This window comes from Tardisphaera saccharovorans (genome assembly GCF_046635845.1).
Classification (GTDB): Archaea; Thermoproteota; Thermoprotei_A; order Marsarchaeales; family UBA168; genus UBA168.
Genome location: NZ_JAQQXN010000003.1, coordinates 1 through 57671, shown reverse-complemented (window position 1 = coordinate 57671; position 57671 = coordinate 1). Strand labels below are relative to the sequence as shown.

At 52.4% G+C, this 57671-nt stretch carries 44 protein-coding genes and 1 CRISPR repeat array (1 of these 45 running past the window's edge); of the genes, 22 read left to right on the top strand and 22 right to left on the bottom strand.

Annotated elements, in window-relative coordinates; genetic code table 11:
• Window positions 1–756: direct repeats of the CRISPR family, unit length 24 nt; unit sequence GAATCTCATAGAGAGAATTGAAAG (it extends 518 nt beyond the left edge of the window).
• A gap of 131 nt (window positions 757–887) precedes the next feature.
• Complete coding sequence (locus PRZ02_RS05900; protein WP_449464909.1) at window positions 888–1148, top strand: hypothetical protein; 261 nt, start codon at window positions 888–890, stop codon at window positions 1146–1148.
• Between the two features lie 315 nt (window positions 1149–1463).
• Here PRZ02_RS05900 and cas3 read toward each other — a convergent pair whose 3' ends face one another.
• The 7 genes from cas3 to PRZ02_RS05865 form a co-directional block, all read right to left on the bottom strand.
• Window positions 1464–3551: a CRISPR-associated helicase Cas3' gene (cas3, locus tag PRZ02_RS05895; protein ID WP_449464908.1), complete on the bottom strand. Its 2088-nt coding sequence runs from the start codon at window positions 3549–3551 to the stop codon at window positions 1464–1466.
• A gap of 5 nt (window positions 3552–3556) precedes the next feature.
• Window positions 3557–4702, bottom strand: coding sequence for a hypothetical protein (locus tag PRZ02_RS05890; protein WP_449464907.1), 1146 nt, complete (start codon window positions 4700–4702; stop codon window positions 3557–3559).
• Complete coding sequence (locus PRZ02_RS05885; RefSeq protein ID WP_449464906.1) at window positions 4677–5444, bottom strand: CRISPR-associated protein Cas5; 768 nt, start codon at window positions 5442–5444, stop codon at window positions 4677–4679. Before PRZ02_RS05885 ends, PRZ02_RS05890 begins: the two co-directional genes overlap by 26 nt.
• Window positions 5413–6378, bottom strand: coding sequence for a type I-B CRISPR-associated protein Cas7/Cst2/DevR (gene cas7i / locus PRZ02_RS05880; protein ID WP_449464905.1), 966 nt, complete (start codon window positions 6376–6378; stop codon window positions 5413–5415). Before cas7i ends, PRZ02_RS05885 begins: the two co-directional genes overlap by 32 nt.
• An 11-nt stretch (window positions 6379–6389) precedes the next feature.
• Complete coding sequence (locus PRZ02_RS05875) at window positions 6390–6758, bottom strand: hypothetical protein (protein ID WP_449464904.1); 369 nt, start codon at window positions 6756–6758, stop codon at window positions 6390–6392.
• A 67-nt stretch (window positions 6759–6825) separates the two neighbouring features.
• Entirely contained in the window at window positions 6826–8022 is a 1197-nt protein-coding gene (locus PRZ02_RS05870) for a hypothetical protein (RefSeq protein WP_449464903.1), read from the bottom strand.
• A 407-nt stretch (window positions 8023–8429) separates the two neighbouring features.
• Window positions 8430–8597, bottom strand: a complete 168-nt coding sequence (locus tag PRZ02_RS05865) for a hypothetical protein (RefSeq protein WP_449464902.1) — start codon at window positions 8595–8597, stop codon at window positions 8430–8432.
• Between the two features lie 1402 nt (window positions 8598–9999).
• On the opposite strand from PRZ02_RS05865, the gene PRZ02_RS05860 reads away from it, so the two are divergent.
• The 4 genes from PRZ02_RS05860 to PRZ02_RS05845 all read left to right on the top strand — a co-directional run bounded on the left by PRZ02_RS05860 (window position 10000) and on the right by PRZ02_RS05845 (window position 13385).
• Entirely contained in the window at window positions 10000–10539 is a 540-nt protein-coding gene (locus tag PRZ02_RS05860) for a hypothetical protein (RefSeq protein ID WP_449464901.1), read from the top strand.
• On the top strand, window positions 10508–11161 hold the full coding sequence (locus PRZ02_RS05855; RefSeq protein WP_449464900.1) for a hypothetical protein: 654 nt from the start codon (window positions 10508–10510) through the stop codon (window positions 11159–11161). The genes PRZ02_RS05860 and PRZ02_RS05855 overlap by 32 nt, the downstream gene beginning before the upstream one ends.
• A gap of 718 nt (window positions 11162–11879) precedes the next feature.
• The gene (locus tag PRZ02_RS05850) at window positions 11880–12062 is read left to right on the top strand and encodes a hypothetical protein (protein WP_449464899.1); all 183 of its coding nucleotides are present in this window, start codon (window positions 11880–11882) and stop codon (window positions 12060–12062) included.
• Between the two features lie 453 nt (window positions 12063–12515).
• Entirely contained in the window at window positions 12516–13385 is an 870-nt protein-coding gene (locus PRZ02_RS05845) for an SDH family Clp fold serine proteinase (RefSeq protein WP_449464898.1), read from the top strand.
• A gap of 118 nt (window positions 13386–13503) precedes the next feature.
• Here the strand turns inward: PRZ02_RS05845 and PRZ02_RS05840 are convergent, their stop codons facing one another.
• On the bottom strand, window positions 13504–13674 hold the full coding sequence (locus tag PRZ02_RS05840) for a hypothetical protein (protein WP_449464897.1): 171 nt from the start codon (window positions 13672–13674) through the stop codon (window positions 13504–13506).
• A 118-nt stretch (window positions 13675–13792) separates the two neighbouring features.
• Complete coding sequence (locus PRZ02_RS05835; RefSeq protein ID WP_449464896.1) at window positions 13793–14116, bottom strand: hypothetical protein; 324 nt, start codon at window positions 14114–14116, stop codon at window positions 13793–13795.
• Window positions 14117–14330: 214 nt separating this feature from the next.
• Between PRZ02_RS05835 and PRZ02_RS05830 the strand changes: the two genes are divergently transcribed.
• Together PRZ02_RS05830 and PRZ02_RS05825 are read left to right on the top strand one after the other, a co-directional pair.
• Complete coding sequence (locus tag PRZ02_RS05830) at window positions 14331–14888, top strand: hypothetical protein (RefSeq protein WP_449464895.1); 558 nt, start codon at window positions 14331–14333, stop codon at window positions 14886–14888.
• 577 nt (window positions 14889–15465) lie between these two features.
• Window positions 15466–16578: an aldose 1-epimerase family protein gene (locus PRZ02_RS05825; protein ID WP_449464894.1), complete on the top strand. Its 1113-nt coding sequence runs from the start codon at window positions 15466–15468 to the stop codon at window positions 16576–16578.
• A 562-nt stretch (window positions 16579–17140) separates the two neighbouring features.
• Here the strand turns inward: PRZ02_RS05825 and PRZ02_RS05820 are convergent.
• Window positions 17141–18319 (bottom strand): adenosylcobinamide amidohydrolase, encoded by a 1179-nt coding sequence (locus PRZ02_RS05820; RefSeq protein WP_449464893.1) that lies wholly within the window; start codon window positions 18317–18319, stop codon window positions 17141–17143.
• A gap of 1196 nt (window positions 18320–19515) precedes the next feature.
• Here PRZ02_RS05820 and PRZ02_RS05815 point away from each other — a divergent pair.
• Both PRZ02_RS05815 and PRZ02_RS05810 read left to right on the top strand, forming a co-directional pair.
• Window positions 19516–20136, top strand: coding sequence for a hypothetical protein (locus PRZ02_RS05815; protein WP_449464892.1), 621 nt, complete (start codon window positions 19516–19518; stop codon window positions 20134–20136).
• Window positions 20137–20489: 353 nt separating this feature from the next.
• Entirely contained in the window at window positions 20490–21923 is a 1434-nt protein-coding gene (locus PRZ02_RS05810; RefSeq protein WP_449464891.1) for a S53 family peptidase, read from the top strand.
• Between the two features lie 274 nt (window positions 21924–22197).
• On the opposite strand, the gene PRZ02_RS05805 is transcribed toward PRZ02_RS05810, so the two are convergent.
• On the bottom strand, window positions 22198–23076 hold the full coding sequence (locus PRZ02_RS05805) for a DUF47 domain-containing protein (protein ID WP_449464890.1): 879 nt from the start codon (window positions 23074–23076) through the stop codon (window positions 22198–22200).
• 933 nt (window positions 23077–24009) lie between these two features.
• Entirely contained in the window at window positions 24010–25845 is a 1836-nt protein-coding gene (locus tag PRZ02_RS05800; RefSeq protein WP_449464889.1) for a family 14 glycosylhydrolase, read from the bottom strand.
• An 81-nt stretch (window positions 25846–25926) separates the two neighbouring features.
• On the opposite strand from PRZ02_RS05800, the gene PRZ02_RS05795 reads away from it, so the two are divergent.
• Window positions 25927–26136, top strand: coding sequence for a hypothetical protein (locus PRZ02_RS05795; RefSeq protein WP_449464888.1), 210 nt, complete (start codon window positions 25927–25929; stop codon window positions 26134–26136).
• Between the two features lie 486 nt (window positions 26137–26622).
• Window positions 26623–27309, top strand: coding sequence for a ThuA domain-containing protein (locus tag PRZ02_RS05790; protein ID WP_449464887.1), 687 nt, complete (start codon window positions 26623–26625; stop codon window positions 27307–27309).
• A gap of 32 nt (window positions 27310–27341) precedes the next feature.
• On the opposite strand, the gene PRZ02_RS05785 is transcribed toward PRZ02_RS05790, so the two are convergent.
• Window positions 27342–28340, bottom strand: coding sequence for a Gfo/Idh/MocA family protein (locus tag PRZ02_RS05785; RefSeq protein WP_449464886.1), 999 nt, complete (start codon window positions 28338–28340; stop codon window positions 27342–27344).
• A 375-nt stretch (window positions 28341–28715) separates the two neighbouring features.
• Here PRZ02_RS05785 and PRZ02_RS05780 point away from each other — a divergent pair, with 375 nt between their 5' ends.
• A complete protein-coding gene (locus tag PRZ02_RS05780) occupies window positions 28716–29096 on the top strand; it encodes a DUF5060 domain-containing protein (RefSeq protein WP_449464885.1) in 381 nt (126 codons plus the stop codon).
• A gap of 53 nt (window positions 29097–29149) precedes the next feature.
• Window positions 29150–30907: a hypothetical protein gene (locus PRZ02_RS05775; protein WP_449464884.1), complete on the top strand. Its 1758-nt coding sequence runs from the start codon at window positions 29150–29152 to the stop codon at window positions 30905–30907.
• A 1104-nt stretch (window positions 30908–32011) separates the two neighbouring features.
• Here the strand turns inward: PRZ02_RS05775 and gyaR are convergent.
• Entirely contained in the window at window positions 32012–33070 is a 1059-nt protein-coding gene (gene gyaR, locus PRZ02_RS05770) for a glyoxylate reductase (protein ID WP_449464883.1), read from the bottom strand.
• A 284-nt stretch (window positions 33071–33354) separates the two neighbouring features.
• Between gyaR and PRZ02_RS05765 the strand changes: the two genes are divergently transcribed.
• Together PRZ02_RS05765 and PRZ02_RS05760 are read left to right on the top strand one after the other, a co-directional pair.
• Entirely contained in the window at window positions 33355–33669 is a 315-nt protein-coding gene (locus PRZ02_RS05765) for an ArsR/SmtB family transcription factor (RefSeq protein ID WP_449464882.1), read from the top strand.
• Window positions 33666–33953 (top strand): hypothetical protein, encoded by a 288-nt coding sequence (locus tag PRZ02_RS05760; RefSeq protein WP_449464881.1) that lies wholly within the window; start codon window positions 33666–33668, stop codon window positions 33951–33953. Before PRZ02_RS05765 ends, PRZ02_RS05760 begins: the two co-directional genes overlap by 4 nt.
• Before the next feature lie 65 nt (window positions 33954–34018).
• Here PRZ02_RS05760 and PRZ02_RS05755 read toward each other — a convergent pair whose 3' ends face one another.
• The 3 genes from PRZ02_RS05755 to PRZ02_RS05745 form a co-directional block, all read right to left on the bottom strand.
• Entirely contained in the window at window positions 34019–35122 is a 1104-nt protein-coding gene (locus tag PRZ02_RS05755) for a hypothetical protein (protein WP_449464880.1), read from the bottom strand.
• Between the two features lie 145 nt (window positions 35123–35267).
• On the bottom strand, window positions 35268–36329 hold the full coding sequence (locus PRZ02_RS05750; protein ID WP_449464879.1) for an amidohydrolase family protein: 1062 nt from the start codon (window positions 36327–36329) through the stop codon (window positions 35268–35270).
• The gene (locus PRZ02_RS05745; protein WP_449464878.1) at window positions 36277–37914 is read right to left on the bottom strand and encodes a cytosine permease; all 1638 of its coding nucleotides are present in this window, start codon (window positions 37912–37914) and stop codon (window positions 36277–36279) included. Before PRZ02_RS05745 ends, PRZ02_RS05750 begins: the two co-directional genes overlap by 53 nt.
• Before the next feature lie 396 nt (window positions 37915–38310).
• Between PRZ02_RS05745 and PRZ02_RS05740 the strand changes: the two genes are divergently transcribed.
• Together PRZ02_RS05740 and PRZ02_RS05735 are read left to right on the top strand one after the other, a co-directional pair.
• On the top strand, window positions 38311–39876 hold the full coding sequence (locus PRZ02_RS05740) for an APC family permease (protein ID WP_449464877.1): 1566 nt from the start codon (window positions 38311–38313) through the stop codon (window positions 39874–39876).
• Window positions 39877–40706: 830 nt separating this feature from the next.
• The gene (locus PRZ02_RS05735) at window positions 40707–45365 is read left to right on the top strand and encodes a hypothetical protein (protein ID WP_449464876.1); all 4659 of its coding nucleotides are present in this window, start codon (window positions 40707–40709) and stop codon (window positions 45363–45365) included.
• A 373-nt stretch (window positions 45366–45738) separates the two neighbouring features.
• Here PRZ02_RS05735 and PRZ02_RS05730 read toward each other — a convergent pair whose 3' ends face one another.
• The 4 genes from PRZ02_RS05730 to PRZ02_RS05715 form a co-directional block, all read right to left on the bottom strand.
• Window positions 45739–46593: a hypothetical protein gene (locus PRZ02_RS05730; RefSeq protein WP_449464875.1), complete on the bottom strand. Its 855-nt coding sequence runs from the start codon at window positions 46591–46593 to the stop codon at window positions 45739–45741.
• A 476-nt stretch (window positions 46594–47069) separates the two neighbouring features.
• Window positions 47070–47774: a hypothetical protein gene (locus PRZ02_RS05725; RefSeq protein ID WP_449464874.1), complete on the bottom strand. Its 705-nt coding sequence runs from the start codon at window positions 47772–47774 to the stop codon at window positions 47070–47072.
• 23 nt (window positions 47775–47797) lie between these two features.
• A complete protein-coding gene (locus PRZ02_RS05720; RefSeq protein ID WP_449464873.1) occupies window positions 47798–48484 on the bottom strand; it encodes an aspartate racemase/maleate isomerase family protein in 687 nt (228 codons plus the stop codon).
• Window positions 48485–48754: 270 nt separating this feature from the next.
• Window positions 48755–49039: a hypothetical protein gene (locus PRZ02_RS05715; RefSeq protein ID WP_449464872.1), complete on the bottom strand. Its 285-nt coding sequence runs from the start codon at window positions 49037–49039 to the stop codon at window positions 48755–48757.
• A 527-nt stretch (window positions 49040–49566) separates the two neighbouring features.
• Here PRZ02_RS05715 and PRZ02_RS05710 point away from each other — a divergent pair.
• The 4 genes from PRZ02_RS05710 to PRZ02_RS05695 all read left to right on the top strand — a co-directional run bounded on the left by PRZ02_RS05710 (window position 49567) and on the right by PRZ02_RS05695 (window position 54569).
• Window positions 49567–50664, top strand: a complete 1098-nt coding sequence (locus PRZ02_RS05710) for a beta-agarase (protein ID WP_449464871.1) — start codon at window positions 49567–49569, stop codon at window positions 50662–50664.
• Window positions 50665–51083: 419 nt separating this feature from the next.
• Window positions 51084–52568: an ATP-binding protein gene (locus PRZ02_RS05705; RefSeq protein ID WP_449464870.1), complete on the top strand. Its 1485-nt coding sequence runs from the start codon at window positions 51084–51086 to the stop codon at window positions 52566–52568.
• Complete coding sequence (locus tag PRZ02_RS05700) at window positions 52561–53802, top strand: DNA double-strand break repair nuclease NurA (protein WP_449464869.1); 1242 nt, start codon at window positions 52561–52563, stop codon at window positions 53800–53802. Before PRZ02_RS05705 ends, PRZ02_RS05700 begins: the two co-directional genes overlap by 8 nt.
• A gap of 449 nt (window positions 53803–54251) precedes the next feature.
• Window positions 54252–54569: a hypothetical protein gene (locus PRZ02_RS05695; protein ID WP_449464868.1), complete on the top strand. Its 318-nt coding sequence runs from the start codon at window positions 54252–54254 to the stop codon at window positions 54567–54569.
• Window positions 54570–54774: 205 nt separating this feature from the next.
• Here PRZ02_RS05695 and PRZ02_RS05690 read toward each other — a convergent pair whose 3' ends face one another.
• A complete protein-coding gene (locus PRZ02_RS05690; protein ID WP_449464867.1) occupies window positions 54775–56070 on the bottom strand; it encodes a cobyrinate a,c-diamide synthase in 1296 nt (431 codons plus the stop codon).
• A gap of 283 nt (window positions 56071–56353) precedes the next feature.
• Between PRZ02_RS05690 and PRZ02_RS05685 the strand changes: the two genes are divergently transcribed.
• Window positions 56354–57671, top strand: a 1318-nt coding sequence (locus tag PRZ02_RS05685; protein ID WP_449464866.1) for a glycoside hydrolase family 5 protein, incomplete at its 3' end; no start/stop codon positions are given.

The window sequence follows — 57671 nt, the reverse complement described above, 5'->3', positions numbered from 1 at the left end:
GAATTGAAAGAGATATCACTCATGACGACGTTAAGCAGAGGCTCAAGGAGGAATCTCACAGAGAGAATTGAAAGTGGCGTTGATTGCTACTTTACTCCTCCCACGTTCCCTAGAATCTCATAGAGAGAATTGAAAGGCGCAGGAGTCTGGCCCTGGGAGCCCACAAATGTCTCGTCGGAATCTCATAGAGAGAATTGAAAGAAGCTGAAGTTGACCTCGACCTCATATAATGGCATACCGAATCTCATAGAGAGAATTGAAAGAACTGGCAGCCTCAGCCCTGGGCGAATCTTTCAAAAGGAGGAATCTCATAGAGAGAATTGAAAGCCACGACCGAAAGGGGGACGATAACGTTCACGGTACCGGAATCTCATAGAGAGAATTGAAAGGATCATGCAATTCTTGGGGAAAGGAGCCGTCCAGAAGGGAATCTCATAGAGAGAATTGAAAGTCCAGGGGCACTTCCGTGTCAGATTCCAGAACGTCGGAATCTCATAGAGAGAATTGAAAGACGTGAGGAAGTCACGGACCGATTGGAGATTGGGGTGAATCTCATAGAGAGAATTGAAAGCAACCAGCCGATAACCGTGTGGGCGGACTTCGCGGAGAATCTCATAGAGAGAATTGAAAGGCGGGCACGGAGGCGTTATACCACCCCTGTGATGGAGAGAATCTCATAGAGAGAATTGAAAGTCTGAAAGACAGATGAGGGCAGGGCATGCAGCAGGCGAGGAATCTCATAGAGAGAATTGAAAGGATAACATTTCCAGCACTGCAACTGTATTGTTGCATAATTCCCAGAGGGCTTTCAAGAAATGAGATGACTAGCGGTTAAAGCTGCAACGACATGGTGCCTAAAAGCTCTAACCACTGAGATAAATCTGCCGATGAGGGAAATAAGTCTAGCTAGTGATTGGCGTTCCTTAAATGAGCAGATGGCCATCAAGGGCGAGTTCCTTCTGGTCATCGGGATATTAAGACACTGGAAGAAGCAACTGAAGAAGGCCAACAGGGAAAAGCGCGTTAGGCCCTGCCTCTACCCGGATTCATTTATCAAGCGGCAGGCCGTCTTGTCAAGGTTACTATCGCGGATTAGAAGGAATAGCTCGCCGCCTGAAGCTCTTGCGCATGATTGCTCGGGCAGATGACTACACGACCGCCTAGAGGAGGATGTCGAAGATGACGCCGGAAAGGCTACCAAGCGTCAAGAAGCTGGAGATAGCGGTAGAAGCGTATAGGCAACATTCAGCGGCTCTTGCTCATCGCTTTTTAGTATGCTGGCTCTCTTCTATTAGTTCTCGTAAGGGCGGTATCTCTTCAGGACATACCAAAGAAAATGACGCGCTGCTGAGCAGCGCACTTCTGCTTAGAAATTCATTATACTAATATTACCGTGCAATCAGATAGCTAGTATTTGATTTATCAAGTTAGAGAATTTAGGACTAATCAAGTTCTTGTTTAACTCAAAAATATGAAGCACTGTGTTTTGTTCGATTAGCTGTGAAGCCTAGCTCGTACGTATAATTTGATTTTTCGCGATTCGATACAGGGAAAGGTATGTCGCTTGTGTAGGTTAGAGCTTTATGGGCTAAATTTATCGGAACAGGTAGGAGGTAGCTTTTGATTTGGGCGTACAGTTTTTTTCTTGTCGTGTAGTCGGTTCCTCTTAAGGATGAGAAAAGCCTCTTCACTTCATCTATATAGGGATAGGGCACGGCTAAGATGGAAGGATCACCTCTAAGTTTTCTTATGAATTCCTCTTCTTGTTGATCTATGCAATAAATCGAGTTAAATACGCTCGATGCTTTCTTCTTGCCCTCAGAAATTTCACTGTTTAAGTCTGCCCTTACCTTGCTTTCATAATTGCTAATCATACCCAAGTATGAGCCCTCTCCAGATTGATTTATACCCTCCAAACATTCTTCGATTAGTTGAAGTGATTTTCTTAATTCAAAATCTTTATAAGGTTCAGGCGACTCAAGGGTCTCCGTCCAGATGTAGACGTTCGTGTCGTGGGCGCTTTTACCGTATCTGTTAACTCTGCCAAATCTTTGTATTAGCGCAGGGATGGGCGCCAAATCCGTTATTAGGACGTCGAAGCTAACGTCAAGCGAAACTTCGGCCACTTGAGTTGCCACTAGAACCCTGCATCTCTGGATTTCGCTTTCTTTATCGTAGCGGTCCTTGACCGCGAACCGGCTATGAATTAAGAGCTTTCCGTCAGCTTTCAAATTTCTGTAGAAGTCTATTGCCCGTGGTACAGTGTTTTGAATGACTAGAACCCTTTTCCCCTCTTTCACCATATCTTCTATAGACGGAAGCTCCGATGGCGAGTCAACCAGTTTGATGATGTGTCTCTTCAGCTTTTCATACTCAATCGATAGGTCATATTCCGCAAAGGCTCCTTCGCCTAGAGCGTCGATCAGGGCTTGTTTATAAGTTTGGAGTGGCGTGGCCGTCATCAGGACGAGCTGATACCTGTAGACGTCCCTGTAGTATTCTATTGCGGCCGCAAGTGCCCCTAGCATCTCGCCTGGTATTAGGTGATATTCATCTAAAATTATCGCGGAATTCCGAAACGCGAACCGCTTCATGTGATATTTTCCGACTTTTAGCATTGCCAAAAGGAATTGGTCTAAAGTGGTTATGTTCACCCTAGGAAGGAAGAAGCGATAAGCATCAAACCTATCATCATCAGCGCCTTTTCTAAGGAGATCGACGTCAGAAAAGTAAAAATACTCACCGACGTCATCAGCTCCGACCCACTTGCTGATGTCATCTATCATCTTTCTTATGGCCGTTATTGTAGGCAGCGTGTAGAATAGCTTCCTCGGTTGTGAGTAAGCAGCTTTCAGTAAGCCTACGATCGTTTTTCCCCAGCCTGTTGGAGCAGTTATGAATGCGTTTCCCTCTTGGCAAGCTATGCGCTCTTGTAGCCTTAGCTTCTCTTGGTCTATCCCAGTGCCGCTGGCTGTACCCAAGCCCGATTGGTTTTCGAGTTGTGACGGGGATGGCCACACGCGCGAGGGTGATGAAATCTGGATTGAGGAGGATGAAATGAAGTCAGCCAGCTTAAAAGCGCCAAAAACGTCAGCTAGATCTATTATTGTCCGCTTGTCAGAAATCCAACCCAGGGCCTTCGATGTGGAGAAATCAGGCCTCCTTAGGGCTGAGTGATGGCTCTTCGTCAAGTAGTTTAACAAGGGTATGAATGCTTCTTGTAGTCCCAGCGAAGAGCGGAAACCCTCATCCGCTTCAACTTTCTTAAGTATTTCCTCTCCTCTCTCGGCGTGCCTTACCGAATTTCTGATACCGATTGCCCAGCTTGGGTCGAGCTTTCCAAGGTCATGCAGCTCGCTCAGGGCTTTAGCAAGCTGGGCGTACTCATCAAGGGAATAATCATGCAAAATCGAGAGAGATAAATCCTCGCATTTCAGCGCATGTTGAATTAACGTTTCTCCTGGATGTGCTTCTTTAAGATTCGGGCTATCAAGCTCTATCTCCATCTTTTTGGCGGTTTCGTACGCTTTTATGAGCATCTCGCCGCTCATATGGTTCAGCTCGTTAGATTGGCCAGAGGTTGGAGCCATACGCCCCCTTCGCTTCCAATTTCAACTAGCAGATCGGCGATCTCTCTGAGCGCCTGCGGAGGAAAGCTTCCAATCTCTATTAAGGATTGGCATGCAAACTCAAGCGTGTTGTAAAGAACCTTAATTTGGCTGTCAGCTCCTCCCCTTTTCTTGTATTCAATGGACGCGGCTATGTAGATCTGCTTAAGCAGCCCGCTCAAAGCACTTCTGTTTTTATCGTTGAACAGCCAGTTATTGACGAAGGTTCTAAGGCTTGGGATTACGTAGGTGCTGTATTCATCGCGGTCTTTTCCAGGGGTGACGTAGATCAGGCCGCTGGCCTCCTGCATCATAGTTTTGACTCTCTCCTTTTCATCGCTACCTGCCTCCTGGTAAATAAAGTCCAACAAACGGATCAGCTCCACGTATGGAAGAGAATTCTCAAAGTTATTGGAGCCAATCCCATCAGCGGAAAAGTGTTTTGATCCGTACGAACTTGCCTTTTGCCTGATATATGTGCCAAATTCCCCGTAAAAATAAATCGAAATGCTCTGGCCTACTCCTGTTGACTCAATAAGCGAAGATGCTAAACCGTATGTGTCCTTTAACGAGTAACTTTCATCTCCATAATATAAGTTTAGGAGCTCCTTGTTGCTTACGCTTCCAGGCATCATCGCGGGTCTGATACCCTTTTCATACTTCACAAGCTGTTCTGCAACAAACGAAGAGAATTGTTCTTTTATGGCTTCGCGTAGCTCGGCAGCAAGGTCCATGGCTACATCTGAGGAAGGATTCGCGTAAAGCTGGTCGATTATTTCAACTACCTTTCCCTGATTCAGCTTTGCAGTTCCATTGCCATAATCGAGAACCTTTGCAAGTACTGGGTGATCTACGGTGACAACTTGGTTCATGCACAATATAGCTTCTTTGTCTTCTTTAGCAGGCTTCGTGCGCTGACTGGACCAACTCTGGTTGCATTTCCCTATCCTCTTCCCGCTTAGTGCTATGCCAAACTTCTCGATGTATTCTTTTCTGTTCCTCAAAAGATCTAGAAGGTCTTTCGGTTGGGGAACTTCTATAGCATCTTTAATCCGTTCCTTGATCGCGTTAAAGAGGTCGTTCTCGTTCTGCATTCTGTTCTTCCTCTTTCGCTATTTCTTTCGAGCCCCTGAGGAATATGTGTACGGGATGTAGAAATATTTTATCGCTTTCAGGTGCAAGGGCGACTGGTTGCGGCTCGTTTAGCAGCAGCTTTGAGTTAAGTCCGAACGCGTACTTAGTAACGGAGCCATCGTTAACTAAATCTATTTGCACGAAGCTTTGGTCAGATTCTGGCACAAATCCCACATAATTCTCTAGCTTGCAGTACCCGTATCCCTCTTTGCTAACCGTAACAGTGCCTAACTGCGGTGTTGATACATCTTTAACGAAGTGATAATCGTTGCCTCCATATATGGCATAGACGAACTCATGCCTTGTGATTCTGTCATATAAATTTGACGCCGCTTCGTCATCCTTGAACGATATCGCCAAGCGGTATTTCGGCTCTATAATAAACACGCTTTTCTTAGGGGTAGGAATCACTTCGCCCGGTTTTATCTTTGTTATCGTTACCGTTTCTTCTGCAGTGCCTTTATAACCGATCATGCGGGAGCCAGCGTACAGTTCGCTTTCTTTTGAAAACTCCCGGAGGTCTTGCCTGTCTATGCCCATAATTGCGCCAGCCATTCCAGCCACTGCTGAGGGAAGGGGCATTAGGTACGTATCCCTGTAGAGCTTCAGCAGGTGCTTTCTGAACTGAGCGGTTTGAAAACTTATGTCGAAAATGACGGCTTTTCTTCCCTCAAGCGATGTAAGTGGCGAGTTGCTCGACAAGGTTGTTCAGCTCTTGCTTGCTGAGATCGGTTTCTTTTTCTTGCCCTCCGGGCATTAGCATGAGAAGCTTGTTGCTTTCGTAGTCGATTATGTAGGCGAAATCCCAGTCGTAATTCGAAAGCGCCTGCTTCACTTTTTCTTTTTCCAGCTTAAGGTCTTCATCTAGTTTTAACAGGTTGCCTGCTGGAATGAAGCTGTTGGTGGCTACGGCCACGGCGTAGTGATACTCAGGCACGCTGACAGCCTCGGAAGCCCTTGGAAATTCCCATCCCTTTCTCAGCAGCACGTCAAAGAAGGCCTTTGCGCGCGCTTTTCTCTCATTATCTGGAAGCAAGTAAATGCTGCCTTTCTTTGACACACGCTGCTTATACTCGCTCTCGCACTTCCCAGCAAATTCCTTCGTCAGTTCGTCTTCTGCAAACTTTCCTATCCTGTCTTCTGCTATCACTTGGAGTTCACCGAGCCACTTAGCGGTCTCAATTTCAAATGGAGCGGGGTTCGCTTCCTGTGCCTTCGCGCTTATGTCCTTTCTCGGGAATCTACCTCCGAACTCAACGCCTATCTCGGTGTGATGCAGAGCGATCAAAGGAGAAACCTTGATGGGAGATGGCCTAGCTGGTTGGACGTTTCCCAAGCCCTTTTCAGGAGAAAAGTAGCCAAATATGTCGTCATCTATGTAAAGAACAGGATCACCTATGTCAGCAAGTTGTCCGCCCTTCATTTGCTGGGGGCTTATTTCGAAGGGTGGATTAGTTGGGTATTCTGAGAGCGCCTTCCTTATACTCCTCCTCACGCAACGGGGCGACACAAATGCCCTTATTTCTTGGTCCCACGATACCATCTTCTTCATCGTAACCCTAGTTCCTACCACGGAATCAGCGTTAACGTTCCCTGTTACGGCCAGCGCAAGCGAAGCAAAAACTCTCTTGGTCATTTTTATCTACCTCATGCTTCCTGGGAATTCCCCTGCTGGGTTCCCTGATTGCTACTGGAGAACACGGCATCGTAAAGCCCGGCCAGTATCGCGGCGCTATAGCGGTAAAACTCGTCAACTTTCCAGCGACTGTCTTCATGGAGCTGCGATGGAGTTCCCAGGGTTTTGCCTTGACAGTCAGGCATTATCGAGGCTATCTCCCCGATCAGAAGCTTCTTAAACCGCTCAGGGTTCTGTTCTGACCTGAGCGTTAAAAGGAAATTGCGGATCTGCTTCTTTATCGAATCATCAGGGGATTTAGTTTGTTGCTTAAGGCAATCAAATAGTGTGCGCCCGGCCCGATAAGACCACTTATAGAGGTCGGTTTCTTCTTCTGGCATAAGAGTGTTGTGCGTTGAGATTTAAACGTATTTATTCGTTGTCTAAAGTTGCTCATTATCATCGTGTTCATATGACCCCCGACTTCCTTGCCTCGATCTTGCCGAGCGCAGCGTACGCTACGAGCTTACTCAGGTCTTCCATTCTCTTTGCGACCTCTCTCTTTACGCCGTCGGCGTAGCCTACGAGTGAAAGGGCTTCATGATTGATTTCATCAGAGCTCAGGAAGCCCAGCAATCTCTTGACGCTCGAGTAGGAGTCGAACAGCTCTACCGAGGCCGTAGACAGGAACTCGTCTGCTCTTTCTTTTTTAGCATCGACCATCTTTGTAAACTCCTTTATCTTATCTGCCGTGATCGCGCCCGCTGGCGTCGCGTCGAGCTCTTTCCAAGCCATGGCCACGGCATCCGCGACGAACCTGGCCGACGCGTAGTCAAACAGGCCAGTCCAGAACGCGAGCACGTACCTGGGATCAAGACCCTTTGGAAGCTCAAGAGAGACAATGTTTTCCGGTAGCCCCAGAAACTTCTCTTCCCACGCGGCCTTCGTGGCGTCCTCTACGGCTTCCCGTGCGTCCCAGCTCAGGTTCACCGGATCCACCTCTTTGGCGGTCAGCGAGAGCGCCAGAGAGAGGGGCCCGACGGCCCATCCCCTCTTCTCGGCTAGGAGCTGCGCTTCCTGCCTGGCCTTCTCGCAGGCCGAGATTTTGGTGTCGCTTTCCTCCTTCTGCCTCTTCATCTCAGCTTCGACCTGCGAGTACCTCTTGAGGAGGTCGTCGTGCTCGCCCTGCAGCCTCTTCAGCTGTTGCCTCGCGGCCTCGAGCTCATCGGTCCTAGCCTTAAGCTGGTTCTTGAGCTCTCCGTTATACATCTTAGCAGCGTTCATGGTGACCCTTTCGTCTAGCTCCGTCTTCTTAAGGTCTTCCAGTTGCGTTTTCAGCGCATCTACCTGCTCGGTGAGCTGCCTTATCCGTTTTCTCTTGTCTGCTAGCTCCTCGTTCAGCTCCGCGAACTTTTCATCCATCTCCCTCTTGCGCTTCTCATCCTGTCCCGCAAGCTCATCCCGAAGGGACTTCACCTCATCCTCGAGGTCCTTCTGCTTTTTCTTCAGCTCCTCGCTTTCCGCGAGCTTTTCGTCAAGCTGCTCCTTTGCCTGATCGTACAGGGCCGCCTTATTCGAGAGCTCCTTCAGCTTCTCCTCCATCTCCCTCTGCTTATCGCTAAGGCTCTGGTTTTCCCTCATCGCGCTGTCCAGTTGCCTCTTCACTTCGCCGTAGGATTTCCCCTTCTCCGCCAGTTCCCTCAGCTTTTGCAGGAGGGATGAGAGGGCGCTTGAGCACTCCTCCGGGCTCAGGGAGAGGGCGCTGCTCAGCTCGCGCGAGTAACCCAGCGAGGAGATGGCGTCGGCCGCTGCCGATCCAAGAAGCGTAAGGTTTGCCGAGCGCCACCTAGCCAGGGCTAACGAGGGCCCTAAGGTGAGACCTGTCCCCGTCCTCGACGAACTCCTTTACTTCCTCCCCCTGGGGAAAAGGCTGCGTGAACGACCCTGACCTCCCTGCTCTTCAGCGCGTAGTTCATGACGAGGACGCTGGCTAGAAAGGAGGGCTTGACGCCCTCCCTCTCGGCTCTCGCCCTGAGCTTCTCAACGAGGTCCCTTCAACTTGAGGGGGGCGTTTACTTAGCGCTAGCCTCTGAGAGGAGCCTCTTCTCCTGGGGAAGGCAAGAGGAATCTCCGGAGTCGGCTACCTCCTCGAGGATGGCCTTCAGCGCCTCCGTGAGGTTTCCATTGCCGCCCACCGCCTGCCTCACGTGGTCTGGCAGGTAGACGTGAATGGCCTTCATATGAAGGTGGAGCCGCAGCGCTAACTTTTACGATTTTTACGAACGATTACGGGGTCCATGTGGAGGCTTACGAGCCCTTACGGGGCTTACTGACGCTTACGCGGCTTACGGGTCCTTACGATTTTTACGATTGTACAAAAATCGGCCCCCTATAGGGCATCTTATTTTTTGGTTTTTGAACTTGCAAAGCGGGACCAAGTAGCACCAGTTTTTTGTGCTAGGTCGACGTTCAATTCTAGTCCAATTTTTCACGCATGAATTTTTTTTAACGCAAGCCAAATTTTCGAAAAGTTCGGAATTTTGAAGGGCTTCGATCTGCCTTTCCCTCTTTGCGGGCCAGAGGGACGCGAGGGAGCTCCTGGACAGGGCAAACGAGGGTGTCAAGGCGAAGGTCCCATTGAGGCTTGAAGATCGGTTACGGATTATCAGGGCTTTGACTACAAGCCTTATATTCAGGCTTAGCCTCGTGAGCTGCGTGGCGTACGAGTTGCTGGCGTGCGCCCTTGACGTAATAAGTTAGGGCCGTCATGATGAATAAGTAAAAAGTAGCAGCGGCTGCAAGGGCTTGAACGCCAGGCCGAAATCCTTTCGCTGGAGCCCAGACGTCCGCGGCGCACCGATGGCAGGTTCGTTTATCCATCGCTTGTGGAGGTGGGGCAAAGGGACATCGCGATCACGAGCCTCACCAACATCGCGTGGCTTAATGGCAACGCGCCAAGCGAGTACACCTACATGCCCATGTGCGATAGGCAATGAGATCCAGCTGCTCATAAATACCGTTTCACAGAGTAGATTACGATGAGTAATAAAAGCTGGTTAACTATCGGTAAGTACACTGTATAAAGGAAGCAGTAGATCCTCGTTACAAAGGCATTGCAAAGGGCGTCATACGTGTTTGAGGGAACGCAGAGCGACAGCGTGCCTGCCAATTGGATCGATAATTGCGTAGAACGATTTCTGCATCCTGTTGCGCGGTGCTCGTTTGGAAGGACGCTATCACAGATCAAGATGATCGGCATAATCTGCAAAAGATGTATTAAGCTTAGCCTCGCGTAATTTGCCTTGAACTTTTCTTGGGTAGGCATGTTTTTCGACGGCTTTATCACCATTCAAACGGTCGAGAACTATGGGCTTGGTATGTGATCTACGCGGCCTCGTGTAAAACAGCGATCAGACGCAGGCTGCGATGCTCACGAACAGCATCTGGGAAGTTCCTTGTGCGGAGGTAAAAGCACCAAATGGCGCAGACTAGTAAAAACTTACGAGAAATATTGTTATTGGAACCTATATAATCATACGAGAAAAAGTTAAGGAGATTCGTCGGTCTTGGCGGTATTTGTTCTCAGCATGTCTTTCCAATAAAAACAAGAAAAAGTTTTAATGCCACGCATAGAGTTACATCATGCCTACGTATCATTATAGGATATTCATAGAGCTGAATCATGCATCTTTCCCTCCCCAAAGCAACCTAGAAAGCGTGGCTTCTAAGTACTTGAACGTGGAGCCAGGCAAGTTGTTTCGCCATACTAATGATGAAGGATACCTGTTTGCATTAGAACTTCGTATAAACCACGACAACCCTCTAAAGACTGGGAGCGGAGTGGGAGATCCCTGTGAACTGATCTATCCTACGATACAGTTCTTAAGGGAGGTAAATCTCGTTTGGAACATAGTAAAGATTCTGGAGACAGTTACGTATGAAGTTGAAGGTGCAGCAGGAGGTGCAGGTTTAGGTGGGCTACTTGGCGCCTCTACCGACGATCTCGGCAAGGCCGTAATTAGTGCTATCCTTGGTGGTGCAGTAGGTTACTTAATGGGTGACATTGCCGAGAAAATTGTCAAAGAACTGTGCGTTTACGAAAATCAGGAGGGCAACCCAGTGCTAGTAAGTCGTAGCCGAGATGATTGGTATGAACACAGAGGACTATCTTCAAGAGGCTAAGAAGCAGCTTAGTATTTTTAAGCTGTTAAAAAAGGAAGGGTATGATAATAGATATACCTTTATCCACTTGGCGTCGGCAATGGAAGAATTCTCCAAGTATGCTTACTTAGTTCAGCTTAAGCACAACTACTTAAATAAGGTTAATCAGATATGTTGCATAAGCTCAGGCAGCGACCTCATTAAGTCTTTAGACCAACTTCGCTACTTTATTGAAAGCATTGAAAAGCAAATAAAGAAACTCGACGAAGATCATGAATGTAAATACTTACTATTCTTACTTTTTTACGAAGTGATTAGAAAGTATGTAGATAATCGTCTAGGAAGTTCATTGGTCCAGTCAAATGACAAATTATCCAGTAAGATCCAGCCGATCGGGGATTACGAACCCATATTCGAAAAGGCCCGCAGAATTCTAAAACTTAGGAACTCATATATGTTGGATATTAGCAGAAAGGCCGAAAGGGTTGTGGATTTAGAAAAGGTTGGTGATTTAGTTGACGAGTTAATAATCAAGCTCGAATTCGTATTAGGTAACGCAAGTGCTATTGATCAGATATGTTCTAGCAACGACGATTGCAAAGAACTATATTCAAATCTAGCTGAAATATATGACAGATGTTAGCATAAGAATTAAATTCTCTATAAGAAGCTCAGCCGGCCTACATTTATAGTTGCCGATTCAGCGTTTAATATATGCTAGTCCGCGTAACATCCGTAGTATAAAGGTCTTATTCCTGAGGTTTTAAAAATTTACTGATGCGACCGCGCTGGCTTCATAATACTAACTGGGGTAGACCTTATACTGTGTACTTGCTGTAAGTCTAACTTTGTTTGATTTGCATAGGCGAAACAGTTAAATGGTTTTGTCATATTCTCTCCACAGTAACTATATTTTTGTAGTTAGATACTTTTGAGCACGATCTTATGGTTGTAACTCCTGCTTACCCTATGTGCTGAATGTTCTTTCAAGAATTATGCATTAACTTATTGGCGATGGATAGTTGCATAATTCCAGAGAGCACTTTCAGCACGCAGGACAACTAGTGGTTAGAGCAACAATGATATGCCCACCAAGAGCTCTAGCCACTGGGATTCAACTGCGGGTAAGCAAAACGAGCCTAGCCCTAAACGTGATTGGCACGTTTACAACGAGGAACTAGTTATCAGGGGGAGAGTTCCTTCTCGATACAGGATCTTCACGTATTGGAACAAGGAACTGAGAAAAGCAAACAGGAACGAAAGGGGGAAAGCGTTACCTCTTCCTGGATTCCTTTGTAAAGTGGCAAGCAATTTGGCATCAGTGGGTTGACTATCGCGGGTTAGAGGGCATAGCCCGCGCTTTGAGGGCCTTTCACCTGATCCGTAGGGCAGACGATTACACGACGGCATTCATGAGGGTATCTAAGATGATGCCGGAAAAGCTGCCAAGCGTTTACGCCTACATTGAAGGGGAAAGGCCACTCCGAAGCCAAGCCGGCCGTGAGGATGCTCGCCGATGCCGTGCAAGGGGCGTGGGCATATGACGCGGTCGCGTGCCACGCGAGGGCTAGGGCGTGAAAATGCAGGACAGGAAGGGAACAGCACTAAATCTATCCCCTGAATTTATGCAACAGAGCGCTTAGAGAGGAAGCTCGAGAGGGCCGTTGATGGAGAAAGGCTGACAAAGGAGTAAGGAAGAAGGAGATCATAAGGCATACGCCAGGAGGATAGAGAGGTTGACAAGAGGACTGCGCTGCTGTACGAGGAAACTCGAACGAGGGTAAACGACGGCCATGCATCCGAGGCTCGTATCATGGTAGGGTTAATCGCGTTAGGGCTTACCCGCTTCTTGCCAGCTTAACCTAACGTTAAGCAGTAACTCTCTTGTGTAACTTAGCCTTCCCAATCATCTCACAAATTGGCAGATGAAGTTTTTGGGCTTGCTCGCGAGGGTAAACGCAAAGCAAAAGATATATATCATGGCTCCCGGGCATTTTATGTCAAACGCCTCCGACCTTCAATCAATATTGCAGGAAAATCTTTACCTAACGAAAAGAAGGGAACTACTGTCTCAGATAGAGCAAGAGCTTTCTAAGGCATTTAACGAGAAATTATCGGTTGCCTCATATATTGCTAATACTCTTGATACAGCAGTTGCTGGATACACCACAATGAGCCTAGCTCACGTTACATATCTGGACGACTTAATAAGGACGGCTAGCGTTGGTGCGGGATCAGTTGCACTGATACTAGAAAGTTACGGAGGGGAAGCAACATTCCCTTCTGAAATTATTCAAAGAGCGAAGAAATATTGCAAGAGTTTTTACGTCATAGTTGTCAACGTGGCGAAGTCGGCTGGCACGCTGCTCTCACTTCTTTCAGATGGCATAATTGCCCTTGAGACAGCAAGCTTTGGCCCCATAGATCCTCAGATTGTCATAAGCACGCAACAGGGGCCGCAGGTGGTTTCGGCAAGGCAAATTAAGGAACTTATCGAAGTTACATTACCAAACTACATCAAATCTCGTGATCCCGCTGAGCGGGCCGCCATACTCGGATCTCAAAATTACGTGCTGTATCAGCAGGCTCTCGATGCCATCAAACTAGTCCAAAACACGGTAGACCAACAACTTAAAGGCCGTCTAACGCCAGCACAAATTCAAGAGGTAAAGAAAAAGCTCGTTGACGTCCCGTTGTCGCATGAGATAAAGGTCACACCGGACGATTTGGAGGACCTTGGGTTTGAACTTCACACCCTTAAGGCAAACGACGAGCTTGGAGCTGTACTCATACAGTACCACCGTAGAGCGCTCAGAAGCCTTATGGCCGAGGTCCCACCGGGTAATAAAGGCCTTATCCTTTTTTAGAACAAAAAGGTTAGTTTCCAGATTGTAGCTCAGATCTTTATGCAGCCCTTACCCGGTACGGCAAGGCCGCAGCAACAAGTCATGCCACCTCAAAGCCAGGGCGAGCGCAAAGCGCCGCCTAGCGGTTCTCCTGAACATACGTCCTCTGGATCCTTACCTGAGGATAGCCTAATGTAAATTGGCGTGCGGGTGCCGCTGCGAGTATGGCCTCGAATAACTCCTGAGAAATGCCGATCTTCTCTAACTCTTTTTTCCACTCTGGGTTAACCATAAGCTCGCTCAGGGACATATATATGTCTATGTTTAGCCGAATATATGGGTTTCGGTATATGTGCTTTGTTGAATAAATCCTCGACAATGCTTCCCCCCTAGTTTTCTTACTCGCTTTGCCCTTTTACGTCATTGCCCTAGCGTAGCAGGCCACCGCGTCGTATGCCCACGCCCTTTGCACGACTTCTGCAATGAGCGTTTGGAGGCTTCCTAGAGCTCGTGTCCTCGCCGAACTTCCTAAGAAGAATTCCCTTTACTACCGGGAAGAGGTAGGGCCTTCCCCTCTTGTTTTTGTTGACCCTCTTCAGTTCCCTCTTCCAGCGCTTGAAGATCCTGACATCGAGGAGGAACTCCCCCCTGATGACGAGCTCCTCGTTGTAGGAACGCCGATGGCGTTTGGAGCTAGGCTTATCTCTCTTAGCCCAAGTTATATCCCAGTGGTTAGAGCTCTTGGGTACCATACCATTGTGGCTCTAACTACTACTTATCTAGCGTCCTGAAAATGCTTATTGGAATTATGCAATAATCCAAATAGAGAAAAGCGTTTAAAAACAAGTTCAAGTCAAAGCGACAAAAAGGACTTGCGCCGTCCAGATTTGCCAGCCCAATGTAGCAAAATTTAAAGCAAACATAATAGTTCTAAAAAAGCTTAAATTTGCGCATGCAAAAATATTTATGCAGCGTGAAGTCGCTTTAGCGACATATTTGCCCAGGCAAGTAGTTTATTTTGACGGCACATCTAATAAACTGCCCAGTAAGTATGTTTTAACTGAGGGAAACTTAAGGCTATTTGTACCTAAGAGTAAGATTGAAGACGTGGTTAGAGCTTTAAATCATTCTGGGTTTGAAAATGTTTCCTTAGAATTTTATAAGGGTGAAAAGTATTCTCTTTCATTAAAGCTTCACAACATATGGGAGTTACATGTTAGAATTTATGAAGATGGTTTTATGGATGCTCATTTTGAAGTAAGTAGAGAATATTTTGAACATTTACAATATGAATCAGTTCCAGCTATTTATGAAGTATATACTTATTATATGTCGATATACAGTAAGCTTCATATATTCGATAATAAAGCTAAGAAATGGATAAAGGAAGTAAAAAACTATTATTTTATAAAATTAAGGCCTCCAACATCTTTAACGGAATGGAAGCCTATTGTAATAGCAGGAATTTTTGTAATAGCAACAGTAGCCTATGCCTTATTGCAACCTGACAAAGGTAAGGATTAACGGAACATTTTTTTGATCTATAGAATGCTATAGAAGGCTGATAACAAGCATCTCAATTGTTACAAAGTCCTTGGAATCCCGCTTTATTGTTATACACGTTTTTATTGTTATGTGAGTTAATCAGGGTGCCTAATAATGAAAGGAGCGCCCTGAAAGGCGCCCTATGTTTCGAGTTTTTCCCTCTTACTCTTCCATATTGCTACCACCGGGTCCTTTACTGTGGTAAAGGTGCTTCTACTAAGTGGGTTCGGCTTATTCGGAGCTTCTGGGTTTATGAGTTTCGCGCGGTTCCGTGCCAGCGCCTCCCCACTAACCTTTCATGTAGATATTTTAATGCTAAACTTCGGAGGCGCGCCTTTTCTACAATGCTTATCAAAGATGCGATCGCTAGGAAGCAGCAGGCCCTCACCCCGGAAGCGTTTTAAAGGGCCTGGGCCTATGATGCCATAGCCTATTACGCGAGAGCAGGGGTGTGAAAGGACAAAGCGAGCAGGAAAACTAGCGGAAGCATGGTCTAGGATTTATTCAACAAAGTAATGAGAAGAAAAGGCTTAAGTTACGTGCAAGGCCCACTGTCATGAAGAGGGAGGACCTTAGGTTTGGCGGCATGGCACAGTTCGGCGGGGCTTTGCTCTTGCAGCTCCTGGACGGTCCAGAGCTAGGTGTCAGAGGCGCCCTTCTTCGTTCGGGTTCTGGTCTGAATTTGTTGGTGCTAGCGGACAGGGGAATGGACATAGGCTTTGCCGAGTATAAGGGTCGCTCGCTTAGCTGGAATAGCCCTACCGGCTTCACCTCGCCTGCGTTCTTTGAGCCCCAGGGTTTCGGATGGCCGAGGGGATTTTACGGTGGCTTGCTGGTTACGGGTGGTCTTACCTACATGGGTGCTCCCTGCGTTGACGAAGGCCAAGAGCTTGGCCTTCATGGCAGGGCTTCCTACACGCCTGCCCGCAGCTTCACGGCCACAGGCGAGTGGGAAGGTGACGAGTACGTGATAAGGGCAAAGGGCGAGGTCAGGGAAGCCTCCGTTTTTGGGCCAAGTCTCGTCTTGAGGAGGGAGATAGAGATGAAGCAGGGAGCCAACTCGTTTATCATAAGGGACCTCGTTAGGAACGAGGGCTTCGACGACTCTCCATTCATGATGCTTTATCACTTTAACCTAGGCTACCCTTTGCTTTCTCCCTCCGCAAAGCTGATCACCACGTCAAGGCTGTACGTTCCCCGGGACGATGAGGCTTGGCAAGGCCACGAGTCGTTTGACAGCTTTGATCCGCCAACCAAGGGATACAAGGAGAAAGTGTACTTCCACGATCTGGCCGTCGACGGGAATGGTTTTGCGCTTGCTGGGCTGGTAAACGGCGACCTAGGGCTGAGGCTTAAGTTCAAGAGGGATGTGCTCAAGAGGTTCATAGAGTGGAAGATGATGGGAGAAGGAACCTACGTGGTAGGCCTGGAGCCGAGCAACGCCTTAGTGATGGGCAGGGCCGAGGAGAGAAAACGCCGCACGCTTGAACTTCTATCTCCCGGGGAGGAGAGGAGCATCGAGATAGAAGTCGAGGTGCTGGATGGGCCAGATCAAGTGGAAGGCTTTGTGAGAGAGGTAAACAGCATTACGAGGGGGCAAAAACCAGCGCTGGCAGGTGACGTTGAAGACTTCTTGAAGCGGTCCAACGAACAGGGATCGCGACGGTAAATTAACAACCAGCGGTTCTCTACATTTAACTTCATGATCATAGAAGGCCTGGTCTGTATTAACTTCTGTATTATTTTTGACTAAATGGCGGCAGAGCCAGGCGATCGCTCGCAAGTAACCGCAAGGCCTTTGCCTGATAAGTTCCTCAAAGAAAAAACATGAGAGCACCATCGAGAGCGCCATCACCCGAGGGCCTTACGCCGGTGCAACGCTGGCCCTGAATCCTGGGCAGAAACGGCGCGGGCTTCACAGGAACTTAAGCCCTTTAGCAGCTCGTGCTGTGAAACGCGCGAGGAAAAGTGCCACCGTTTTACAGCAAGATCGCGTCCAGAATGAGAGCTAGGGGAGTTATAGGTGAGCAGTACGAACGCTGCTTAGAGCGGGTTAACGCGATTGGCGGTAATCGATTGCCCATAGCGTTGCTCATAGCGTTGTCTAATCAGGGCAGCGCGTTAAAGGTTCCCATGTTCGGCATTGCCTCGGCCTTTCCTTGGGCCCTTTCTCGCATGCTTTCAGGAAGGCCTTCCTCACTATCCTTCTTTTTTCTTCAGCATGCATAGGCTCACTTCCTCGAATGCCTGTCATATATCCTGCTCAGGACACCGCCTATAATTGCGCCAACAACGTCATCGGTCATGGGAGGAAGCCTGTCCAGCTCCTCGAGGTCCTTGTCGCTCTTCTTGATCCTGTCGATCCAGTAATACGCTAGGAGCCCTCTGAACCCGTTTACGTACTCCGCGATGGCCTTGCCCAGGGCCTCGTCGGCTATTATGCCCGCGGAATCTCTCTTATACTCATCGACTTCGTTACCGGGGAAAAGGCCTAACGATAGAAAGGACTCAGCAAGCCTAGCGCTCCTCACGATTATCCTCAGGTTCGGGTCCCTCCATAGCGCGCTCATCTCTTCCCCTATCTCCTTCTCGACCTCCTCGTCGTTCAGCGAGGGCACTGGGGCTTTTCCGTATGCCTTCATGGCGATTTCCACGATTTCATCGAGGTCTTTAAACCCAAGCGTCTTCGCCGCGTACTCGTTAACTGGAGTAGAAGCCATCTGCTGGGAGAGAGCCTTCAGAACTGCCATGGACGCCGAGATCCCGACTTCCGTGGCCGTACCCCCGAACCTTTCTTCCCCCGCGGGGGACGCGACCATCGTGGCATCAGATGCCGTTCCGACCGATGAATGAGAGGGACACATGGGGCCGCCGAGCGAAAATGCCATCCCCTTTATCTCTGAAACCGTCCTGAAGACGTCGAGGAGCCCAACCTTGCTCATGGGCTTGTCAAGTATTACAGCCACGTTTATGGTCCCAATTTCCCGACCTTTCCCCTCGAAGCACGACGGAGAGTCCACCCCATAGGTCACGAAAGCCTCCGCGTTCGAGCCTCCATAGCTGTACGAGCTCCTCGAGTACCCTTTCAGGTCTACTGCCGTTAAGAAGATAACGGTCTCATGGATGTCTACGCCCATGCTCCTCGACGCTTCCCTGCAGTAAGCGTCTAGGTCCACGCGCTCGAAGTCCTTGGGAACCCTCTTAAAGGCCAGGTACTTAACGTCCTCGTAAGCTTTCGGGCAACCCGAGGTGGAGAGGGAAAGGTACTCTCCTTCGAGGTCTATGAGGAGGAAATCGCTGCCCTCGGCGATTACGTGCGCCATGGTCTTCTCACCCTCTTCCTGCGAGCTTTCCAGCCTCCCATAAATGGATTTCCTCGTTTTAGCGACGGCTCTCGAGGCAGCTGGCATTGGCGCTCCTCCCGCTGTACCGTTGCGAAGCCGCTCTTGAGGGCATAAGCTCAGGGTTCAGGGATATCCTCTGGTCCTCGCTTTCTCTCAGCCCTGTGGGAGAACTTCAAGGCCGAGACACACGAGGGAAGCCTCAGGCCTCGATGCCGCGTTCAGCCAAGCTGTTGTGAATACCGAGGCCTTCGCGCAGGAAGCGCGCCGGCTTTTCTCGCCGCTAAAGGAGATGGGGGTCGCGCTTGAGCTGCCAGATCAAAATACCTCACGCGCGCACAGCGATCGCTCCTGCTGGGCCTTCCCGATGGGGCTCTTCGCCGGCTTCTCCTCGGCAGCAAGCCATTATCAACCGGCAAAACGGCCGATGACCACTTTTTGTCGCTCGTCCTTTTTGGTTTGCGGCAGACGGGATGCGGTGGAACGAGGTGAGGAAGGGGTCAGCCCATTGACCTATGAGGGAGATAGGCACGACCTCTCCGCGGAAGAGCTGATTGCAGGCCTCCAAGGGCTTGCGAGCGTGGGAGCATCCAAAGGGATTACGTCAATGCCTAGCCTGGGGTTGAGGAGGCCCCTGTGCTGATCGTGCGGGACCGGAAGCCATGGAAACCGATTTGCAGCGCGAGCTTGAGAGGCTCGCGCGCGAGGCCATAAGCGAGGCCATAAGCGAGGCCGAAGCCGGGAGCGGCGGTTTCCCTTCATCCAATGGCTTGTGAGAAAACCATGTGAAGGTCGGGCGAGCAAGCGCTAAGCCCTTTCAGCCTGCAAGGCAAGAAGCATCGAGCTCCCTTCGATGGGTGTGAACCGATTTCTTGTAGTGCCCTCCGAATTGAATGTGCCATGACACGAACTCTTAACTTTAAAGCCAGCAAAAGCCTTTTGGATTTTTCGGGGCATCCGAGGATGCTACCGAGAAGCCGTGGAACAGCAGAGAAGCACACGCCGTCGGCGCGTCTAGCCTTTTATTTCCCTTTGGGACTTAAGCGAGTACCAAGCTTTTTTCGTGGTCCCCATTAGAAACTTCCCGGAGCGGTCAAGAGGCCGCAAGCCAGCCGTCGGGATCGCCGAGGCGGAAGAAGGGAAGCGGGATTCTCGCGCCAGCTGAGGAAAGCACCGCAAGGGGCGTTAGCGGGAAATACCATCTTTGGTTCTTTGCAGCTGATCAGAAGAGCAGAAAGGCGTAAGTTCCCTTGGATGAAAACTTTATGTCAGCGTCTAGGGCAAGTTTGGAAGAGGAGGTGTACCTGAGGGCACTGACAGGTCGCCTGGTGGGGTTGCACCTGTTTGAAGGCGTCAACAAACTGCTCATATTATCTCACCCAGATAGGATATGCGAGTCCATATCCACGGCGGCCATCGTGGCTTACTACGAGAGGGCTGGGTACGGAGAGGGCAAGGTGAAGGTCGTCAACTTTGACGGAACGCAGAAGATCGGAGACCAAGTCGTCCAGTTCAAGCCCGACGGGGTGTACTTGGCCTTTGGAGGAGAGGAAAGGATGACGGAAGTCGCGGAGCTCACGACTGAAGCTTTCAAGCAGCTGATGGCCGCTAAATACGCTGGGTCTCTTCTCGTGCACGTGAGGGTATGGCTGGCCACGAAGCAGCTATCCTTCGCTCTATCGCAGGCCGAAGTGCTCGCCTGGCTCAAGAGCCTTCGCGAGATAAGGGTGTTCACGGCCGACGCTTCCGCGAGGAAGTTCTCGTTCTTCAAGGTTAAGATAAGCGATGGCAAGACGGAGCTCATCAAGTACGCGGAGGAGGACATAACCCAAGAACACGCCGACCTGCTGAAAAGATCTCTTCCCCCTCCGCGAGAGCGTCCTTGAGGCTTAGGCCTCCAAGGAGTTTCGCCCTCGGGGTCATTTTGGTGTGTTTTTCCTGACGCTGAACTTCACGCTCCGGCGGAACGCCGAAAGCCATGAGAACCCAGCGCAGGAAAGCAGGGGCTAACTGAGGAGGCGTTCAAGGAAGTTAAGCTGAAGGTCCTGCGCAACGCTTCCGCATTCTTAATCTCAGGACATGAATCCCGATTCCGCTTTGGCACGCGGTTCCCAACCCTGTCTAACCCCTGGCTTTTTTGCCCCAACGGTAGCGGGTCATCGAGAAAAAGCGTGGACTAAGATTTATTCAAAAGAGGACGGGGGCCGAAATGCTTTTATTGCGTTTTGAAGCGCACATTATGCAGCTGAAAGCTATTGCGGTTCTTGCTCTCCTTTTGATGAGTCTTTCGGCCCTCTTTTATCCCGTTGCCGCAAGCGGGCCGGAATACAGGTTCTCGTACTACGTCATGCCGCTCTTCGCGCCCAGCCAGGCCAGCTCCGGCATCGTTCACGTCGGTTTTGCGTATCCGGAGGGAAGCCCGCCTTACGCACCGCGGCAGATCGCCTCTTATTACGGGTTTAGCGATCTCCCCATGTATCCCGGGCTCGGCGAGACCATAGTGATAGTCGACGCCTTCGGCTCCCCCACCATATACCGCGACCTCGCGGTGTTCGACTCCGTGTTTCAGCTGCCCCCAGCGAACTTGCAGGTGATCAGGTTACCCGGCCCCTCCAGCTCCACCCTCCAGGACAGGGAGGGATGGGCAGTGGAGACAAGCCTTGACGTCGAGTGGGCTCACGCCATGGCGCCATACGCTGACATAGTTTTGGTTGAGGCGAGCAGCGACTCTGTGCCCGCGCTTTATCGCGCGGTCGAGTTCGCCGTGGACATGCGCTTGGGGCAGGTGATATCCATGAGCTGGGGCCTGCCGGAGCCCTACGAAGAGCAGGTCACCGGGCCAGGTTCCATTTCTTCCTTCCACCAGCTCTTCGAGCAGGCAATTTCCGAGGGCATAACCCCGGTCGCTTCGTCAGGCGATGACGGGGCCTACAACGGCCTCGCGTATCCCAACGTCAACTATCCCGCTTCCGATCCCTACGTGCTCGCTGTGGGAGGGACAAACCTGACGCTTTCCTCATCGCAGTACGGCACACAGAGCTTGGATGGCGCTCACATAGCGAGCACTTCTGAGTACCTTTGGGTTGACAGCGGGGGAGGCGTCAGCAGCTACTTCGAGGAACCTTCATGGCAAAGCGACGCGGCTATCGAGGTAACCACCTCAACCGGCGCGGCCTTACCATCGGGTAGGGCGGTACCGGACGTGAGCTACGTCGCCATGTCGCCGTACGGCCCCACGGGATGGGCTGGCCTGTGGATATACGACAGCACCCCGTACGTAATTCAAGAGGAAAGCGCGAGCGGCCAGCTCACGACTTACGTGCTATCTGGGTGGTACGGGGTTGGAGGCACCAGCTGCGGGGCGCCTCAGTGGTCTGCCCTGATCGCCGACCTTCAATCCGAGCACGCGGGCGCCCTTGGCGCGCAGGCCCTCATAAGTGCCGTTGCGGGCCAAATGCCCAGCGCGGGCACCGTTCAATCGTCGGCGAGCGCTTTGCCCATAGCCGCCAAGATTTACTCTCTCAGCGAGTCTTATCAGCAGTACTTCAACGTCATCAAACCCTATTACGCGCTTAACAACAACGGCTACTACTATTACTCACCGGGATGGGACGCCATAACGGGATGGGGCTCCCCGCGGGCAACCGCCCTTCTTGAAGCTTTGGGCTCTTAAGCACGAACGCGCTAACGGGCCATAAGCTCGAGTTTTTGGGGTATGGTGGGGAGTTCTTCTCAATCAGGCATGCAGTGCCGTGACGGGTACCGAGAGCGGGGACGCGCGTGCCCATGGGACTTTGCTGGGAGTTTAAGAAGTCCGTTTAACGTGTCCAAGAGGGCCCAAGTCGGTTAGCCCTGGGCAGCGCTTTTGAGAAAGCGGAAGGCGCAAAAAGCGACCGTGAAAATTGGTGGGAGCGGATCAGCATAAGGGATGCGATCGTTGGACCCAATTACCCGCTTAACGTGCGGCCTATCGTGCTTGGCTTCATCCTTCGAGAATTACCCCGTAGCGCTTCCGAACCCAGGGAACAAGAGCGCCCCATCGTATTCGCTGTGCCCGCGCCAACGGTGGGGACCGGCGCGCGGAGGCGCTGTTTGCTCCCGTTATAGAAAGGCGGCCAGCTAAGGCCAGGGGCGTGGGTTCGCACGCCGGACTTGGCGGCTATTACTATGGCCACATCGGAGGCGTGCTCGACGGCATCGATCACGTTGTCGAGCCAGAGTATGAAGTCCTTCAGCTCGAGGAGGGTGAGTACGTCTAAGGAGTCTTTTCTTTCAAATATCTCCTCTAAAAGGCGCTCCTTAATCTCATCTCCCTCGTGCTCTTTCCTTTCCACGTCGACCGCTAACCTCACAGACTGCTTCGGATTTGAGAAGAGCAGGCTTACGCATTGCTCTAGAACTGACATGGCTTCCTCGCCCTTCTTCACCAGCGCCATGGGCTCCTCGTGAGAAAACGTCGTCCTGTACTCCACCGGATTGAGTGGGTACTGAGATATGACGCGGGAAGCGTCTTTCGAGTAGTCGGCTACGTCGTCGATTCCCTCCATTAGGTTTAGCAGGTCTTCCCTTATGCCGGCGAAGAACGCGCCCTCAGATATGATCATCATGCCCTTCCTGTGGATCTCGTCCACGGATTCCTCCTTCATCGATACCTTTTCGCTTTCGGCCTTGAGGACGGTCAAGTCTCCCGCGCTTAAGGCGGCTATCACCCCTTCCAGCGAATTCACTGTCTCGCTTGCGGCTTTGACTTCGTTTAGAATAAGTTCTTTTGTAGCAATCTCTTTTTTGCCAATAAAGCTAAGTTTGCCCAAACTTTTCTGCCACATTTTATCTAGAATATTTCGCGCGCTTTCTAATTTAAGCTTGATGTGAAATAAAGTGTTGATGGCGTGTTTGATTCGCTGAATTCTTCGATCCGGTGCGCTGAAGTATTCGATCCCTCTTTTTGCGTAGGGTTGTGCCTTAAGCGGCTTCCTGCCTTACGCCCGCCGGCATTACGAGGACAGCGGGCTCTTGTTTTTGCTCTTTAGGCTTCCCGCGAGTGAAACCTTGACGCCGTTGTCAGCCGTGGCGTTAGGCCCACGATCGCTCGATACCGCCCTAGCATCCCTCACTTGACAGCTATCTCTGGTATAATTGCCGCGTGCGGGCGCTCGACGCGCGGTTGCTAGGAATGAGCCGATCTTCCCGGTTTCGGGTCGGAGGGAAGGCTGCTGCGAAGACGCTTACGTGGTCTCCCTGCGGTTCCCCATGGCTTTTTATCTTAGTGCACGGGTAACGCCATTACACATGAAAATACGTAAGCCTTTGCGGTGCAGCGTGCATCGTGCACCGTAGGCGGCGAGTTGCATGATGAGAGCGAAAGGGCTTCTGGGCAAATAACGCGGTCACGGAGAAGGCTCAGGTGAAGCTTGAAGATGACTGAGGTATTGCAGGAACACTAATGGAGGTAGGGGTTTACGTTCGAGTTTGATCCAGCGAAGTACTCGGCAAGCGAGTTGCCTTAGCGGGTTGCCTCTTCGCGAGCACGCACCGTTTGCGTCGTCTCATCATGAGCGTTTGTCTTTCCCAGAGCAGTTGCGATGGGGTAGGTGGAGGGGCGTGAAGGGCTTCATTCGGATGAAAAAGTTCGGTGAGCGCACCACTTTTTGAAGCTGTGGGAAATGCAAGCCGCCGTGCTCCTCTAATCTCCATAGCTTTCTTCAATTACCTTGGCTCGAATCGGGTAAAGCGATATACTGAAGCGCCATACTGAAGCGCTATCCAGAAACGTAGACCGAGTTCGGTCCCACTACCACCCTTCCAGTTGGCGCGCTTATCGTCACAGCATCGCCCCTGCTGTTGTAAACCAACAAGCGGTCGCTTGTCCTGGCCGGATATACCCCCTCTATCGGTATGGGATCGTAGGGCTTTTCAATGGGCCTTACGCCTTCCAGCGACCCGTAGAGCGCGCCCCGAAGCGCGTTGAGGAAAATCTGGCTTGAAGGTGGCGTGGACACCCCTACGAGAGCCCCACTGCCCTCACACCTGCTCCACACCACCGCCTTTTGGTCTTCCTCCTTGTACGTCATCACGGCGTGGAGCTGGGCTCCCTCAACCCTGTAAGCCCTAGAGACCGTGCCTGAGCTGCCCAGCGGCGTTATGGGCCTTACCTGAGATATGCCAGTGACCTCTTCCCTGATGCCCAGCAGCGAGCTGAAGGCCGAGCGATCGCCGTACAAGTCCGCAGGAATCGATGAGACGATCGCGGTTCCCCCGCTCCCAACCCATTCCTCCAGCCTGCGGAGCACGTCGTCATCGAGCGCCGTCTCGTAGGGAAATAGCAGGAACCTGTACCTCTCCGCACCGTCCCTAAGCAGGTCCTCGTTGAGCAGGTCAAAGTCAGTTATCTCCCTTATCTTCCTCGAGGCCTCCAACTGCTCGCTTCCAAACCAGCTTGTTCCCATGTCCCTGGCGTTCTGAGATATCACCAGCCCGACCTCGGTGGTCGTCTTATGGTCGCCAGCTCTTCTGAGGAGATCTGGGGGAAGCGCGGAGAGGTTTGGCCTTTCCGTTCCCTCGAGGTCGCTGAAGAGGTTGTAGAAGTACTCATGCATGGCTCTCGCTCCCGAGGAGTAGGCGTTGAAGGCCCTTCCCACCTCTCCCCTCTCGTCGACGTAGGACGCGGGCTCCGTGGAAAAGTAACAGCCGTACGTTCTGGAAGCCGTGGATACCAGACGGGTGAGCATGAAGTTCGTCGCGTAGTCGCTGCCCTCGTTGGTTATCCTCACCCCCCTTCCGTGCTTAGCGGCGACCTTGCACTGCTGCGCGAAGGAAGAGGCGTGCTCGGGCTCATCTATGCCTCCCGTCACGAGGTAAGCGTCCCATTCCCATCCATCCAGGTTTGACAGCCACCAGTCCGCCCACGACGTCATGCTTTCCCTGTACCACTTGAAGAAGTCAGAAGCTGCCCTCGCGCTGGGCGCGTATGGGCGCTGAGGTATGAAGGGCCTTACCTCTTCCCAGGAGTAGGCGGTTTCCCAAGCGGCGTTTATGCCGCTCAGAGAGCCGTAATGGTAAAGCAGGAAATTCCTGAAGCTTTCTACCGCGTAGGGATCCCCTGCCCAGTATCCCCTGTGCCCATGGTACTCGCCTGGCCAGTTCCCGTAAACGGTCTGTATGGCCTCCCCGTAATCTCCAGATATGCCGATCAGCACGGACTCAATGGATTCCTCTCCCTCGTAGCGCTCGCGAAAAGCCGCAAGCAGCCTTTTCACCTGTTCCCTCAGGAAGGGGCTCCATATGGACTGGTTTCCTCCGGCCCTGTTGTGCTCCAGGCAAACGGAGGGAACCGATTTTGATGACCTAATGAACCATTCGGGCGTGCTGTACCAGGGACCCATGACCACAAAGGGAACCCACTTCAGCGACCTCCTCTTCAAGCTAGCTAGGTCCTCGTCAAAGAGGGAGAAGTCGAAGTTTCCCTCTTCCCTTCCCTCCACGTCCCTCCAGAGGACGTAGGTCTCAACGCTTGTAACGCCCGCTTCCTTCATCTTGACGAGCGCCGCGTCGGCCTTACCCGAGAATCCCTTATCCATCCCCACCACGAACTGCATAGCGTCACGTGGGCTTGCCTTTTAAACGTGCAAGGGCGCGGGTGGGCTTTTCAGATCAGTCCGCTTGATGGAAGCTCAGCCGTGACTGCATCGAAGACAAGGCCGGGAAGCGCTCGCTTTCCATGTAGATACCTTTCTCATATTTCAGAGGTCGGCAAGCGCGAAGCCCCATACGCTTGGCAGGGCAACGGCGAAATGGCTGGGAGAGGGACGGCGCAGCGCGAGCTGGAGAGCCTTTCCCTTGAGGGCACGGGCGCCGCCGAGGCCAAGATTGGTGGCTCGTTCCCTTAGGCGCTATCACCGGGATCCTGGCACTTGCCGGACTGAGGGGCGATGCCAATCCAATTGCGGTGGCAGCACGAGGTTTCGGCACGCCCTGCAGGCGATGGGCAAGCGGCTCAATCGCGCCGATGGCTTAACGATCACCTAAGAGGCGATCGCCGAACGCAAGCGGGTTGTTGTTAATCGTTACCGTAGGCACGGCCTACCATACGGAACTGAGGCGAGCCGTGCGTCCTCCGCGGGATGCGCTCGAGATCTGCGCCTAGATCATGAGGCTATGCTTGCTGCATGCTTTCTGGGCGATACAAGCTCTCGGTCGGCCTATCAGGCAAGGGATGGTAGCGCTTGTTGAGCTCATGAAAGGTGTGGTCGTGCCCGCGCTTCGTGAAGACGATTGCGCGAAGGGCAGGAAGCGAAACGAGGGCGGAACCTACCCGCAGGTGGCAACGCAGCAGGTGCTATGGTCGCCCTTTTAAGCGTGCTCGCGACATGCCTATGCGCGTCCTGCTGTTGACTTGCACCGCCGGATTTAGGCACAACTACCTGACCACGGCGGTTGAGGTGATCACCAGGATGGGAGACAGGGCCGGCTTTGAGGTCCACGCGACCGAGGACTGCTCTGAGCTTGGTCCTGGGATCAACTCTTACTCCTCGGTCATGTTTTTGACCACCGGGGAGCTACCCCTTTCCGACGAACAGAAGAACTCGCTTTTGGACTTCGTGGAGGGCGGAGGTGGATTCATAGGGGTTCATAACGCGGCGGATACCCTCTACTCCTTTCCCGAGTACCATGAGATGCTCGGAGGGACCTTCAACGGGCATCCTTGGACTGGAAAGATAAGGGCCATCGTGGAGGACCAAGGTCATCCGGCGACCAAGCACCTTCCCCAAGCCTTTGACACCGTGGAGGAGGTGTACACGTTTAGGGATTGGAGCCGCGATCGCACCCACGTCCTCATAAGGCTTGACAGCGCGTCCGTTGACTTGAGCAAGGGGAACAGGGAAGACGGAGACTACGCGCTGGCGTGGTGCCACGATTACGGCAGCGGAAGGGCATTTTACACCGCTTTCGGCCACTTCATAGACACGTGGAGGCAGGAATGGTTCCAGAAGCACCTCCTGGGCGCGATTCAATGGGCCTCCGAGGGGCTGGAGAGGGGGCGGGGAAAGGACGACTTCTGATGGAAGGCCTTATGCCTCACATGCCGCAAGGGCTAGGCGGAGTCCCTGAGCAGCGTTGGCTTTACCGGTTCTCCTGTCCTCGCGGATTCAAAAGCGGCCTCGATCACCGCTATGGCGTCGCGGGACTCCTCAGGCCTAACGGGGAGCTGCCCTCCCTCGTTCAAGGCCCTTGAAAGTTGCCTGTAGAAGTCCATCCAGTCCCCCTTGATCATCTTCACCTCTCCGTCCACGGAGACCCCCTTTCCCCTCAGGGCTATCCTTGCCTTATCCCATTCGGCTTGAAGACCGCCTTTCTCTCCAAGTATCCTCCACCTGGGCTTCTGCACCGCTTCTATGGACCCTGTCTCCACCATGAACTGCGTGTGCTCGAAATTCATGAGCACAAAGGAGTGCGTGTCAACGTCAACGTTCCAAACCCTTCCAACCTCCATCTTGGCGTAAACCGAGAGCAGCCTCTCCCTTACCAGCTGAAGGGCCTGATCGATGAGGTGAGCTCCCCAGTCGTAGAGCATGCCGCCGCCGAACCTCCTCTCCCTTCTCCAGCCGCGGGGTTCGCCGTATCCCTCGACCGTGGACTCGTAAAGAAACACTGGACCCAAGACCCCGCTTTCGACCACGGACTTGACTGTGAGGTAGTCGCCATCCCACCTCCTGTTTTGGAAAACGGTGAACGGGACGCCTGCCCTTCTGGACGCGTCAATCATGTCATCGGCCTCCTTTGCGGTTATGGCCATCGGTTTCTCGCACACGACCGCCTTTCCGCCCTCCAGTAACCTCACGACGATATCCCTGTGAGTTGAGTGCGGAGTAACCACGACAGCTCCATATACTTGCTCGTCGGCGATCAGATCTTCAAGACTGCCGTATCCCTTTGCCGATGGAAAATCTGCCTGGGCTTGCTTGACCCTTGATGGGTCGACGTCGTAAAACCCGACCAAGTTTAGCCCTGGCGTCGAGCTCAACGCGTTGGCGTGCAGCTTGCCCTCGCTGAACGCACCCCCGTAACCTATAACCGCAAACCCCTTACTCATACTGGGTTCGGCCAGAGATTTAAAAGGCGACCGCAGGCTTTGTTGTGAAGTTACGCGAATTTCGGGCTGCCTTGACGCGAGTTTTCCCTGCGGCGGCAGCCAACCCGCCGACGGTATTGAAGATTTGCGCTTTTTTAGGTCGACTCTTGCCGTTACAATAGGTTTATCAGTTTTTGCATGACTTATCGCGTGATAAGTCCTCGGTCGTGGCGCATTTTGCTAGACGGCCTCCACGCGGGCTTCCATCTCAGCTTGCCACGTGATGTTTCAGCGATTGAAGCTTCTGAGGTTCGGAGCAGCGCAGGTCATAAAAGCGCAGATGACCGCTCGATGGGCGTGCGGAAATCCCGCGTTAGGCTCTGGAGCTGTAAGAGAATGGCACATGGCTCTTCGGCAACGCGGGGTGGCGTTAAAAGCGCTTTATCTGCGGCGTTGGCAATCGCGCTCCTCACGGCATTTCTAAGCTCGCCTCAGGGCGCCCTTGCGGCTCAGGCAAGCAGCTCTTCGGATTATCCCACTCTTAGCGCGGAGCTGGATCAGCCCCTACTGATAAAGTTCATGGGCCCAACTTCATATCAGAACCCCCTGAATACGAGCCAGGTTGAGGTAAATGCGTACTTTGATGCGTCTTCTGGCTCCATTTCCTTGCCCTGTTATCCGTATTCCGTTGGCGTGTGGGCTGTGAGGTTTACGCCGCTGCAGCAAGAGGACTACAGTTACAAGGTCGTGATGAGGAACTCCTCCGGACCTTCTTGATCGCCAGCGGGGAGATACGCGTTCTGCCTGCTCCTACGCATATGGCTTTTGTAATGGCTGGTAGTCATTACTTCTATGCGGGCAGCAAGCCCATCTTTATGGTGGGCGAAGACGTCGCGTGGGCTTCGTCGCCGGGAAACCTTACGGGCGGTTGGGAGTACTACGTGGGAAAGCTGGCCGAGAACGGAGGCAACTGGGTAAGGCTCTGGAGCCCTTACGCGGCCACGTGGTTCAGCGCCAACTACAGCTCTTTGCTGGATTTCGCCATGGAGCATGGAGTTTACGTTCAGTTCTGCCTTTTCAGCCCTTATGCCACTGGGAGCTTCTCAAAAGGCCCCGAGTGGGCTCAGGTGACCCCGGCAGCCTTCTTCTCCTCGCCAAAGATGATAAAGCTGGAAGAGTTCTGGATAAGAAGCCTCATAGGTAGGTACTCCGCCTTTCCTAACCTCTTTTCTTGGGAGCTCTTCAACGAGGTCGACGCTAGTCCGGGCTACAACCTCACGATGGTTGCGGCCTGGGCAAAAACTATGGTCAGCTACATAGAGGCAAACGACCCATATCATCACATGATAACCATAAGCGTGAGCAACCCAGTAAACGGCTTTCCGCTTTTTTCCATACCGGGGATTTCTTACGCGCAGCTTCACCTGTACGGCTCCGGCCCATACGCCATACCCGGAAACCTGAGCTACTGGATCGGTAGATATCAGGCATTTCACAAGCCCATACTTGTTGCGGAGTTTGGGGCAAGCTACAAGGGTCCAGTGCAGGACCCCGCGGGGGTTTCGCTGGAGCTGGGCCTGTGGTCAGCCCTGGCCAGCGGGTCCGCGGGCACGGCGATGACGTGGTGGTGGGACAGCTTTGTGGACCCCAATGACCTCTACTTCTACTTCCGCTCGGTTGAGAACGTGATTGGGGAGCTTAACTTCAGCGACTTCTCCCCGGCTTCTGTGCAATATAGGGGCGGCCTCTCCCCGTTCGTAAGCGCCATCTCCAACGGCACCGCCGCCTTGATATATGCGGTGAACCCAGAAATCGCGCAAAATTGGATGAACTATTATGCTCGCTATTGGCTTCCCGAGACCACGTTGAACGTCACTGTGGGCATGAGCCCTGGTAGCTACGAGGTGGAGTTTTGGGATCCCGTGACGGGCATGGTTTCACGGGCGTTTCGTTACCTCGTCGGACAGCAGGGCAGGCTGACCCTTCAGTTGAATTTCAGCGCCGCTCTTGTGGTGACGATCACCCCGAGCGCCTACCTAGGGACAATGACACCTGGATCGGAAAGGGTCCTGGTGGTTTCCTCAAACGAGGAACGGTTGGTAGTTTATAACGTGTGCGGAAGAGCGGTCGCCGTTCTGCATCCCTCCGTGGGTAACGACAGCGTTGTGCTGCCCGTAGGTCGGTATGAAGCACAAGGCATTTGGTTTAACTTGACTGCTGGTACATCTCCTTACGTGCTGAACCCGGAGGCCGCGCGCGAAGCCCAGTTCGTTCAGGAAGCCGCTTTCGTGGTCGCCGTGTTTGCGATCATGGCCATTTCCGCCCTTCTCGTGCACGAGAGAGGGAAGGGAAAGAGGAGAGTGCTACGGGCGGAGGCTTATGGGGCTGCCGGAGAGGAAGCGAAGGGCGAAGAGAGCGCCACAAATATGTATAATCGCCTGCTGGGCTACTACTCCTTGAACATGGGCTTTGAGAGGGGCGCGAGGAAGTTAGAGGCACAAATAGCTGAAAAGATGGCAGAGGGAATGTCTCGTGATGATGCCATAAGGGCAATTTATGAGGAGGTCATGGGTCGACGGACATCATAACGCGCTCTGTTGCCGCGCAGTTACCGGGTATTACGTCTTTTTTACCTCGCTTCTCCATGAGGGATCGCTTGGAAGAGCTAAAAGTAGATTTCAATATGCAATTTCACCATGTGTAAGCACATTTCTCGAGATTTTCGAATGATGCGGAAGCACCGGAGGTCAGAAAAAATTTTTCGGGCAATAAAACCGTTGTTTGAGTTGTTCCGAGGCGCCGGAAAAGTGCTAACCTAGTAAAGGAGGGACAGGTAACGCCAAAGGGGGATAACTCGGAAACGACCCTGATGGATATATGCGGACTGCTGAGACCGCTTGAATAGGGTTTTCGATCATCTGATCAAGCTCAACGATCTCGTTGTATTTTTGCCTTTCCTCCTCTTCCACCAGCGACCCTCGGTACCTTTGGGATCAGCCTAATGGCAGGCGCGTGCCCGAGCTTATGAACGGGAAACTCCCATAAAATTTTGCAAGCGCAGCCTTCGCATCCCTATTCCTGAAACCTCTCAAGTTTGCCCATCGCTTCTGCTTCTCCGTAACCTGCACGGAAAGTTGCGGCCCCTCAAGCTCGATGGCGAACGGCACCATCTTTCCCTTGATGACATCATGGGTCCCCTTTTCGTACTTTGAACGAACCCTCCTGCGTTACCAATGCGATATCGTTGCTGGGAGCCGTTGCTGTAGTCGTCTGGAATGGTTCGGAGTGTGGGATTCGCTGTTTCGTCGCGGTCTTGTTCTCGCCGACTTTCTCGAGATAGGAAGCCTTCCGCGGTCGAGCCTCTGTAGCACATAGCCTTGCTCCCCGCGTCCCTTGCATGGCGATTCACCCCGTCGCTTTTCCCTCAAGCGGGAGGCATGCCCCTTGCCCTCGATCGCGCTCTATATTATGAGGTGCATAAAGGGCAAGGTTAGCTCGCAGCCGCTCAAAATTAGGACTAATTTATGAAGGCATATTTGCATAGTGAATTGAGGGAGTTGGTTGGGAATAAGGGACTTAAAATTACGAGGTCTAATGGCAAGTTCTTGCAGGGAAATTCACGTGCTTGGGCCGTAATCATCGAGCACACCATCTGTGAGGACGGGGTCAGTTTACGTGCAGATGATGCCGGTTTACACCGCAGCCTTGGTTATGCCTTTTGACAGTTGCATTGGGTTAAGGTTGTCTCGGCTGAAGCCCGGGGCCCTTATCTCAGCGACCTCCCTGTTAACCAGCGTGGGAGGGATCCTCCCCTCCTTGAAGGCCAACAGGTTTTCCACCACGAGTTCCGCCATTCCGTGTCTTGACTCGTATGTGGCGCTTGCGGCGTGAGGAGCCAACACCGCGTTTTTAAACGCGGTAAGGGGATGATTCTGGGGAAGGGGCTCCTGCTCGTACACGTCAAGGCCCACGCCAGCTATCATGCCATCCCTTAGCGCTTGCACTAGGGCATCGGTATCTATGAGTGCTCCCCTTCCCGTGTTGACAAGTATCGCAGACCTTTTCATGAGCTTTAGCGCCTCTGAGTTTATTATGTGCCATGTCTCTTTGTTCAGGGGAAGGTTAAGCGATATCACGTCGGAGGTCATAAGTAGGTAGTTTAGCGAGGCGTAATTGATCCCTGACCTCTCAGCTTCCTCGTGCTTTGACCTGCTCCAGTAGATTACGCGCATGCCGAAGCCCTTTCCTATTTCGGCAACGCGCCTCCCTATCCTTCCAAGTCCCACCACGCCCAGGACCTTGCCCTTCAGCTCCATGCCAATTAGCATGGTGGGGTGCCAGCTTGTGGAGGTCCTCTGCCACTCGCCATATCTCACGAAATGATCGCCTTCCACAACGCGCCTCGCCACCGACATTATGAGAGCCCAGGTGAACTCGGCCGTTGCCTCGGTCAGGACGTCTGGGGTGTTCGTGACGTAGATGCCGCGATTGGTGGCGCAACTCAAGTCCACGTTGTCAAAGCCCACGGCGTACTGGGCTATTATCCTTGCCCTTGCCCCGCTTAAAACGCCGCAGTCGACCTTATCGCTGAGCAGCGTGACGAGGGCATCTGCCTCCTTGGCCTTAGCGACGATAACGTCATAGGGAGGGGCTTGGTAACGGTCCCATATTTCAACCTCAAACTCCTCGGCAAGCCTTGAGTGGACGTCATCGAAAAGCGCCCTGCTAAGGAAGAGCGTTGGTTTTTCCATGAGTCAGTTTGGAGATACCTTTTACCCTTATCGCGACAAGGGGAGAAGGGCCAGAACCTAGGGGTTACGGCCCACGCGGTTTGCGGGACACCGAGGAATTTTCCGGTATTTCATGATGATATCCTCATCGGGCGCTCGCGCATGGCGCCGAGCTCGAGCGAGCACCGCCGCATGGGCCTGACGGTGCCAATGGTTGCAGTTTTCCCAGTGGGCTATGTGGCGTTTGCATTGGTCGCAGGCAAAATCAGCCGTAAGGTTAAAGCTACCGTGCTGATATATGCAGCATGGCTGACTTCTCCTCCACGGAGCACATGTATTTCTGGATCTTTGTGGGGAGTAGAGGTGGAAGGATGAGGCTGTGCATAATGAGAAAGCTCATGGAAAGACCTGCAAACGTCAACCAGCTGGCCAAAGAGCTGAACGTCAACTACAGGACCGTGCTTCATCATCTCGAGATTCTGGAAAAGAACGGGCTCATAAGGTCGGAGGGGCCAAGGTACGGTGCCCTGTATTTCGTGTCAGATATTGTTGACGCGAATTCCGATTGGTTTAAGAACGTGTTAGGTAAGCTTAATGAGGCCAGTGGGGATTCGCGTTGATGGGTATTTACTGGATTTCTGATATAGTGCTTTCCCTGATGTCAGCCGCTATAGCTTGCCTCGTTTTCGCCTTCTACCTGACGCAGCTGCTCAGAAATCGGTCAAAGTTCGTGTATGGCCTTGTGCTCCTATCAGGCGCCTTGTTTGCGGAGAGCCTTCTGGCATCGTTCATGTACTTCAAGTTCTCGACCGAGTATGGGGCGGAGCTGGCCATACCCCTGATGGGGATAACGTCACTCACGTTAATAGCTCTGGCATCCTTTGCCTACGTGGTCAGGCAATGAGCTAGCCCATGCTACCTTTCTCTTTAAAAAACGATCAGTTGAAAACGTGTTACATTTACGTGATTTCACGAATAGCTAGGAGGCTGGTAACCCGGCGCGGCTGAGGTCAGCGGCGTTGGGGCAACCTTCCAGATTTCGTGAGCGATGAGCCAAGTCCCGCTCGTGACGTTGTACTGGTAAGTCAAGGTCTCGTTCACGTTCAGCAGCACCGCCTTTGGTGATGGTGAGCTGGCCGAACTGAATGGGAAGACAAGGAACTGAAGCGTGCCGCTTACGGTGGCCGTGGTCCCCGTAACCGAAACGGTGGGCGGTACTTCCGCGTACCAAAGCACGTACTCGTAGGCGTTTGAGAACTTGTTCCACACAGCAGCGATCTGGCTTAGGCCCGTGTAGTTCCCGTGAAGGGGCCCACCTATCCAGGTGAGTTCGGCGTTTGGCGAGTACTGCTGGGATATCAGCGTCACGTTCTCGATGGATATGTCGTTCCAGTGAGAGTAGCCGTCGGCTAGCAGTTGAGCCTTTATTAGAGATGGCTGTCCAGGATAACCAGATATCACGCTTTGAAGCGTTATGGGCTTCACGGACCAGACCTCGCTTACTATGGTGAACGCTGGCACCGCCTTTGCCAAAAGCAGGTTCTCGGTTACGTTCAACACGAACACGTTCTCTGGATCAGAGCTCGGGGCGACCAAGAACTGGACCGGCGCTGAAACCGAGTAGTAGGATGAGTTAACTTGGCTCACGGTTGGAGGAACGACGGTGTACCAGTACACGGTTTCGTAGAGGTTCGTGAACTTTGTCCAAACGGCGCTTATCTCGCTTATACCAAGGTAGGTGCCCGTCAAAGGGCCTCCCACCCAACGAAGCGTTGCGGATGGGGAGTAGGAGCTGTCGATCAGCGTGGTGTTCTCTATGGCTATGTAGTTCCAATGGGCCATGGCGGCGGCCAGGGCTGACTGAGCGTAGGTGCCCTGCAGCGATGAGTTGATGGCTGAGAGCTTGGCGCTTAATTGCAAGTTGGTAGAGTTAAGCGATGAAACCTCATCGCGTAGCTGACTTATCTTTTCGTTGTCTGCGGACTGAACCGAGTAATACATTGCTGCAAATGCAGCGGTTGTGACCAGTAGAACCAGAGCTATAACCGACAAGATCATTAGCTTCGCGTTCATTTTTATTCATAGCCCATCATCCATAGGCTAAAACGCGTTTTTCAAATTTTATCGCAATTTACATACAAATGTTAAGATGTCAGCATATGCCGTGGGCCTTTCTCCGTCGCGTTCTTGAAAAAGGCGCTCAAGTCCGATAGGCAGCTCAAAATGACGCGGTGCGTCGTGAGCGCAATCCCAGCAGCCCTGCAGCGTTCCTCCAAAGCACCTTATCCCTATCCTGAAGGTCGACCGCTTCCTCAATGGCCCTTAACTCCTCGTCGTAGCACGCGTTCCCTCCCTCGGGACCAAAGGGATAATCGGTACCAAAGATAACGTGATCTGCCCCCGCGAAGTTCACCAATAGCCTAACGGAGTTGGCGCTGAACACCGCGGCATCGTAGTAATATCTCTTGAGTTCGCCCAATGGGTCCCGTACGGCAAATCCCCTTTCCTTACCCCCTCCCCTCATGTCATGGCCAAGCATGCTCAGCCTTCCAGCGTAAAACGGTATCATACCCCCGCCGTGGGCCAGCACGACCCTGAGCTTGGGCAACCTCTGCAAAAGGCCAGAAAACGCGAGCCTGGCGGCCGAAAGGGTAGTGTCGAATGGCCACGCGTAAATCAGGTTCAAGTTGTAGTCCTCTCCTACCCGATCCCACGCCGCGGGCTCGGTGGGATGGATGAACACGAACATGCCTAGGTCCTGCAGCGTTCTAAACACGTCCTCGTATCCCTTCCGCTGGTCGTAAAAGGTCTTGTTGGCGTTTGAGCTGATCAGCGCTCCCTTGACGCCGAGATCCCTCGACACCCTCTTGGCCTCATCAATCGCGGCTTCGGGGCTACACATTGGCAGCGTTGCGAGGGCCATGAACTTGTCCGGGTACTTGGAGGCTGCTTCGGCCAACCCATCGTTGATCGCCCTCGCAAGCCTCGACGCGGATTCCTCGTCAGGTATCACGTCAACGTTTGGGGGACTGACGCTTATGACCTGCATTCCTATCCCATACGCGTCCATGGCACGCAACCTCTGCTCTAGGTCTACGTGGGCGGAGCCCTGGGAGAAGTAGGTCAGCGCGTGCCCGCTTTCTGAGTCGTAGAGGAACACCCTCCCCACGCTATCCGGCTGCGCCAGCCGAATCCTTCCGATTCCCTCTCTCAGAAGGTCACGGGTCCTAGCAGGGAAGAAATGTGAGTGAAGATCTACCCTGCGGACATCGCTCTTCAAAGAGCTCCTTCACCTCCTCGCTCAAGTAGCCGTGCAAGATCCCTCCCTTTAGGAAGGGCTGATACCTTGGGATGACCCAGAACTTCATGAGGATAAGATAGGTGAAACCGGTTATGAAGAAGGCAGATATCCACGAGCCCGCGTACAGCGTCTGAGTTATTGGGTTGACCACAAGCCCCCAGTGCGAGGCATACGTGATGATCGTTCCCAGCGCAAACGCGATCAACGCTGCCGGGTTAAATCCCTTCCAGTACCTAAACTTTCCCCTTGTCAGGTAAACGTCGGCTGGCTCAAACTTGAAGCGCCTTATCACCGCATAGTCAAACACTATTATTCCCTCTACTGCCCCAAGTAGGGCCCCGTAGGCCAGCAACCAATTGTATATGAAGGAGTACGCGCCTGAGGCGTAAAACGTCCACGTGCCCAAAGCCGCGCTTATGGCTATGCCTATGACTATTCCCCTGAACCAGCTAAGGTGCTTCGAGTAGGTGTTGGCTATGTCATATCCCGGGGCAACCGAATTTGCGAAAACGTTGACCACGAACATTGCGAGAGCGAAAGCGAAAAGGACGAATAGAGCAAGCCATCTGGGAAGCATAACTGTGGCTAGCACCACTGGGTCAATTATACCAGCTCCGCCGTTGATCCCCAGCGCCATGGTCGCTCCTGAGGCGAGGAGGGCAAGTACTGCGACCCCGGTCATCATGAAGGGCATCGGAAGCTGGCCCCATGCCTGAGAGCGCTGGGAGCTCGCAAACCTCGTGAAGTCGGGCATGCTTATGGCCATGGTCGCCCAGTCTGCTATGACGGCGTTGAGGTAGGCAAGCTCGCTGAGCGCGAAGTTAGCTGACCTCTGCGGTATAGACATTATCGGGGAGAAGTTCCAGTTAGACCTTGTCATCACGAAGACGAACAAGATCGCGAATCCAAGAGCCACGATTGGCGCCGCCATCCTTGCCAAGAACTTAAGAGGGGGCTGCGCCTTTGTTGGAGGGGAAAAGTAAAAGAGCACTACCTGAAGGGCTATCACCGCAATGAAGGTAAGCCAGAAAAGCCTTGGGAACGTGAGCGCGAGCGAGTAACTTGTTGCCCCGCTTAGCATCCCAGTCTTATCAGTGAGCACGGCGTACATGCCCACGGCGGCCTCGGTGATTATGTATGAGACGATCCCCCACCACCCCATGGATATGATGGCCCTTATCCAAGAGGGGATCTGGGCGCCATATACCCCCCAGCGCGTCCTCGTGAGCTGCGGCTCTGACATGCCATAGCGCGCCCCACCGTGCGATTGGATGAGCGTGGGGATCAGGATTATGCTGCTTCCAAGGAAGAAGTCCAGAAGTATCTCCCACCAGTTAAGACCGAAGGAGAAGCCCGCTGCGGCCAAGAACCACGTGGGTATCACGAAAACCATTCCGAACCATATGGCCGTGTAAGTCCAAGGACCCCAGCTGCGGAGCGAAACTGGGGTTGGGTGAAAGTCCGGGTTCCAGAGATAGTTTTCGCCTGGAAACGAGCACGTGACCTCCACCTGCCCCCTCGCTGGGTAGAAAACCGTTGAGCCGACCCTGCGCTCCTCGCCCATTAACGTTACCTCCGGGGTATGACTGAGCGAAAAGCGCAGAAAAACGGAAGCCCAATTTTCCGTATCCCATAGGTCTTCCTAGCACGAGAACCCTGATCGCATGTTGCGACATTTATAAGGATATTTTGATGGGTTCATGTCATGTTTTTGCAGGGCTGGCCCAAACTCTAGCGCGTTTTATGCCTGTGCGTGCGCCTTCCTGCGACCCTTTCATAAGTCACCGGGATCCAGTCTCTTTTCCCTTGGCGTGGGGGCAGCTCCTGCGGGTCCGAGCCCACCCGGCACGTACCGAACCCTTCGGATGCATGTGATATCATGCTTTACCATTAAATATAAAATAACACAAAGCTAACGACACAAAGCTTAAATCAGGAAGTTTTTGAGTTCAAAACAAGAATGGAAGTAAGTTTAAAGAAGGATTCTAACCTAAAAAAGGAGTTAGGTCTCCTTCAGCTAACGGCGTTGGGGCTGGGCGCCATAATTGGTGCCGGGATTTTTGTCGCTCCAGCCGCGGTGGCTTCTGTGGCAGGACCTCTTGGCTTGTTATCGTGGGTGATAGGCGCCATCGCCATGGCGATCATAGCGCTGTTCTACGCGGAGCTTGGAAGCCTAAGGGCAACGACATCCGGTTTTTACGTTTACGCCAAAGAGACCACCGGAGACTTCCCAGGTTTCATGTCGGGCTGGGGTACCCTGATATCGTATGCCACAACCGTTCCCATTGAGCTCTTCACCATAATGCTTTATCTGTCATCGTTCTTCCCGAGCCTTACCGCAACCGCCACGCTTCCGGTTTTTGGGACGGTGGGCGTGCTAAGCACCGAGGGGGTGCTTTTGTCCGTGGGCCTGCTGTGGGCGCTTACTGCCATCAACGTGATGGGGGTCAAGTACGGCGGATGGTACGCCACGGCTACCACGGGGCTTAAGCTGGCTGCGGTCTTCAGCTTCGTGGCGGGAGGCCTGTTTTTCTTACATCCCAGCAACTACGGCCTGTTCTTGCCAAGGGATGAGGCCGGATCGGGAGTGCTGCTTGGGGTATCCGCCACGGTATTCTCCTACCTGGGCTTCAGGCAACCGACGGACCTCGGAGGAGAAGCGAAGTCAGGAAAGAACAAGTACCTGCTTCCCCTTGCCACGCTTCTCTCCATTGGGATAGCGGCTGTGGTATACGTGGCGGTCTCAGCCGTGTTCACGGGTATGATCAACTGGTCCGCCATGGGCATAACCAAGGGCGCATGGGGCTCCATACCAACCGATTACACGCTCGCGCAGGTCGCCAGTTCAAACGGCTCCGGCTCGCTAGCGCTTCTCATAACAGTTGGGATAGTCATATCAGCCCTGGGCACCGCGGGAGTGTACACAACCACCACGGCAAGGGTTCCTTACCAGATGGCAGATGCTGGTCCTCTGGCAAAGGTGCACGGCAAGTACGCGACACCCTACGTGTCGCTGCTGGTAATAGCCGTCTTTCAGACTGTTTTGCTCTCCCTCTCGCTGGGCTATTGGGCGCTTTACTACGTGTCAACGATATCCGGAGTGGTCAGTTATGGCATTAGTGGTCCTCTTGCTGCCATGTTGTACAGGGCGAGGGGGGAGAAAGCCTCGTTTAGAGTGCCCTTTGGCAGGACCCTTGCACCTCTGGGATTTGCGGCAGCTTCCTTTCTCGTTTACTGGAGCGGCTGGCCGTATACCGGATATGGGCTGGCCTTCGTGGTGAGCGGGATAGCCGCTTATGCGTTCACAAAAAGGAAAGAGGGAATGTCAGCGCTGGCACGCCAGATGGCCAAATCTGGCTGGCTTCTGATATACCTCTTTGGTCTCATACTTATTTCCTTCATGGGCCCGTCTGCGTTCAACGGCCTAAACGTAATACCGTTTCCCTACGACGAGCTTGTGGTATTAACATTCTCGGTTGTCGTCTATCACTTGGGGTATAGGAATGGGCTGTCGTCCGTTCATTGACATTCTGTCTCCTTGCGCTTCATAAATGCGGTAGCGCATTTTTAGCGGAATTCGGCCATCGAGCATGCCTAGGGCCAGTGACGTCAGGGACGTCGTATGGCATGGCGCCCTTCGCGCGCTAAGCTCTTGCCTGAATGTAAGAGCGGCGGCCTGATGCCAGCTCTAAAATCACCCCCATTGCCTCTAGCTGACGCGGCGGCTTGAGCTCTTTCGTTTGCGCCGCCTCGGACTAGTTCCCATAAGATCAGCTTTCTTGCGCGCAAGGCGTCGCGCGATCGTTTTGTGTTGGTGCCCGCGCGGCAAAACGCTCAAGCGAACGGCGTACCTGTGCCTTTTTAAATCCCCTATTGCATAGCCCTTAGATCTGAGGGCAGAGTATGTTCTGGAAGAGGTCTGGGGCGGTCGGGTAGGCTGGCTCAGGGAAGGCTTGGTACTTCCAGCCTTCGCGATCGTACCGCGAAAAAGCTTGAGGGTAAGATATTCGAGGTCGACCCGGATACCGTCTTAATCATTGGGACTTCGATCTTGAGGACGAGAACACGTGGATTACTGCACAATACTTATGAAGGCTTTGTCGTTGATATTTATCTCATGAGCAAAATTGCTAAGAAGATCGATGCTTCCGCATGAAATTCGATCCCTGGCAAATTAATGAATAGGTTTGCGAGCGTTTTTCTGAATTACGAAATGAAGTACGTCTTGATCCGACCCCGGAGACATTTTATTAGAATCGCGAGGACTTTAGTGTTTTTAACAAAGCGCCTTAAAATTTTTTAAAAAAGTATGGATAGATTTAAAAACCAAAAATATAGTTATTTGTGTAATTTCGGTTGGGCAATAAAGTTCTTGGGATCGTGGCCCTTATATTATTTGCCCTTAGCGCGGTTTCTTCCTCCTCGGCATACGGTCAAACTTCAACGGGGAATATCTCTGAAGGTTCAGCATCAGTCGCGACCGAGACTGGCTCCATATCTTTGCAGGGTAACGTAGCTTCCTCTTTTTCTGGTAGCATATCGGGGAACTTTAGCGGTACCGTTCAGGGCACGCTCATTGGGAAGGCGAATGGCATCGTAACTCCAGGGCCGTCAGAGACATATGACATAAGCTTCAATTACAGCGGCAGCTTCGCCACCGGAGCGAAGACCTATCACGTCGAGGGCAAAGGAAAAGCTCAGGCGTCGAGTGGTTCCATCAGTTCGGGAAGCTTGAACGGAACCATGATGTATCTTAACTCTCAATTCATCTTTGGTGAGTTATCGGGCGATCTGTCGGGTGGACCGGGATCATATTCTACCTCCTTGACTTCAACGCTCTCCGTTAAAGCCAATTTCTCGGGAAGCTTTGTCAGATACTATATCGCGAACTTTTCTGAATCCGGCCTTCCTTCCGGCACCACCTGGTCGGTGAAGGTCAGCCAATCGGCTAGCTCGACTAGTACCTCGACAAGCGGTATCGTTTCAGCCACATCACAATCGCCAAACCTAACGCTTTACAGCAGTTCCTCATCAATCTTTTTCGCTTTGCCAAACGGTCAATACGACTTTTCGGTGGGATCGGTGGCGGGCTACGTTGCGTTGCCGAGCTCGGGCTTCTTTACCGTTGAAAAAGCGAACTTAAGTGAGTTGATAACGTTCTCCGAGGTATCTACGGTGACGGAGCACGCCGTTACCTTCTCCGAGTCCGGCCTTCCTTCCGGCACCACCTGGTCGGTGACCCTCAACGGAGTCAGCGAATCAACTTCCTCTACCCAGATAACCTTTCAGGAACCTTCCGGTACGTATTCCTATTCGGTTAAATCTCCGTCTGGCTATTCTGCGTCTCCCGATTCAGGTACTATCAGCGTATTGACATCCAACGCTTTGCAGCTCATCGCGTTTTCGCAGCTCCCGCCCACCACTTACGATGTCACGTTTAAGGAGTCCGGCCTTCCCTCCGGCACCACCTGGTCAGTTACGCTGTTAGGGACCACGAAATCTTCCGCGACCTCGATGATATCATTTATTGAGCCACCGGGTACGTACTCGTATTCGATCATAGCCCCCTCTGGCTATAAATCCTCATCATCCCAAGGTAGCATAACGGTAACTGGCACCACCACGCAGCTGATCACCTTCTTTGCCTTAACGCATCAAGTTACCTTTTCTGAATCCGGCCTTCCTTCCGGCACCACCTGGTCGGTGACCCTCAACGGCACAGCTAAATCCTCGTCATTGACAAGCATTGCCTTTGCCGAACCTACCGGCAATTACCGTTATTCGATTGGTTCGGTTGCCGGTTACGTACCCCTTCCCTCTTCAGGGGTCTTGGCGGTAAATGGCACGGCATCATCGGTTTCGATAGCCTTCTCCAAGCAGGCCTACGAGGTTAGCTTCGTTCAGACGGACCTCCTTCCGTATTCGCAATGGGCAGTCAAGGTGGATGGGACAACGGTGTACTCCACGGGGCACAACGCCACCTTTTACCTTCCGACGGGGACCTACTCGTATTCTGTGGAGCCGCCCCCCGACCGTTACGCCTCTCCCTCGTCTGGTACGCTGCACGTATCTGGGAACGTGGTGCAGCAAATCGACTTCCCGCTCTCCTCAGCTCCTTCAGCTAATCCCTCCTCGTACGCAAAGAGCTACTTCAAGTCAAACCCCGAAGGGCTTTCAGCCTCATCCAGTCAAAGCTACTACACTGCTTTTCCCCCCGTTTACTACGGTTATAACGAGACTCCCTTCTACTCGAGCAACCCGTATCAGCAAACAAACGTTCCATCGATACCTCCCTACGTTTACAGCCCAACCCTGTACTTCTATTCATCGCTTCTCAACGAGCAATCGCTTCTCCCATCCATCCTGACCGGCGTGGCCTTAACTTACGTCACGGATCACCTTAGCAACGGCAGCATGATGATCGCCATATCGACTACGGGGGTAGCCAGCGCCGAGGCGGGAGATTGGATGACGGTCTTCATTCATTCTCCGACGGATCCTCAAAAACCCAATGGGAACTACTCGGATGAGCTCACTTACAAGGTAACCGTGACCACGGTGGTGATAGAGGATGCAAGCGCGGGCTTCCTCACAAACGTGGGCCTTACCTCCATTCAGGCCGAGTATCAGGTCCCGTTTTTGGGAACGGTCACGCACGTGATGAGGCTTAAGACAAGTGCGGCCATGGGCAATCCGTTTGATGACCCTGCAGATGATGAAGGGCTTTGGAGCGAAATTGGCACCACGGTGGAGGTTGCAAAGCTTTATCCAGAATTTGTGGGTGTTGCGGGACAGCTATATGACGTGATAAACGCTAACTTGACCAATGCCATAATTCAGGGCGAGAAGTTCAGGGGAGCTAACGCGAGCTTGCCCCAAGACCTAGCCAGCGATATGGAGTATGGGTTGCTCAATCCCTACGTCGAGATCTACAGGGACAGCTACTGCAACACCCTCGTGATTCCCCCAGGAGAGAGCTTGCCGGTCTCTGGAGGAATAAAGATAGTGGCCGGGAACTCTGGCATAGGAACAACAGACATTTACGTCGTGAGCTTCGTGCAGGTTAACGTCTATCCAGGCGTCGTGTTAGCTCCGCCCTCTCCCAAGGGCCCTTACATCCGGAAGGTTGCCCTGACTCCAGACAAGCTATACGTGAATCAGCTTCCAAACTTGACCGCTGAATTTGGCGACCTATTCCTGAATGGTAAGAACTATAACGCTACAACAAACACGTGGACCGACTCTTACAACGGCGGATTTTATGAGGGTATGCAATACCCAACGGTGGGCATCGATAAGGGTGGTCTTGTAAACCTGCAACAGCCATCATACGCGATAAATGACCTGACATTGCAATTCGGAAACTCCACATCGGTTGACGTGGGAGCGCCTTTAGGTAGAGCGTACAACGGCGCGAACTACGTATTGCCTCCTGGGACTTACAACGTCAGCCTCTTCTTTGATGGTGCCTTCGGCGCGGTTAGCGAAGGACCCCCGGGGCAGTTGATGCCTTGGCCTGGGAACGCCGAGCCGCCCAATTTGACGGCGAACGCAAAGCTGACGGTGCTTTCGCTGCCGTCGAACACAAGCATTGAGATGCGGAGCTTGGCGAAGGGAGGGGGAAACAACAGGATCTGGGTTGGTCAGCCCGTTCAAATCACAGGTCTCACCGACGAGGAATACTGGGTGGACCATGGTCCCCAAATGTACCTCAAGCCAGCGGGATGGTTGCTCTTCTACGCGGGTCTTCAGAACTCGAGCTCGCCCGCGCCCGCGTATAAGTCCCAGCTCATAGCCAATGTGAGCGTCGAAAGTCAGGGAGGAGGCTACGGTTACACAACGAACTTTGAAGCTGACGCCAACTGGACTCCGAGCGTGGCGGGTAATTACACCATAACGGTCGTTTACACGGGATATCCCACGCCTGGAAGCAAAGATGACTTGATAACCGGATCAACTCAGGTGATTTCCGACGTTCAGGTGCTTGCCTTGGGTCCCACGCTTACCCTAACTTCTACTCCTAATGCTCTGGGCAACTTCTCTCGCGCGTGGACCGATAACGTCACGCTCCACGCTCTTTTCCAGAATAACACCTACTCGGGCGCAAAACCCATGCAGAACGAGAGCATTGAGTTCTACATCAAGACTCCCGCTGGCCTTGCGGGAGCATATGGGGGCTTCGCCCTCTCTCCCTATCAGGGCACCACGAACTCGAAGGGTATTGCCAACGTTACCTTGCTGATAACCAACCCGCCAAGCGAGGACGAGAAGCTGACGCTGGTAGCCGTGGCGGTGCCGCCTAGCTCGAGCACTTCTGGTGGAGGTGGTGGAGGGGGACGCCACATCATATGCGGGCCCAAGTTCTCCCCAACCAAGAACACCAACGCAACCATAGTGATCGAGTACGTTGCGCCACAGGTCCTCGGCCCTCAGCTCCTTCTCTCCGCGAAGCCTTCCGAGTTCGGAAGGCTGACGCTAACGCCGAGCGAATGGATAAACAGCACGAACATATCGGCGCTTTTGCTTGACACGACAAGTTCTGCAGGCGGACAGGGCACCTCAACGTATTACGTGATGAACGAGGGGCTTCAGTTCTGGATAGTAACGCCCAATGGCCTTTCTACTAGTTACAGCGGTTTCTCGCTTAGCGATTACGGGTACGTTAGTACAAACGACTACGGGCGCGCGTCTCTGACGCTTAGCTCAAGCGCGTCCGACGACCAGAACGCGACGCTTACGCTTTACGTGCAAAGCGTCCCGCCTTCAAGCGGCGGTGGGGGCGGAAGCCATCACGCGGAGCAGGCATCTGGATCAAGTGCATATGTGCCGGTTAACGGGACCATATCGGTGGTGTACTACGTGAAGACCGTGAGCTACCATGGGCATCACATGCCTCACACTAAGGCGTCCGTTGAAGAAGAGGTTAGATCGTATGAAGTAACGCAACTCGTATCGAGCATGAGCGGGAAAGCATATGGCGAGATATCGGTAGGGCACCACGTATATTCCACGTAGTACTTGCGGGGATTCTTGCGCGTGGCTCGTGAATTTGGTCCGCTCCTTTGGAAGCGCCCCAGAAACATGGGAGCGAACCGGAGAGTTGCGCTACCGCGGCCCTTTGGACGGACGAGCGTCGCTCTCCGCACTTGCACGTGAGGGACTTGTTGGTTGCGACGCTCATGGCGCAAAGGGAACAAACCTTTTGGAGAAATACATTAATGGGCTTCTGCTTAGCGCCACGCTCTTGGCTTTGCGGTGAAGGGGAGTGCACGCCGTTAAGTAATGGCATCAGTAATGGCATCTAGGTAGGTCAAAACCCCGTGCGCAGGGCCCATCAATCAGGCCGATGCAGCTATTTTTTGCCCCGCGGCCTGGTGAAGCGATCCCCTCAAAGCGCTTTAACTGAGTTAATGACGAAGATCCCCGTTAAAAAAAAGCTTGATCGAGGAGGTTGCGTCGCGCCTGCCTGCTGATTCGTCTGCGAGCTGCTTTCTGCCTGCTTTGTTCCTCCGTAGAAGATTATCACTATGAGCGCTGCCATGGGCATTGCCGCGAACTCGAGTATGGGAAAGCCAAGGAATATGGCGGCTACGAATAACCCCAAGGTCGAAAGGGCATCCTTTCCGAGCCACGCCATCAAATTCGTCACCGATCTCTTAAGCACGTCTGCAAGCCTCCCGCCTTGCCCTGCAAGGATGGAGGCAAATGCGACTATGAAAACCATGTTAGTCACACCGTCTAGGAACCACGCCACGTCCCCTGTAAACGCCCATATGAAGTCAGCTATACCGAGCACGACGGAAAACGTCAGTATTTGGTTGAACTTCTTCTTAACTTGATCCATAGCAGCTCCAAAGGAAAATGATTCAGATGACAGCGCCGCGTTGGCTTCCACTAAAGTCACTGACGTGAAAATTCCAGTTAGGATCCCCTCTATGAGGGCCGAGGTAGCGGCCAGAGTAAGAGCTAGTAGGCCTGCACCCAGCATGCCGTAATAGGCGTAAATAGAGCGCAGCCCTATGCTCAGTCCCAGCGCCGCAGCTATCACCACCATCACTATCACCACAACTATGATCTCGACCACAAAAAATACCACTGCCGGTATGGCCAGCGAAAGGTTTAACGTGAAGGTTTCATAGGCTTTCTTAAGGGCAGAGGCGTCGCCCACGGGATTCTGGTTTCCTCCACTCGCTCCTTGGGCTGCGTTTCCAGCGCTGTTTATCTTATTTTTAAAAATAGGCAACCGGACATCGGTGAAAGTAAACCCCAGAATAAAAACTTATCTTTATTTTGCTTACTAAGTAAGCTACGATCAGGAAGCATTTGAACTTGATTCACCGTTTATCTGGCAATCAGCGTTACGCTCGCGGTTTGCGCTAATCTCGAAAAAGGCTCTGGCAGTTGTTCGATGTTATCGCTTGCTGGCTCATCTGCTGAGCTTCTTAAGGCGATTCCCGAGGTTACTGCAAGATCGATTTGGTTTTGCAGATTTTATTGCTAGGCATCTCTTGCTTAAATTCTTTGAGAGGAGGGTCGAGGCGTCGCTTGCTAAACAAAACGATTGATGACGCATTAATGAAAACTTTTGGGGAGGCGATCATTTAGCCCGAGATGGTTTTGCGCTGAGTGCAGCCGACGCTGAGTTGTTAAGGCATCTGTCAACAAATCAAGAAGTTCTGGACTTCAGCCGCATGCGTAGGCTGGCCGAGGATGGCGTTATCACCCTTTCAACTTACCTAATCCCTTGTTTACGTTCACCATCAGATCGTGTACTGCCTGAGAAGCCGAGCTCAAGGCCTCAGCGGTTGGCATTAGTTCCCATTCTACCTCCCCGTGGGCAAGCAGGTTCCTGACGTTCATGGATAGGCGAAAGGCAAGCGAAGCGCGTGGGTTCACAAAGCGCTCACCCCACCTGAGCAGCTCCGCTTCAGAGTAAGGAAATCTCTCTCCGTTGACGGTCACCGGTTGCTTGAGGTGCTTTAGCTTGATCTCGAGCTTTACCCTTCTGTAGTCGGGGTGGCGTAGCTCTAGCATTTGTCCCTTGTTCTTTATGATTGCCTTTTCTCCAAGCCACTTCGAGTAAGAGCAGCGAAGGCCCATTTCCATGACCAGGTAAGTCTCGAGTGTAGTTAGTTCGCTCATGCCCTGCATTTTCAGCAGTCTTTCGGCGTTGGCCTGCGCTCTCAGGGGCTTAGGTCCAATGTCGTTCCACATGCGACCGGGACCCAAGATTAAGAAGGGCACGTTGGCCAGAAAGAAACCAAGCAGGTTTCCATTCACGTCGAAGCGACTGCCATGGGCTATCACGCTTCCATCGGCGTATTTCATGCCATGGAACACCTCGGATAGAAGCTCTTCGTCACCCGGTTTCCTGTACTGGAAAAAAGCGTTGACCTCTTGCATGACCTTGGCATATCCCAGCAACTTCTTTAGCCTCCTGCTTTGCGCTACCTTAAGGCCTGCCGTCCTGGGATGTTTAGCCTTAACCCGAGGAGCTCCTCAAGGGCGAGCGCTGAGGCCACGTTCTCCGATATGACGGGCATGTGGAGGTCCTCGGAAAGGTACGCCACCACCTCGAAGGTCGAAAGCGCGGTGCAGGCTATGTAAACCGCGTCCGCTTGCCTAACGCGCTGGAATTCCCTCTTAACCAAGCGGTAGATCGTGAACACGGGGGTGTTAGAAATGTCGACACCCCACCTCTTGTTGAGGTTAGCCTGTCCAACTACTGTGAAGCCGGCCGACGAGAGGTAACTTGCCTCCTCTTTCGCCCTGTCCTCGGTATACGGGGTCGCGAGCCATATCCTCTTGGCCTGTACCGACCTCAAAGCGTTCACGGCCGCCTCCTCTGGAATCACGAGCGTTTTGTCTATCACCTCTCTTATTATCGATGAGTGGGTATGAGACCCGTAACTCCGTCCGTACACAACAGCGTCCGACACTTCTCTTATGAGAGAGTAGGCTGTTGAGAGTTCCTTCCTAAACTCCTCAGGGTCATGTGGCTCGCACCCCTTCGTTGGAGGTAACCTTGTGGAGTGAAAGGTCACGCCTTCGACCGCCATTTTCCACATATCGTATTCTATCGCGGCGTTGTTTGCCGGTATTAGCAGCCCGATCCTAGCCCTTCCACCTGGCATGGTGATTAAAGGACGTCCGCTTTTACGTCTCTTTGCGCTCGCGGGGCGTAAAGCAGCGCGGGCGAATCTGAAATGCCGCGATGGCCTATCTCACTCGCATCGACGAAATGAAAGTGATCAACAAGGCTTACGCCGAATAGATCTTCCCGTGGGCATACGCGGACAAGTTTAATTTCACGTGGCGAGCAATGACGTAAACCCGTCGAGGGGCGCCGACACATGGCGCGTTAGCGATGGCCTTGGCGAGTTGCTCTCGGGCTGTTGTTTGCTTCAGTTGTTCTCGCCGATGGAAACGCGGAGTTGGTGACTTCTCGGGAACTCGGCTTCAAACAGCCTCTTCAAGGTGGACTTGAGCTCGTTGTCATCTACATCGTAGGACCCGTTTGCAAAGCCGCGCTCCTCTATCCTATAGTTGTTAACGCTTGACTTGAGCACTTCAACCCATCTATCACCCTTGAAGTCCTCAATCCTTAGCCTCTTTCCTTCCGGCAGCTTTTCTAGCTGGCTTGCGACGACTTTGTCCGCCGATTTAGCTGAAATCCAAGGCAATCCCATCCGCTTTAATTGGGAAAGCGCGCTTAAACCTTCCATCAGCTCTTAGAAAGCGCTAGAAGACAATACCCTGTGCGCTGCCGAAACCTCATATGAAGATACAGCGAGCTGGGCTACCTCCGCAACGGTGCTCAAGACTTCGTGCCTTTTCTGTGAGTTGGTCGTCTGGTGAGGCGTTGAGCTGGGGTGGAGCGTGAAGATGAAGACGGGAGGAAGCCTAGGCCCCTGGGTGAGCCAAGCCCATGCATGGCGCGAGTTTTGGTAATTGCATTCAGAAGCGTTTCTTCCGAAGCGTTCTGGGTTTTCAGGGTTCAAGTCTCGCACTTTCTGAATCCTGGTAAGGCGGGGTTCTTTCTGTTCTTGCCTAAGTTGATCGTCTGCTCGTATGCCAAGATGGACTTGGAATCAGCATGTCACGTCCAATTTTATGGAAATGACCATGGAGATAGGTGGTCATGCGACCAGGTTTCGGGTGCCTGAAATTATCGTACCTCGCGCAAAAAGCATAAAAGGGTAGCAGGCGCGCACATGTGATATCGATAGAGCGTCGCCGGGGTAAATCGTGGCTGATCCTTAATGGAGAGGAGACCCTTTCAAAGGGCGTAAACCACATCTCATATGACGGTGATTTTGCTCCTAAGCTTGGTTACTCTCCTTACAGGCGGGCCGTCGAAAGCGCTTATGGTAACGTGCAGCGGTGGGCTAAGAGCACCGCCACGAGGTTGCTGGCGTGGGGATTTAATTCTGTGGGCCTTTGGTCCTCAAAGGAGCTCTGGTCTTACATTCCTTTCTTTGTTTCACTTGACCTTGCAGCGTCATTTGGTTCCAACTGGCAAACGGGCGACGTTGCCGATGTCTTTTCGCCGGATTTCGTTGATCATGCTGAGAGCAGGGCTGAAGAGCTTATCCAAGTCGTGAAAGACGATCCTAATCTCATGGGGTATTTCACCGATAACGAGCTGAAGTGGGGTCCGGACTGGAGGGGGTCTCAGCATCTCCTTGACCTTTTCCTTAAGAAAAAAGGGGCAGGGCACGACCTAGCGGTTGAGATGTCGCAAGAGTATCCGTTGGAGGAGGCACGCGAGTTGTTCCTGAAAGCTTACGCTCACAGGTACTTTGATGTTGCCGTTGAGAGCATTAGGACGCGGGACTCGCGCCACTTAGTGCTTGGTGTTCGTCTTGCTCACGTTATACCGAGCATATTCGCGGTGGCGGAGGCCATGGGCTCGCTGGATGCCATAGCGCTTAACGACTACGGCGATGCAGCTCCGCTCGAGACCATGAGGAAACTTCACGCTATATCTGGTAAGCCTATCATGATAACGGAGTTCTCCTTCAAGGCCATGGACTCGGGCCTACCTAACTCCAGAGGCGGGGGCAGGCCCGTAAGAGATCAGGCCGAGAGGGCGCTCATGGCCAAGGCTTACTTAGAGGCCATCCTGCGGGAGCCTTATGCCGTTGGTTATCACTGGTTTCAGTGGTCGGACGAGCCAAAGGAAGGGAGGTTTGACGGTGAGGATTGCAACTACGGCCTGGTGAACATCAACGACGAGCCCTGGCCCGAGCTCGTGAAGATGTTTTCAGAGGTGAACTCGAAGGCCGAAGAGCTTCATGAGGGGGCTACCTAGCCAAGACCACCGTCGAACAGTTGAAAGCTCTTAGTAAGGTCGCGTGCTAGTAAATGACCGTATCGCACTAAGGCGCGCGACAGTGCGCGAAAGCTCTACCTGCCAGTACGGGGTAGTTAGCTGATGGTAAACCGGATAATAAAATTACAAAAGGAAAAGCAAGAGCGCAACTATGGTGATCGTGGCGGGCGGGAAGCGATTCGCATTGAGAGATGTATGGCTGACGTCAAAATAGGTTAGTCGATCAAAGTGAATTTGAAAGCGCTTGGAATTATGCCGTTTTGCTCTCCAGAAATCGCAAAGTGCGAGCTCCTCCTTATGGAAGCTCTTAGCCAATCGCACGTCTGGCATTCGTTAAAGCGATTCACGTGAAGGCGCACGTATCCACCACGCTTTTACGTGGAGGCAATACCCCAAGTGTGCAGGAGATAGGAAAGGTAGCAGATGGGGCCACCGAGTCAAGCGCTTCCGTGATACTTTATCAGGGAATGGAGAGCTGGGTTTCGAGCGAGGAGCTAGTTCTTATCAAGAACGGAGGAAAAAAGCCATACGGAGAAGTGCTGGGAGTGCTGAGGAAGGGACTTGGAAGAAACGACTTCCTTAACACGCAGTACTACAAGCCCGAGCTTGCGTACGTCAAGCACGGAGGGGAACCTTCCGGCGCGAGGGAGGTCTTCTCGTTTACGGTGATGGCGGTCGGTGAGGTGTCCGAGGGAAAGCCATTGGCAATCAATAGGAAGATAATCGCGCCAGGTTCCAGCGTTAGCGTGTTTGAGGACGAGAATCCCTTGGAGATCTACCTAAAGCCGTCAGCAAGGGTTCCCGCGTACTTGTGCGCCCACTTGGACAGGCACCCGAGCTGGCGGATCCCGGCAGACGCATCTTACATTCCCTATCACGTCGGGGTTTACGGTACGACTGGCTCCGGGAAATCTTGGCTGGCAAAAAACGTACTTATGCCTTTTTACCTGGAGAATGGCTACGATGTCCTTGTGCTTGACTGGAGTGGAATGGATTACGCGTCCGACCTCCCGAATAACTCGATACCACTGTCAAAGGTGTTTCTGGGGCCAGACGCGATCCTATCTTACCTATCGGACATTTCCCAGAACTTCTTCGACAACAGGAGCCTCCAGGGGGTTATGGAAGAAATATGCGACGATTGGGATGAGCTCGCCAAGGAGGGACCCAACGGCCTTCTGAAGGAGATAACCAAAAGACTCGATCAAGCTGGGAGTACCGTTAATCAAAATTACAAGAGCGCCTATCTATCGGCGGTTAGGAGATTTCTGCGCAGGCTGACGCCTGATGTCTTGTATTCGCTCACGGGGACTTTGAAGGTCGAGGACGTGCTGACCGAACTTGCGAAGAGGCACCTTGTGGTGATAGACATGGCCGGCTTCAGGTCTGAGCTCAAGCTCTCCTTCTTCTTGGCCTTAGCAAACGCCATTTACTCAAAGATGATCGGAGGAGAGGACATGTCCATCTCCCTCGTGATTGACGAGGCGCCGCAGTACTCGCCGTTCAAGCCGGAGGGACTCCAAGTTCAGGCCACGGACGCCATAAGGGATCTGGCGGCGCTTGGAAGGAAACACAAGCTTAACCTGACGCTCCTCTCGCAGGGCGTGGCGGGAGACATAGGCGTGAACGCCGCCATAAGGAGGAACCTGAACACAAACTTTTACGGAAGGTTGCACCCCCTTGACGTTGTGGGTCAAGGAGGGGCCAAGGAGTGGCTTGAGCCCTACGGCATAACGCCCGAGTACATGCTAACGCTTCAAAGCGGGCAGTTCTATTTCTCCGGTCTCATGAATCCATCTCCTATGCCTCTACTCCTTTTCTTCGAGCCAAACCAGAGGCTGCTTCGGTTGGCAAGCGAAAGAATGGCGAGCACAGATGTCTGAGGACCAAATAGAGTGGCTTAGGCTTCCACCAGATCTCCAGTACAAACTCATGGAGGTTGCCGAGGAGGAGGCCCAGAGAGTAAAGGAAAACCACAAGAAGCTATTGACGACCCTTGAGGAGCTCAAAAAGCTCGCTCTACCTCACGTGAAACCGCTGCCCGGGGGACAGGGAGAACCGCTGGTTGCAGCTGTCGATGGCTCGAGGTCTCCCATGCTTTCGAGAAGGCTTGGTGCCAGTTACGGGGCGTTTACGGCGAGCGGCCTGGCCATAAGGGGAAAGAGCGAGGTGTGGGAAGACCATTTGGCCGGGCAGTTCAAGAGAAATGGGGCGCTTTCGCAAGATCGCTCCATGTACTCGTTCGAGCTCACCTCTTTGCTTGCGGAGAGGAAGATGGCCCTTGAAGCGCTCGATCACGCGGATCACGTCATCGTCGATGGCAGCTTTTACGGTTACGCCTACACCGCCAACAAACGCATTCAGATGGGGGAGCTTTCGGAAAACGATGTTAAGATACTTGAGGAGATAAACGAGCTCACGGAAAAAATAACCAAGTCGGGGCGCGCGTTCGCGGTGATAAAGAGGACAAGAAGCAGGGTACTTGAAGGTTACGCTTACTTGAACGGGCTTGAGGAGGACTTAACAGGGATAACCGATAAGTTATCCCTTTCCTTTGCGATGCCTGGCAGGTCCTATATCCCTTATTCGGAGCTGACGGGAGGAAGGCATCCCATGGAGCTGACCATACTCGCTCAGAGAAAAGAAATGGAAGAAAGGGAAGGCGGAAGAGAAGTCTCGTTTTCTCCGGATTGGAAAGATATCGAGGAGAGGGTATACGGTCCTCCGCGGTACATAGGCGTTCCTGCAGAAGCGCTTTCGTCTTTGGAAAGGATTCAGGTAAAGGCCTATGAGGACGCCCCGGCCTGCGAGGTGGAGTTTCTCAAGGGAAAGGAAGAGGAGGTCGTTTCGATTTTATCTGCGTCGGCTTTCTTCAATCATGACACGGGGCTGCCCATGGTCCTTGACATGGTTGATCAGCTGACGACGCTCGGAGTTCGTTTTGCTGAGGAGTACGCAGACGAGGTTGAGGCCAGGGCGCTTCAGCTCGTGATCGAGGAGAGCGGGCCAAGCGCGCTGCGGTGGTTCTTCCGGCCGCTAAATCCCCAAAAGCCCTATCGAACGAGCATGTTACATGCAGGGCATACCGAGGACCCATCGTTACCGCGATTTGCATAAAGGATTATAGGGTATTGCTCAGGAAACGACGGTTTTGGGTCATAACTTTGCGCATTAATTGCGTGCTTTATCTTTAAGAAGAAAGAAGGCGGAGGATTTATTATTGAAATTAGTCTTTACTTGGGCTTAAATTATCAATAGCCTTGATCTCATTAACTTTAAAGGGGTGAGGAAGGGCATTTGAACCTTTATCCGCTTACCATACTAGTAGGGGCTAACAACTCAGCTAAGTCGACGGTGCTGGAGTCCCTGTTCTTAGCGGCAAACCCGTTCAGGCGGTTCTTGCGTGATACCGCCTACCGGTTCATAAGTCAAAGTCATTTGCTGCTTCAGGATTCGGAGGTGCGTCCCTCTAATTTAACGGCTACAACACAAGAGAGCCTAGTGTTAGCACGGATGGGCGCGAGCTTAAACTCCTCAGAGATAGCTCTAGCCAGACCTACTTTCACATGAGTGGCATGGGGATAAAGGGTACCGCGCTCATCGATGGTAAGAGGGTCTATCTTTTTGAGTGCGATGTTGGTAAGTCCTTTAACTTGACGTTACTCATAAGGGACCTGGATAACATCAAAAGCGGAAAGCACACGATAGAGGATCACCTGATTTTCTCGGTCAAAGATCAAATATCGATCGAAAGCGAAGTTACTGATCCTAAGTGTCTTTGGATAAAGGTATGTAAGCAATCGGCACTTGAGATGGCGGCTTACAAAGCCGTGGTGCGCGATCCCGCGAAGTTTATGCCCCAGCACTATAGGCTTTCAAAATGATAGAGGAGACGCTGAGCTAAGTCGCGCTCGCGGCCTTTCATGCAGTTGGCAGCCCGCGTTTCCCTGCATTTGGAAAGCCGTGCAAGTAACCCTCTAAGATCGGTGCTTTGCTTTCTCGCGTTCTGGAAAAGCTTACATTGCGGCGAAAAGGAGTACATCTGGGTCTTGGACTGGCTTGGCGGTTGCTTTAAGGTAAGATCTACAGTTAAAGAGAGGCATGAGGGAGCGTTCTGAAGTAAAAGTGGGAATAGCTCCCCAAAGAGTTATATTCAAGGGCTCCGTCGAACCCGTTTTCTATGCCGTTACCTCTTTTGGCCTTTAGGGCGAAGTTGACGTTGCCAACGCTGAGTACCTTCGAGTAATGGAACTCGTGTCCTCTTAACGTATCTCCCGCACCGGCAAGCATGCTGGGCTTTAAGGCTTCAAGCTCTGTGTAATGCATAACGAGTTTTTCTTTCGCTTTCATAGATATGTCGAAAAGGCCAACCATGTCATAACTCCTGTCGCCGACGATTTCTCTTGAAAGGTACATGAGCCCTCCACACTCTCCTAAGACCTTTTTTCCCTCTTCTGATGCGCGCTTTATCCAACTTCTGGTTTGAGTTGAAGCTTCAAGTTCCTTTAGGTGTAATTCGGGATATCCACCCCCTATGTAGATGAGATCGGCGCCATCGACTTTCTCGTTCTTGAGGGGGCTAAAGAACTTTAACTGATGCCGGCTCCGGATCAACTCCAAGTTATCCCTATAGTAGAAGGAAAAAGCTGAGTCATAGGCTACGGCGGCCAGCTCCTTATCGGTTGCTTCTTCCGCGTTTTCATATGGCGCGGGGTTAAGCTCATTGGCTTGGTCTGCGATGTCAACGAGAGAATCTAAGTCGACGTGTTGTTCAACGAGGCGCGAGGCGGCAGAGATGGCGCTTTCAGCTTTTTTCTCATCTTCAACGGTGACCAGGCCGAGGTGCCTTGAAGGGACCTTCAGTTCCTCGGAATACGGGATGTATCCCAGCACCTTAACGCCTTCAAGTCCCTCCTTGCAGTAGTTGAAGTGGCCTACAGAGCCGACCATGTTGAATATCACGCCCTTGACCGGGGCGTTCCCGAAGTCCTTTAATCCGCTTACTATCGCTGAGGCCGTCGATGAGAGGTTAGAGCAATCTATAACAAGGACTATGGGCGCTTTTATGACCCGTGAAACCTCATATGTGCTATAGCTGAGGCCGATTCCGTCGTAAAGCCCCATAACGCCCTCGATTACGCCTATGTCGCGTCCCTTTGAATATCTGAAAAGAGCTGCAATTACCTCATCGCGTCCCATTAACCAAAGGTCGAGATTAGATGAAGGTTCCCCCGTGGCGAGCCTATGATACCCGGGATCTATAAAGTCAGGCCCAACCTTAAACGGGGCCACTTTCATCTTCTTAGATAGTGCTCTCATTATGCCTGACGTAATCAGCGTCTTTCCGCTGCCGCTCCTATCAGACGAGACTATGAAGCGTTTCAAATGCCACTTAGTAAGAAGTGCTAAGTAATATGCCTGGCGAAGGAGCTTTCTAATTTTTGATGTGGCAGAACTCGGTCGCCAGCGGTGTTAATGCAGGGGCCAATACGTTGAAAAATTATGCCCTATCTGAAAAAGCGAATTTCTTGGAAGCCGTTGACGCTATCAGCTTAATGGTGCTATTTGAGCTCAAAAACTCATGCGCTATTGAACGATTAGAAATAACATTCGAGCGGTTTTTAGTCTTTATTCTAAGAAGGCTTAAGTTCGATTTCTGTGTAATTTTATGAACGTTAAACCAGTGCTGGGAGTTTTATTCACAATCATTATGCTCTCAGCGGCGTGTGAAGTGGGAGTCGCGCACGTTCCCGGCTCTCAAGCGTTCCCTCCCACTTATTCCTCGCTTCCCTGGATAACGGTGAGAGGCACGCGCTTCGTTTACGATAACGGCACGTACGTCCTACTTCATGGCGCTGACTACTCAGGCGCGGAGTTTGGCGCTTTCACGTTTACGTCTGAGGACTTCCAGGCCATGACCTCTTGGGGATTCAACGTGATAAGGATGCCCATAGCGTGGAGTTACGTTGAGCCCAGCCCGGGAGCCTATTCTCAGTCCTATCTAAAGAAGGTAAGAGAGGCTGTTCACCTTGCAAACAATTACGGCATATACGTGATAATAGACATGCATCAGTGGTGGTGGTCGCCTGTTTTTGAAAACGGCGAGGGCAACGGCCTTCCGCCTTGGGCGGTGCCATATCGTGGAGGATGGGATGCATTGCAAAAAGACGAAGCCTACTTCTGGTCCAACACCACGGTTGAGCAGGACTTCGCAAACATGTGGGAGTACGTGGCGTCCCAGTTCGCCAACGACTCCGGCGTCCTGGGTTATGACCTATTCAACGAGCCCACTACCCCTACCAACTGGACTTCCCAGCAGATGTACGAAAACATGGCAAGGGTTTACGACATGGCCATATCGGCCATAAGGAAGGTGGACCAGAGGCACGTGATATTCTTCGAGACTTCTGAATGGGACTCTGGAACGCATCCCAACAACTGGGTTGAGCCAACCGACCCAGCGCACAAGTTGGCGCTTGAGGTTCACGACTACTGGGCTAACCCCTTGAGCGCTCCCCTTTACGCGGCGCTGCAGGCCTCGCAGAAGTGGGACATGCCTGTTTACGATGGGGAATTCGGGGCGGGCATGAACTCGCCCCTTCTTGCCACGGAGGCGTTCAACAGGTATGGGATCGCTTGGACTTACTGGAGCTACAGCTGGGAGGCCGAGACAGGAGCCATAACCTATGAGAAGAACCCGTTGCTGGACGTCCTTGACGAACCGTATCCCCGTTTATCGTCGGTTCCGGTTTCCTCACTTAGCGTCGAAAACTCGACGTATAAGGGAGTAACCGTGAGCTCGGTCACCGTTAACGTTACCTTCACTGGTAAGTCTGGCTGGGCCGACTTCTTCGTACCCGAGGGCTTCAACGTGGCATCTCCCAGCGGCACCTTCAGTCCCTCTTCAAGGACCTTCAACGTCACCTTTGATGACGGCAGCGTCTCGCTTCGCCTTACCCCTCCTCCTGGGTACGGTTTCGCTGGTG

What these genes read in the sequence shown, in the direction of transcription:
- PRZ02_RS05775 (WP_449464884.1), top strand. Translation starts at nt 29,150, where the DNA reads ATGGCTGGTAGTCATTACTTCTATGCGGGCAGCAAGCCCATCTTTATG.
- PRZ02_RS05805 (WP_449464890.1), bottom strand. Translation starts at nt 23,076, where the DNA reads ATGTGGCAGAAAAGTTTGGGCAAACTTAGCTTTATTGGCAAAAAAGAG.
- PRZ02_RS05755 (WP_449464880.1), bottom strand. Translation starts at nt 35,122, where the DNA reads ATGAACGCGAAGCTAATGATCTTGTCGGTTATAGCTCTGGTTCTACTG.
- PRZ02_RS05720 (WP_449464873.1), bottom strand. Translation starts at nt 48,484, where the DNA reads ATGCCAGGTGGAAGGGCTAGGATCGGGCTGCTAATACCGGCAAACAAC.
- PRZ02_RS05800 (WP_449464889.1), bottom strand. Translation starts at nt 25,845, where the DNA reads ATGCAGTTCGTGGTGGGGATGGATAAGGGATTCTCGGGTAAGGCCGAC.
- PRZ02_RS05830 (WP_449464895.1), top strand. Translation starts at nt 14,331, where the DNA reads ATGCAGCGTGAAGTCGCTTTAGCGACATATTTGCCCAGGCAAGTAGTT.
- PRZ02_RS05855 (WP_449464900.1), top strand. Translation starts at nt 10,508, where the DNA reads ATGAACACAGAGGACTATCTTCAAGAGGCTAAGAAGCAGCTTAGTATT.
- PRZ02_RS05765 (WP_449464882.1), top strand. Translation starts at nt 33,355, where the DNA reads ATGGCTGACTTCTCCTCCACGGAGCACATGTATTTCTGGATCTTTGTG.
- PRZ02_RS05865 (WP_449464902.1), bottom strand. Translation starts at nt 8,597, where the DNA reads ATGAAGGCCATTCACGTCTACCTGCCAGACCACGTGAGGCAGGCGGTG.
- PRZ02_RS05825 (WP_449464894.1), top strand. Translation starts at nt 15,466, where the DNA reads ATGAAGAGGGAGGACCTTAGGTTTGGCGGCATGGCACAGTTCGGCGGG.
- PRZ02_RS05695 (WP_449464868.1), top strand. Translation starts at nt 54,252, where the DNA reads ATGAGTGGCATGGGGATAAAGGGTACCGCGCTCATCGATGGTAAGAGG.
- PRZ02_RS05715 (WP_449464872.1), bottom strand. Translation starts at nt 49,039, where the DNA reads ATGGGATTGCCTTGGATTTCAGCTAAATCGGCGGACAAAGTCGTCGCA.
- PRZ02_RS05900 (WP_449464909.1), top strand. Translation starts at nt 888, where the DNA reads ATGAGGGAAATAAGTCTAGCTAGTGATTGGCGTTCCTTAAATGAGCAG.
- PRZ02_RS05820 (WP_449464893.1), bottom strand. Translation starts at nt 18,319, where the DNA reads ATGCCAGCTGCCTCGAGAGCCGTCGCTAAAACGAGGAAATCCATTTAT.
- PRZ02_RS05860 (WP_449464901.1), top strand. Translation starts at nt 10,000, where the DNA reads ATGCCTACGTATCATTATAGGATATTCATAGAGCTGAATCATGCATCT.
- PRZ02_RS05875 (WP_449464904.1), bottom strand. Translation starts at nt 6,758, where the DNA reads ATGCCAGAAGAAGAAACCGACCTCTATAAGTGGTCTTATCGGGCCGGG.
- PRZ02_RS05835 (WP_449464896.1), bottom strand. Translation starts at nt 14,116, where the DNA reads ATGGTACCCAAGAGCTCTAACCACTGGGATATAACTTGGGCTAAGAGA.
- PRZ02_RS05790 (WP_449464887.1), top strand. Translation starts at nt 26,623, where the DNA reads ATGCGCGTCCTGCTGTTGACTTGCACCGCCGGATTTAGGCACAACTAC.
- PRZ02_RS05890 (WP_449464907.1), bottom strand. Translation starts at nt 4,702, where the DNA reads ATGCAGAACGAGAACGACCTCTTTAACGCGATCAAGGAACGGATTAAA.
- gyaR (WP_449464883.1), bottom strand. Translation starts at nt 33,070, where the DNA reads ATGGAAAAACCAACGCTCTTCCTTAGCAGGGCGCTTTTCGATGACGTC.
- cas7i (WP_449464905.1), bottom strand. Translation starts at nt 6,378, where the DNA reads ATGACCAAGAGAGTTTTTGCTTCGCTTGCGCTGGCCGTAACAGGGAAC.
- PRZ02_RS05740 (WP_449464877.1), top strand. Translation starts at nt 38,311, where the DNA reads ATGGAAGTAAGTTTAAAGAAGGATTCTAACCTAAAAAAGGAGTTAGGT.
- PRZ02_RS05845 (WP_449464898.1), top strand. Translation starts at nt 12,516, where the DNA reads ATGTCAAACGCCTCCGACCTTCAATCAATATTGCAGGAAAATCTTTAC.
- PRZ02_RS05785 (WP_449464886.1), bottom strand. Translation starts at nt 28,340, where the DNA reads ATGAGTAAGGGGTTTGCGGTTATAGGTTACGGGGGTGCGTTCAGCGAG.
- PRZ02_RS05745 (WP_449464878.1), bottom strand. Translation starts at nt 37,914, where the DNA reads ATGGGCGAGGAGCGCAGGGTCGGCTCAACGGTTTTCTACCCAGCGAGG.
- PRZ02_RS05700 (WP_449464869.1), top strand. Translation starts at nt 52,561, where the DNA reads ATGTCTGAGGACCAAATAGAGTGGCTTAGGCTTCCACCAGATCTCCAG.
- cas3 (WP_449464908.1), bottom strand. Translation starts at nt 3,551, where the DNA reads ATGAGCGGCGAGATGCTCATAAAAGCGTACGAAACCGCCAAAAAGATG.
- PRZ02_RS05815 (WP_449464892.1), top strand. Translation starts at nt 19,516, where the DNA reads ATGTCAGCGTCTAGGGCAAGTTTGGAAGAGGAGGTGTACCTGAGGGCA.
- PRZ02_RS05840 (WP_449464897.1), bottom strand. Translation starts at nt 13,674, where the DNA reads ATGTCCCTGAGCGAGCTTATGGTTAACCCAGAGTGGAAAAAAGAGTTA.
- PRZ02_RS05780 (WP_449464885.1), top strand. Translation starts at nt 28,716, where the DNA reads ATGGCACATGGCTCTTCGGCAACGCGGGGTGGCGTTAAAAGCGCTTTA.
- PRZ02_RS05810 (WP_449464891.1), top strand. Translation starts at nt 20,490, where the DNA reads ATGCAGCTGAAAGCTATTGCGGTTCTTGCTCTCCTTTTGATGAGTCTT.